We start from the raw sequence: 57,301 nt of genomic DNA, 5'->3' as shown, positions 1-57,301 counted from the left end.
TTCCTGCGAAAAGGGATCCGACCCCGGGACCTTCCTGCCCGCCTCAGCCGCCGAAGGCGGTGCGCATGTTCCCGGCGGTCGGGTTCAGGATGACCCCGCGCTCGGTCACGATGGCGTCGATCAGCTCGCCCGGGGTGACGTCGAACACCGGGTTCCAGGCAGCAATGCCCTCGGCGACGGTACGGGTACCCCCCACGCCGTACAGCTCGCCCGGGTCGCGCTGCTCGATCTCGATCTGGCTGCCGTCCACGGTCTCCATGTCCACGGTCGAGGACGGTGCGACCACCATGAACTTGACGCCGTGGTGGCGGGCGGCGATGGCCAGCTGGTAGGTGCCGATCTTGTTGGCGGTATCGCCATTGGCGCAGATGCGGTCCGCGCCCACGATCACCCATTGCACGGCGCCGGTCTTCATCAGGTGCGAGGCAGCCGAATCGGCGATCAGGGTGGCATCGATGCCGTCCTGCTGCAGTTCCCACACGGTCAGGCGTGCCCCCTGCAGCCACGGCCGGGTCTCGCCGGCGAACACGCGGGCGATGCGGTGCTGGGCCATGCCGGCGCGGATCACGCCCAGCGCGGTACCGAACCCCGCAGTGGCCAGCGAGCCGGTATTGCAGTGGGTCAGCACGCCGCTGCCAGCCTCGATCAGGCCCGCGCCCAGTGCACCCATGTGGCGGTTCGCGGCCAGGTCTTCCTCGGCGATGGCCTGCGCTTCCGATTCCAGCAACGCCTTCCAGTCGGCGCCGGCGGCGTTCAGGCAACGGCGCATGCGCGCCAGCGCCCAGGCCAGGTTGACCGCAGTCGGGCGCGATGCATTGAGGCGCTGCAGGGCCGGTTCCAGCTGCTGCAGGGCGTGCGCACCATCGGCGGCCTGCACCTCGCGTGCAGCCAGCACGACACCCCAGGCAGCGGCAATGCCGATCGCCGGCGCGCCACGCACGGTCAATGCGTGGATCGCGCTGGCAACCTCGTCGCTGTCATGGCAGACCACGTGCTCGACCACGAACGGCAGCTTGCGCTGGTCCAGCAGTTGCAGGGCATCGCCGGTCCACAGGATCGGGCGGATGTGGTCGTAACGGGCGTAGTCGATGTCAGAGGCAGTGTTCATGGGCCCATTGTAGGGCCACGCCCCGCAGGGTTGGAGCCTGCCCGGGCTCAATTCACCGAGAATTCGGCGCGGCAGCCGCCGTCCACCCAGATCCCGTTGCGGCTCCAGCCCCAGGTACTGCCTTCCTCGCAGGGCGTGCTGGACAGCTGCTCGGAGACCACGGCGCCAACCGAGATGCTGGCACCGCAGAAGCGCCGCTTCTTCGACTTCGATTCGCAGGTCAGGCGGCGCGGCATGTCGACGAAGCGGCCATCGTCATCGGCCACTTCGAAGTCACCCTGGCAGCCACGGCTGGTCCAGACTTCATTGCGCTTGTAGCCCCAGCCCTGCCCTTCGCGGCACGGCAACACCGACAACTGGCGCAGCAGGCGCACCGGCGCGCCATCGAGTCGTACCGGGCAACTCTGCGGACGGCCATTGGACTCGCAGCGCACCACACGGCGCACCAGGCGTTTGCCCGAGCTGTCAGCCGGCGGCGCCGCGCCCGCTGCGCGCCGGGCGCGGAACTCGGCACGGCAGCCCAGGGTGACCCACACACCACTGCGGTCAGTACCCCACTCGCTGCCGCGGATGCAGCTGTTGCTGGACAGCTGGCGCACCAGGTCGACGCCGTTGGCAACCTCGATATCGCAGTGCACCCAACCCATGTCGCGTGATTCGCAGGTCACCACTTCATCGTCGTAGCCCACCTGCTGGGCCGACGCCGGCGACGGCAGCCAGGCACCCCAGAGCGCAATGGAGTACACCGGTGCAGCGACAACCGCGAACCACTTGACCAAAGCCTTCCCCAGCAGGAATGGATGAACTGGATGCCAGTGTCCGGCATTGGCCGTGATAAGAGCATCATCGTGCTTACCGACGCAAGCGCACCGAACCTGCGTTTCGTTCAGCCTGCGATGTTCAGCAACACGCGGGGATCACGCGTGGGCGAAGTCGTAGGCCAGCACATCGGCGATGCGTGGCGTGCGGTTCATCGCCATCAACAGGCGATCGACGCCCACCGCCACGCCAGCACAGGCAGGCATCGACGGCAACGCCGACAGCAGTGCCTCGTCCACGGCCGGCTGCACCTGTCCACGTTCGTGGCGGCGCTGCTGGTCCCGCTGGAACCGGGCGCGCTGCTCGTGGGCGTCGTTCAGTTCGTGATAGCCGTTGGCCAGCTCCACTGCACCCAGGTACAGCTCGAAACGCTCGGCCAGCGGCGGCGTGCCCGGACGGATGCGGGCCAGCGCGGCCTGGCTGGCCGGCCAGTCATGCACCACGGTCATCACCGCGTCATCGAACTGCGGCTGGATGTGGTGGGTCATCAACAGGTCCAGCCAGTCATCACGGGTCAACCCGACCGGGTCGATGTGCACGTCGCCAAGTGCAACACGCAGCGCGGCTTCATCGGCCTCGAACGGATCCAGGCCCACGTGCTGCTGGAACAGCTCGCGGTAACTCAACACACGCAGCGTTGCACGGCGTCCGACCAGGGCCAGCGCCTGGCCGACCAACTCGGCGGTTTCCTCCATCAACCGGTGGTGGTCCCAGCCGACCCGATACCACTCCAGCATGGTGAATTCCGGGTTGTGGCGGCCACCGGCCTCGCCGTTGCGGAACACCCGGCCCAGTTCGTAGCAGTCGCCCACACCGGCCGCCAGCAGGCGCTTGAGCGGATATTCCGGCGAAGTGCGCAGCCAGCGACGACGGCCACCGGCATCGACATGGCCGGTGAAATCGGTATGGAAGCTGTCGATGTTCGGCTCGGTGTTGCCTGCCACCGACAGGATCGGCGTTTCCACCTCCAGCACATCGCGCTCGGCGAAGAAGCGGCGCACCAGCGCGTTGAGCGTGGCGCGCTGCTGCAGCGCGCGCAGCAGGGCCTCGCTCACAGGATGCCCTCCGGGCGCGGATGGTCGAGCGGCAGGGTCAGCAGATCGCGGGTGTCGTCGATGTAACCGCTGGCCAGGTACAGGCGGCGGGCCAGTTCGTTGTGGTGGTTCACCTCCAGGCGCAGGCGGCTGACACCACGCCCGCGAGCGCGCTGTTCACAGATGGCCAGCGCCTGCTTGCCGCGACCACGACCGCGCGCGCGATGACTCAGGTACAGCTCGTCCAGCAGCATGAAGTGGCCGCCCTGCTCCAGGCTGAAGCCCATCGCGATCACCGCGTAGCCGACCACCTCGCCGGCCTCGTCCAGCCACAGCAGCACTTCGCCATTGCGCGGATCGGCCAGCAGCGCGTCCACGCCGCGACGCGCGCGCGCGTCATCGAAGTCGATCCTGTCTTCGGCGTAGAACTCGCGCATCAACGCGATCAACAGTTCTTCGTCGGCACGGGTGGCCAGGCGGAAATCCAGCGGGGCGGTCTGCATCGGCGTTCCTTTGTCTTTCATGCCGGGCGCCAGGCACCCGGCGGGGTCATCATTCGTGTTCGGCGAGGTAGGCCAGCAGGCGGTCTTCGTCCCACACCGGCACGCCCAGCGATTGCGCCTTGTCCAGCTTGGAGCCGGCCTCGGTACCGGCGACCACGAAGCTGGTCTTCTTCGACACGCTGCCGGAGACCTTGGCACCCAGCGCTTCCAGGCGTTCCTTGGCGGCATCGCGCGTGAGCTGGGCCAGGGTGCCGGTCAGCACCACGGTCTGCCCATCCAGCGGGCCGGCCACGATCTCGGCCAGCGCCGGCGCCTTGGCCAGGATCTGCTGCATCGCCTTCTCGGCTGCCAGCAGCATCGCGCCATGGCCATCGGCATCGAGCCAGTCGGCCAGACCGCGCGCAGTGTCGTCCGGCAGGCCGGCGTTGACGAACTGGCCATGCTCGGCATCCAGCACCGCCTGGGCACCCGGCAAGGCAGCCACCAGCTTCTCCGCACGCAGGCGGGTGATGCCGGGGATTTCCGATTCGACCAGCAGTTGCGCCAGATCCAGGCCTTCGCGCAGCTTGGCACTGGGCGCGTGCACATCACTGATGCGCACCTGCCCGACCTGCAGCAGGTCGTCGATGGCCTGCTGGTTGCCCTGCTGCTCGAAGAAATGGCCGAGAGAACGCGCCACTTCGCCACCGATGTCCGGCACGCGCTTGAACAACGGCCATGGCAGGTGGCGGATCAGTTCCAGGTCACCGAACCACTGCGCCAGCGCCTTGGCCGTGCTCTCGCCGACGTGCTCGATGCCAAGCGCGAACAGCAGGCGCTCCAGCGTGGCTGCGCGACTGGCGTCGATTGCCGCGATCAGGTTGTCGGCCCATTTGGTGGCGATCTTCTTCGTGTTCCATTCGAAGCTGGCCGGCTGTGCCAGCGCCTGCGCGCGCCACGCCGGATCGTTGCCATCCAGCTTGAGCACCGCATTGAGCACCGCGCCGCTGCCTTCTGCCGGCAGGTGCAGCTTCAGCGCGGCGGCCAGTGCGGAAGGGTCCTCGGCATCCAGCACCAGCTTCAGGTGCAACAGCTGGTCACGGTTGAGCCGGTACAGATCGGCCACGCTCCTGACGATGCCGGCGTCGACCAGGGTTTCGATGTATTTGTCGCCGAGGCCGTCGATATCCATCGCACGGCGCGAAGCGAAATGGGCAATGGCCTCCTTGCGCTGCGCAGGGCAGGACAGTTCGCCCGAACAGCGCCACGCAGCTGCACCTTCCTCGCGCACGATTTCCGAGCCGCACACCGGGCAGCGCGTCGGCATCTGCCAGGGCGAGGTGCCCTGTGGACGGCGGTCGAGGATGACGCTGACCACTTCCGGAATCACGTCGCCAGCACGTCGCACGATCACGCTGTCACCGACACGCACATCGAGACGCGCGATCTGATCGGCATTGTGCAACGTGGCATTGGACACGATCACGCCGGCCACAGCCACCGGTGCCAGCCGGGCGACCGGCGTGGCGGCACCGGTGCGGCCGATCTGGATCTCGATCGCCTCCACCGTGGTGCTCTGTTCCTGTGCCGGGAACTTGTGCGCGATGGCCCAGCGTGGCGCACGCGAGACAAAACCCATGGCCTGCTGGCCGGCGCGGTCATCCAGCTTGTAGACCACACCATCGATGTCGAACGGCAGGCCATCGCGACGCTCGCCGATGTCACGGTAGTAGCCGAGCAGGCCGTCGGCGCCTTGCACCACCTTGCACAACCCGCTGACCGGGAAGCCCCAGGCGCCGAGCTGGGCCAGCGTGCCCGAATGGGTGTCCGGCAGCTCGCCGCCCTGCACTTCACCGGTGCCGTAGGCGAAGAAACTCAGCCGGCGCTGCGCACTGATCTTCGGATCGAGCTGGCGCAGTGAACCCGCTGCCGCGTTGCGCGGGTTGGCCAGCACCTTGCCGCCCTGCTGGCGCGCACGTTCGTTGTAGGCCTCGAAATCGGCGCGGGCCATGTACACCTCGCCACGCACCTCCAGCACATCCGGCCAGTCCTTGCCGTGCAGGCGCTTGGGAACATCGCCGATTTCACGCAGGTTGGCGGTCACGTCCTCGCCGGTACTGCCATCACCGCGGGTTGCGCCGAGTACGAAATGACCGTCCTCGTAGCGCAGGCTGATCGCCAGGCCATCCATCTTCGGTTCGGCCGAGAACTGCAGGCTGCGGCGGCCCAGGCGCTCATCGATGCGGCGCACGAAGTCGGCCACTTCCTCATCGCTGAAGGCATTGGACAGCGACAGCATCGGCACCGCATGGCGCACTTCGGGGAAGCGGCCGGACGGGCGTGCACCGACCTGTTGGGTCGGGCTGTCGGCACGGGCCAGTTCCGGGTGCTCGCGCTCCAACGCTTCCAGCTCGCGCACCATCCGGTCGTAGTCGACGTCGGGGATCTCCGGCGCGTCCAGCTCGTGGTAGGCGCGGTTGGCCTGGGCGATCTGCCGGCGGAGATCTTCGGCGCGTTCGGCGGGGCTGGGGCTCATCGGGATCCGGTGGTTCTGGGATGGCCGGGGATTCTACCGCGCCCGGCCGTCAGGCCCTGTAACGCCCCGCCTTTGCAGCGTCGAGCGTGCTCGACGGGCACTCCCCGCTCCGGTAGGTGCCAACCTTGGTTGGCACGTCTGTAGTCGAGCATGGCTCGACGCCACAAAAAGCAGCTTGCCGCCCGCTCACGCCGGCGCTAGCGTGCGACGGCCCCATCGGAATCCTGCCCATGACCCTGCCTGACTCCCGTAGACGCTTCCTGCAGCTGGCCGGTGCCAGCCTTGCCGTCGCCGGCAGCGGCCTGCCGCTGCGTGGCCAGGCCCAATCCGCGGCCACCGTCGGTGCGGCCCCTGCCGAAGGCGCGGTACTACTGAACTTCAACGAATGCCCCTACGGCCCCTCCCCCGCTGCCCAGCAGGCGGCGCGCGACAGCATCGCCAGCTGCGGCCGCTACCGCTTCGCCCTGGCGGCACAGGTGCGCGATGCCTTCATCGAGCAGGCCCGTATCCCGGCCGACCATGTGCGCCTCTATCCGGGCTCCAGCGAACCGTTGAACCGCGCCGCCACGTTGTGGACCGGCCCGCAGGCGGGACTGGTGGTGGCCGACCCCACCTTCGAGACCCTGGGCGAGGTCGCTGCCGCACATGGTGCACACGTGCAGAAGGTGCCGCTGCGCAATGACGGCGCACACGACCTGCGTGCGATGGTCGCAGCCGCGCATGCGCGCCCGACCGGGCTGCTGTACGTGTGCAATCCGAACAACCCGACCGGTTCGATCAGCCCACCGGATGAGCTCGCCTGGCTGCTGGCCCACAAGCCTGCTTCCACCCGCGTGCTGGTCGACGAGGCCTACCTGCAATACAGCGAGCAGCCCAGCCTGATCGCGCAGGTGGCGCAGCGCGACGATCTGATCGTACTGCGTACATTCTCCAAGCTGTACGGCATGGCCGGCCTGCGCCTGGGCCTGGCGGCCGCACATCCCGAGCGTCTGCGCGAGCTGGCCAGCCCCGGCGACAACCCGCTACCGGTGCCCGCGCTGGCGGCGGCGCTGGCCAGCCTGCAGGATCCGCAGCTGATTCCGCAGCGTCGCCTGCAGAACGCCAAGGTGCGCCAGGCCACCATCGCATGGCTGGGCAAGCGTGGTTTCAGCTGCCTGCCGTCGGAAGCGAACTGCTTCGTGGTCGACGTGCAACGCGACGGCAGCACGTTCGCCAAGGCGATGGCCGACAACGGTGTGGTGATCGGGCGCAGCTGGCCGATCTGGCCGCAGCACGTGCGCGTGACCGTCGGCAGCGAGGACGAGATGGCCGCGTTCCGCCGCGCGTTTGCCAAGGTGGCCGGCGTACCGGCGTAGACCCCATCCACACAGGGCGTGGATCTACTGTTGTGGGTGCCGACCGTTGGTCGGCACGCCATGGGGCTCACCAGCGCGGGGTCTTGGTCAGCGGCGGCGCCTGGTGCTGGCGGTCGTAGGCGCGCAGCTCGTCACGGATGTGCGCGATGCGCTGGCGACCCAGGGCGTTGCGGCTGTCATCCAGCACCACGCCATCCAGCAGTTCGGCCATGCGCTGCACCGTCGGCAGCATCTTCTCCCAGGCATCCAGCGCGGTCAGCGGCGCCGGCAGGGTCAGGAAGAAGGCGATGGCCGGGGTTTCCATGGCACGGATGTTGGCCATGTCGAAGCTGCCTGGCTTCATGATGCTGGCCATCGAGAAGATCGGCCCGCGCTCGGGATGGCCTTCCACCAGACGGTGGAACACGTTCATGTGGCCGAACACCAGGCCGGTCTTCTCCGCCGCTACCACGATGTCTTCGCCGCGCAGCTGCTCGCCGGCCCGGGCGGCCACGAACAGCGAAACGATCTTGTCGAAATCCTGGGTGGCGCGCTTGCCGAGATCGCTGGCGCCCGGGTCGGTATCGCCCAGGCCGAGTTCGGCCTGTTCGCCTTCCGTGCCCATGCCCGGTTCGACGCGGCCATCGGCCACGACAACGCCGTCCTCGCCCAATACCGGTTCGCGGCGCTCGCCGCTGGCCGGTTCCGCGCTTTCCACGCGGCGTCCCTGGGGCTTCTTCTTCGGACGGCCAAACAGGAAGATCGCGGCGATCAACAGCAGGCCGGCGGCCAGGATGCCGATGCGCAACAGTGCCGTGTCGGACATTCGATAGGTTCTCCGGCTAGTTCATTCAGGTAACTAGGATGGCACGTCAGGCCGCGCCCGCCAATCGCGCGGCTTCTTCCAGGTCCACGCTGACCAGGCGGCTGACGCCCGGTTCGCGCATGGTCACGCCCGAGAGCTGGTGCGCGGCCTCCATCGTCGCCTTGTTGTGGCTGACGAACAGGAACTGCACCTTCTCGCTCATTTCCTTGACCATGTTGGCCAGCCGGCCGACGTTGGCTTCGTCCAGCGGCGCGTCCACCTCGTCCAGCAGGCAGAATGGCGCGGGGTTCAGCTGGAAGATGGCGAACACCAGCGCCACTGCCGTCATCGCCTTCTCGCCGCCGGACAGCAGCGAGATGCTGGACACGCGCTTGCCCGGCGGGCGCGCCATGATGGTCACACCGGTGTCGAGCAGGTCTTCACCGGTCAGCTCCAGGTAGGCGTGGCCGCCACCGAACAGGCGCGGGTACAGCGCCTGCACGCCAGCATTGACGCGGTCGAAGGTGTCCTTGAAACGGCCGCGGGTCTCGCGGTCGATCTTGCGGATGGCATCCTCGAGGGTTTCCAGCGCCGTAGTCAGGTCGGTGTGCTGCGAATCCAGGTAATCCGAGCGCTGCGAAGCCTCGCCGTACTCGTGGATGGCCGCAAGGTTGACCGGCTCCAGCCGGCGCATGCGTGCGTCGATCTGATGCACGGCCTGCTCCCAGTCGCCCAGGCGCGCATCCTCGGGTAGTGCGTTGAGCACGTCCTGCAGCACGAAACCGGCCTTCTCCACCGCGCCCTGCAGGGTGTCCGCGCTCAGCACCAGCGCCTGCTGGTCCAGCTTGCGCTGCGAAATACGCTCGCGCTGGGCCAGCGCCTGTTCGTCACGCTGGTGACGGGTCTGCTCGTAATTGCGCAGCTCGGCGTCGATGCCGTCCAGCAACGTACGCGCTTCGGTCAGCACGCGATCGGCGCGCACGCGCTCTTCCAGCGCGTTCTGGTGTTCGGCCTGCAGCGCTTCGACCGGCGAATCACCTTCGTCCAGCTGTGAATGCAGCTCGCCCAGCCGCGAATCCAGCTGCCCGCGCTGGGTGCCCATGCGCTCCAGCGCCTGGCTCAACGAGGCCAGCTGCGCACGTTGCGATTCCAGGGTCAGGGCCAGCGAATGCGAGCGCTCGCGCACTGCACGGGCAGCATCGCGGGCCAGGTCGCGCGCCTCGGTCAGCTGGCGGCGCTCGCCCTCCAGCCGCTGCCGGGTCGACTCCAGATCACCCATGCTGCTGACCGCGTTCTCCAACCGCGAGCGCGCTTCGCGCGCCTGCGCGTTGTTGGCTTCAATCGTTTCCTGCAGTTGCTTCAGCTCGCCTTCGATGCGGTCGATGCGCGTGCGTGCAGCCTCTACCTTGCCCTGCTGACCCTGCAGCTGGCCAGCCAGCTCGGACACCGCGCGATGGGCCTGGTACAGCGCACGCTGCGCGTCTTCGCGCTGCTGTTCAGCCGCCTGCAACTGCTCGCGGAAACCGGCCAGCTGTTCTTCCAGCTCGGCCTCGCGGTCCTGCAGCTGCTCGATCTGCTCGCGCAGCTCGTTGATCTCGCGTTCGCGCAGCAGAGCACCCTGCTGGGCTGCACCGGAGCGCGACACGCGCAGCCAGCCCTGGCCCAGGCGCTCGCCGCTCTGGGTGATGATCGAATCGCCTTCCGGAAGGCTGGCCTGCAGGGCCTTCGCCTCGGACAGGTCGCGGGCACCATGCAGGTGCGCCAGCAGGCGACGGATCGCCGCCGGGCCACGCACGCGTGCGGCCAGCGACGTCGGTGCAGCCTTGACCTCGGCATCCGCGCTGGCGACCAGCGCAATGTGGCCGTCGCCGAGTTCGCCGAGGGCGTTGACCAGGCTGCCCGGGTCATCGACCAGCACGCCTTCGATCAGCTGGCCGAGCGCACTTTCCACCGCGTTTTCCCAACCGGCATCGACGTCCAGGCGTTCGCCGACACGTGCCGCCGAATCCAGCCCGCGCGCCTTCAGCCACGCGACGGCCGCGCCCTGCTCCTGGCCCAGCGCGGCCTGCTGCAGGGTTTCCAGCGAGGCCAGGCGACCGCGCAGGCCGTTGGCCTGCTTGCGCAGTTCGGCCAGTTCGTTCTGGCCATTGCGCTGCTGTTCCTGCACGGCCGCCACGCCCTGCTTGCGCAGCTCGACGTCTTCGCTCAGTTCATCCAGCGCGGCCTTCTGCGTGTCGTGCTGCAGGTGCAGCTGCTCGAAGGCTTCTTCCAGCGCGTCCACGTCCAGCCCGGCGCGCTCGGCGGCCAGGGCCACGCGACGCCGGTCGGCGTCGAGGATCTGCTTGTCCAGGTAGTCCACGCGCGTGCGCTCGACATCACCGGCGCGCGACGCCTCCGAACTCTGCGAGGTGTGCTGCTCCCAGCGCTGCTGCCAACTGGCCAGCCGGTCTTCGGCCTCGCGCAGGCTTTCCTGCTTGATCTCGTTCTCTTCCTGCAGCGCTTCCAGCTGCGGGGTGGCGGCCTCCACTGCCTCGCGCAGCACCCTCAGTTTGGCCTCGTCGCCGCTGATGTGCTGGCCCAGTTCGGCCAGGGCCTGCTGGGTTTCATCGCGCGCCTTGTGCAGGCGCTGCGACAGCTCGCGCTGGTGCTGGATCTGCTGTTCCAGGCGCGCCAGCGTGCTGCCGACCTGGTAGACCGCGGCCTGCGCGGTGTTGAGCGCGTCGGCGGCCTCTTCGCGCCGCGCGCGCGAGGTCTCGATGCGGGCCTCGGCATCACGCTGGTCGGCGATCAGCTGCTGCAGCTTGGTCTCTTCCTGCGACAGGCCTTCGCGCAGCTTCGACAGGCGACCGTCGAGACCACGGAATTCCAGCGCCTTCCACTCGGCATCCTTGACCCGGCGCTCTTCCTGCAGGGCCTGGTACTGCTCGGCCTGCCTGGCCTGGCGCTTGAGGTGTTCGAGCTGCTTGCTGATCTCGTCGCGCAGGTCGCCCAGCCGGTCCAGGTTCTCGCGGGTGTGGCGGATGCGGGTCTCGGTCTCCTTGCGGCGCTCCTTGTACTTGGAGATGCCGGCTGCCTCTTCCAGGTACACGCGCAGGTCTTCCGGGCGCGCCTCGATGATCTGGCTGATCATGCCCTGCTCGATGATCGAGTAGCTGCGCGGGCCCAGGCCGGTGCCGAGGAACAGGTCGGTGATGTCGCGACGGCGGCACTTGGTGCCGTTGAGGTAATAGTTGCTGGTGCCGTCGCGGCTGACCGTGCGCTTGACCGAGATTTCGTTGAACGAGGCGTATTCGCCGGAGATCGTGTGGTCGGAGTTGTCGAAGATCAGCTCGACGGTAGCCTGCGAGACCGGCTTGCGGGCATTGGACCCGGAGAAGATCACGTCGGTCAGCGAGTCGCCACGCAGGCGGCTGGCCGAACTCTCGCCCATGACCCAGCGCACGGCATCGATGATGTTCGACTTGCCGCAGCCATTGGGGCCCACCACGCCGGTCATGTTGGTCGGCAGGTGCAGGGTGGTCGGATCGACGAACGACTTGAAGCCGGACAGCTTGATCGTGGAAAGACGCATAGGGGTTCCGGACTGGGGCCGGCAAGCGGCCTGCGTTTACCCTCCAAGTCATTGATCCTACTGGGATCGATGCCCGTGGAACGGGTGTGACGCCCTGAGTATACCGATGTGGCCGTGTTCTACGAATGGGCGTGGAACATTGTCCAGCCCCACCCCGTCGGCCGGACGTGGCCGCACGCCACGAAACGGAGCCATAAAACAAAACGGGCACCCTTGCGGGCGCCCGTTCTGCGGTGATGCCAGGCCTTGCGGCGTGGGATCAGGCTTCGGCGACGACGACGACCTTGACGGTGGTCTCGACGTCGGCGTGCAGGTGGATCAGCACGTCGTACTCGCCGATGTTGCGGAAGGCGCCTTCGCCCAGGATGACTTCGCTCTTGCTGACCGGCAGGCCGGCAGCGGTGAAGGCATCGGCGATTTCGCGGGCGCCGACCGAGCCGTACAGCTTGCCTTCGGTCGAAGCGTTGGCCGGGATGGTCACGCTCGCGCCGTCCAGCTTGGCCTTGCGGGCGTCAGCGTCGGCGTGGATGGCCTGGGCCTTGGCTTCGTATTCGGCGCGCTTGGCTTCGAACTCGGCCTTGTTGCTCTCGGTGGCCGGAACGGCCTTGCCCTGCGGCACGAGGAAGTTACGGCCGTAGCCCGGCTTCACGTCGACCAGGTCGCCCAGGTTGCCCAGGTTGGTGACTTTCTGCAGGAGGATCAGCTGCATGGTATTGCTCCAGATGAGTTATTCGTTAGCGAGGCGATGCCCCGCAACAAAGGCTGTCCGAATAGCTGGCACAGCGGGGGCGGCACCGGGCCGCCCCGCCGGGCATCAGACGTCGTGGTTGTCGGTGTACGGGATCAGGGCCAGGAAGCGAGCGCGCTTGACGGCGGTCGCCAGCTGGCGCTGGTACTTCGACTTGGTACCGGTGACGCGGCTCGGCACGATCTTGCCGTTCTCGGTCAGGTACTGGCGCAGGGTGTTGAGATCCTTGTAGTCGATCTCCTTCACACCTTCAGCCGTGAACTTGCAGAACTTGCGGCGACGGAAGAACTTGGACATGGGAAGGCTCCTTAGGCGGCGGAAGCGGCGTCGTCGCCGGCTTCGTTGTCAGCGGTGGTGGTGGACTCGCCTTCTTCGTCGTCACGACGACGGCGCTCACCGCGCTCCGGCTTGTCACCCTTCTCGTCCTTGCTCTTCATGATCAGCGACTGCTCGGTGTCAGCCTCGTCACGCTTGATGACCAGGTTGCGCAGAACGGCGTCGTTGAAGCGGAAGCTTTCGGTCAGTTCGTTCAGAACGGCCTGGTCGGCTTCGATGTTCATCAGCACGTAGTGGGCCTTCACCAGGTTCTGGATCGGGTACGCCAGCTGGCGGCGGCCCCAGTCTTCCAGACGGTGGATGGTGCCGTTGCCGTTCTCGACCAGCGACTTGTAGCGCTCGATCATGGCCGGGACCTGCTCGCTCTGGTCCGGGTGGACCATGAACACGATTTCGTAATGACGACTCATGTTTTTTCTACCTTTCGGATGTGGCCTTGCGGCCGGACAGCCCCCCGCCGTTGAGACCGCGGTGGGGCAAGGATTCCCGCCGGGGAGGCAGGAAGCCGCGCATTATGCGGCAAGCGGCGCCACCGGGCAACCGGGCGCAAACCGGGCAACCTGAACGGGAGCGCCGGCCCATGTCCGGCACGTGCTCATTCCAGATCGACGTGAAGACGATGCTGGCCGCATTCCAGGCATTGGAACAGGCAGCCGACCATCATCCCGTCCCGGCTCAGATGCTCCAGCACCCAGTCGGCGTCGCGCGGATTGACCGCCGCCACGTCCGGCCGGACCTGGTCGAGGATCGGCAGCAGATCGTCGCTGCCGGCGTAGCCGAGGAAGGCGCAGGGCCGTTCGCAATGGCTCAACCAGACCGATTGCTGCCAGGAGGAGTAGCCCGGGGTGCGCTCGCAGACCTCCAGCAGCAGCTCACGGGCGATGGTCGGCGGCGGATCAGCCGGATCCGGGGATACCCCCTCGATATCGCTCCAGCCGGTGAACTCCCCCTCGTAACTGGCCGCAGCCCTGCCATCGGCGATACACCAGGGGCACAGGTAATCCGGGCGCAGGCGGGTATAGAACGGTCCGCGATAGCGCAGCGCGCGCGCCTGGCCGCAGCAGTCGCAGATCCCCTCGACCTCTTCGAAGGAGAGGTCGTAGGCGTTGGGGTGATAGGTGAAAAGCGGTCGTTCCATCCGTGGGGTCCCTGCCGAGCCCAGCGTGCCGACCAAGGTCGGCGCCCACCAGAGCACGCCTGGTCAGCGCCGGGCCATGCCCGGTGGCCGGCCCTCAGGCCTTGTCGGCGTCGGTGGTGAAGCTCTCGCCGCAGCCACACTCGGCGGTGGCGTTCGGGTTGCTGAACGTGAAGGTCTCGCTCAGGCCATGCTTGCCGAAGTCGATCACGGTGCCGTCCACCAGCGCCAGGCTCTTGGCGTCGACGTAGATCTTCACGCCCTCCTGCTCGAACACCGTGTCGCCCTCGCGCTCTTCGCGGGCCAGGTCGGTCACGTGACCCCAGCCGGAGCAGCCGGTCTTGGTCACGCCGAAACGCAGGCCCAGCGCGCCGGGGGTCTGGGCGACGAAGCGCTGCACGCGCTCGAAGGCAATGGGGGTCAGGCTGACGGCCATGGGGCTACTCCAGAGGTACGGGGACATTATAAGGAGCCGTTGCCACGAAAAATGCCTCGCAAGCAGAACGCTGCAACCGGTAAACTCCCGTGTTCACAGATCGAGTCGATCAGCAGAGGATTCAAGTCATGACGGTGGTCAGCGTTGAACATGCGCTTGCCGGGAAGATCCCGGAAGGCGGCGAAGTCACGGTACGCGGATGGGTGCGCACGGTGCGCGGTTCAGCGAATCTGGCCTTCGTGAATGTGAGCGACGGCTCCTGCTTCGCCCCGATCCAGGTCGTGGCCGGCGACAGCCTGGCCAACTTCGATGAGATCAAGCGCCTGACCAGCGGCTGCTCGGTCATCGCCACCGGCACGCTGGTGAAGTCGCAGGGCAAGGGCCAGTCGTTCGAGATCCAGGCCAGCACGCTGGACGTGGTCGGCTGGGTCGAAGACCCGCTCACCTACCCGATCCAGCCCAAGCCGATGTCGCCGGAGTTCCTGCGCGAAGTGGCGCACCTGCGTCCGCGCACCAACCTGTTCGGCGCGGTCACCCGCATCCGCAACTGCCTGGCCCAGGCCGTGCACCGCTTCTTCCACGAGAACGGCTTCAACTGGATCAGCACCCCGATCATCACCACCTCCGACGCCGAAGGCGCCGGGCAGATGTTCCGTGTGTCCACCCTGGACATGGTGAACCTGCCGCGTGACGAGAAGGGCGCGATCGATTTCAGCCGCGACTTCTTCGGCAAGGAAACCTTCCTGACCGTGTCCGGCCAGCTGAACGTCGAGGCTTACTGCCTGGCGCTGAGCAAGGTCTACACCTTCGGCCCGACCTTCCGCGCCGAGAACAGCCACACCACCCGCCACCTGGCGGAGTTCTGGATGATCGAGCCGGAAATCGCCTTCGCCGACCTGGCCGAAGACGCGCGCCTGGCCGAAGAGTTCCTGAAGTACCTGTTCCGCGCAGTGCTGAACGAACGCAGCGACGACCTGGCCTTCATTGCCGAGCGCGTGGACAAGAACGCGATCACCAAGCTGGAAGACTTCATCAACGCACCGTTCGAGCGCATCGACTACACCGACGCGGTCAGCCTGCTGCAGAAGTCCGGCAGGAAGTTCGACTTCCCGGTCGAATGGGGCCTGGACCTGCAGACCGAGCACGAGCGCTGGCTGACCGAGGAACACGTCGGCCGCCCGGTGGTGGTGACCAACTATCCGGAGCACATCAAGGCCTTCTACATGCGCCTGAACGACGACGGCAAGACCGTTGCCGCGATGGACGTGCTGGCCCCGGGCATCGGCGAGATCATCGGCGGCAGCCAGCGCGAAGAGCGCCTGGACGTGCTGGACGCGCGCATGGCCCAGTTCGGCCTGGATCGCGAGCACTACAGCTGGTACCGCGATTTCCGCCGCTATGGTTCGGTGCCGCACGCCGGCTTCGGCCTGGGCTTCGAACGCCTGGTGGTGTACGTCTGCGGGCTGTCCAACATCCGCGATGCGATCCCGTACCCGCGCGCGCCGGGCAGCGCGGACTTCTAAGCCCCACACGACCACGGAGGTACCGCCCCCATGACCCTGTTCTTCGCCCTCTGTTTCGTCGGCGTTGCAGTGGCCGGGTTCAGTGCCTTCGTGATCTTCTGGCCGCTGACCCTGGTGCACGTGCGCGACCGCCATCCGGCGCTCGCCGCGCGCTTCGGCAGCGGCGCCTTCCTCAAGCCCGATGCCCTGGCCTGGCTGCTGCGACGCGACTATCGGCAGCAACCGGACCGCTCGCTGTCCGGGCTGGCGACACCGGCCTGGGTATCGCTGCTGACCCTGCTGGCCGGACTGGGCATGGCCGCCCTGCTCTGGCTGGCCTCGCTCTGGTAATACGCTCATGAATGACATCACCGCCTCGCGCGACAGCTGGTGGCTGGCCAGCCTCGGCAACACCCTCATCTGGGCGCGCCTGCGCGTTCGCCCGGCCGGCACTGCCGAAGTGCTCGACAGCGATGGCAACACGCTGAGCTACGACAGCGAAGACACCGCCCGTTCGCAGTTGTTCGACGCCGAGTTCGTCGAGTACGACGGCCTGGACGAGGAGGACGCACTGGTGCGCGGCTTCAGCCTGCACGAAGTGCAGCCGCCGCAGGCCGACAGCGACGAGGGCCTGCGTGGCCGCATGATCCAGTCACTCGGCGGGCGCGCCTGACCCCTGCATGTTCACCCCGCGCGCCTTCGCCGAGACCGACCTGCACTGGCTGGACCGCCTGCTGGCGCGCGACCCGTTCGTTACCGTGCTCACCCCCGGCAGCGATGGCCTGCCGGAGCTGACCCGGATGCCGGTGCTGTACCGGCGTGACGGCGACCAGATCGAACTGCGCGGCCACTGGGCCCGCGCCAACCCGCAGTCGCGCCACAGCGGCGCGGCCAAGGTGCTGGTCGATGGACCGCACGGTTACGTCTCCGCCAGCTGGTATCCGGACAAGGAGCCCGCCGCGCGGGTACCCACCTGGAACTACGCTGCTGCCGAGCTGCGTGGCCAGCTGCAGACCTTCGACGATGCCGGTGCGCTGGCGGAGCTGGTCGGCGCGATCAGCGACCGCTTCGAAGCCAGTGTCGGCCAGGCCTGGCAGTTCGATGCCACGCGTGCCGAACATGGCCCGGAGCTGCGCGCCATCATCGGCTTCCGTTTCCAGGTCGAACATGTGCAGATGAAGCTCAAGCTGAGCCAGAACCATCCCGACGCCAACCAGCGTGCGGTGATCGCCGAACTGGAACAGCTGGGCACCCCCTCTTCCACCGAGTTGGCGCAGTGGATGCGCTGGCACCGCGAACAGGCCGCCCGCAGCGACTGAACGCCGCAGATTCCCGCGACGACGCAGCCGGACGGCTGCGGCGCTCCCCCACCCCACGCCAGGGACCCGAACATGAAAGACATCCACAAGCTGCTGCAGAACAACCGCGACTGGGCCGACCGGATCGAGAAGGAAGACCCCGAGTTCTTCCACCAGCTGGCCAAGCAGCAGCACCCGGAATACCTGTGGATCGGCTGCTCCGATTCGCGCGTGCCGGCCAACCAGATCATCGGCATGGCCCCGGGCGAAGTGTTCGTGCACCGCAACGTCGCCAACGTGGTCGCGCACACCGACCTGAACTGCCTGAGCGTGGTGCAGTACGCGGTGGACCAGCTGAAGGTGAAGCACATCCTGATCGTTGGCCACTACGGCTGCGGCGGTGTGCATGCCTGCCTGCACAACACCCGCGTCGGCCTGGCCGACAACTGGCTGCGCCACGTCGGTGACGTGATGCAGAAGCACACTGGCATCCTCGATGCGATCGAGACCGATGAGCTCAAGCACGCGCGCCTGTGCGAACTGAACGTGATCGAGCAGGTGGCCAACCTGTGCCGCTCGACCATCGTGCAGGATGCGTGGGCCCGCGGCCAGAAGCTGATGGTGCATGGCTGGGTCTACAGCCTGAAGGACGGACGCGTGCGCGAGATGGGCATCGACGTCGGTTCGCAGGAAGAGCTGCAGCCTGCATATGAAAAGGCCCTGTCCTACATCCCGCGCAAGGGCAAGCGCGACTGATCCCTTACGGATGACCATCATGCTCGCTTCGCCGATCAACCTGCACGCCTGGATCGAAGAGAACCGCCACCTGCTGAAGCCGCCGGTGGGCAACAAGATGATCGACAACGGCGATTTCATCGTGATGGTGGTCGGCGGGCCGAATTCGCGCACCGACTATCACTACGACGAAGGCCCCGAGTGGTTCTACCAGCTCGAAGGCGAGATGGTGCTGAAGGTGCAGGAAGACGGCGCGGTGCGCGACATCCCGATCCGCGCCGGCGAGATCTTCCTGCTGCCGGCAAAGGTTCCGCACTCGCCGCGCCGCCCGCCCGGTGGCATCGGCCTGGTGGTCGAGCGCAAGCGCCTGCCGCACGAGATGGACGGCGTGATCTGGCACTGCGAGCGCTGCAACCACAAGCTGCACGAAGAGTTCTTCCCGCTGCAGAACATCGAGACCGACCTGCCCAAGGTGTTTGCGCGCTACCACGCCAGCCTGGAGCTGCGTACCTGCAGCCAGTGCGGGCACGTGGATCCGCTGCCGGCGCCGGCGGTGGGCTGAACGGTCGCCGGGCATGGCCCTTGTAGAGCCGAGCCCATGCTCGGCTGCCGGGCCGCGAAGCCGAGCATGGGCTCGGCTCTACAGTTCAACCGGCGCGCAGGCGTTCAGGGCGTCGGTCCCACCATCCCAAGCGCTACACTGGCGGTCCCGTTGCAGCCTGTTGCCCGACCATGTCCGACCTGCTCAGCCGCACCCACGCCATCGCCCTGGACGCCGCCGATCCGCTGCGCCCGCTGCGCAGTGAATTCCTGATTCCGCGCCATGAGGGCGGCGAGCAGACCTACTTCGTGGGCAACTCGCTGGGCCTGCAGCCGCGCGGCGCGCAGGCAGCGGTGCAGGAAGTGATGAAGCAGTGGGGCGAACTGGCGGTGGAAGGCCACTTCACCGGCCCGACGCAATGGCTGTCCTACCACCGCCTGGTGAGCGCGCAGCTGGCCCGCGTGGTTGGCGCGCTGCCCAGCGAAGTGGTGGCGATGAACACGCTGAGCGTAAACCTGCATCTGATGATGGTCAGCTTCTACCGGCCGACCACGCAGCGCCCGGTGATCCTGATGGAAGCCGGCGCGTTCCCGACCGATCGCCACGCAGTGGAAGCCCAGATCCGCTTCCATGGCTTCGACCCGGCCGAGTGCCTGGTGGAAGTGCAGCCGGACGAAGCCAACGGCACGATTTCACTGAACGCCATCGAGCGCGCCATGACCGAACACGGCCCGCGCCTGGCGCTGGTGCTGTGGCCTGGCGTGCAGTACCGCACCGGCCAGGCCTTCGACCTCGATGCGATCACCCGCGCCGCCCGCCTGCAGGGCGCACGCATCGGCTTCGACCTGGCGCACTCGGTCGGCAACCTGCCGCTGCGCCTGCATGACGTGGCCCCCGATTTCGCCGTGTGGTGCCATTACAAGTACCTCAACAGCGGCCCGGGCGCAGTGGCTGGCGCCTTCGTGCACGAGCGCCACCACCGCGATACCACCCTGCCGCGCTTTGCTGGCTGGTGGGGCCATGAGGAAGCCACCCGTTTCCAGATGGCGCCGCAGTTCACCCCGGCCATCGGCGCCGAGGGTTGGCAGCTGAGCAATCCACCGATCCTCGGCCTGGCACCGCTGCGTGCCTCGCTGGACCTGTTCGAGCGCGCCGGCATGGAGGCGCTGCGCAGCAAATCGCTGGCGCTCACCGGCATGCTCGAAGCGCTGGTGCGCGCACGCCTGCCGCAGGTGCTGGACATCATCACCCCGGCCGATCCGCAGCGCCGCGGCTGCCAGTTGTCGCTGCGCGTGATCGGTGGCCGCGAGCGTGGCCGCGCACTGTTCGAGCACCTGCGCGGCATCGGTGTGCTCGGCGACTGGCGCGAACCCGACGTGATCCGCATCTCGCCCACCCCGCTCTACAACCGCTACCTGGACGTGCACCACTTCGTCGAGGAAGTGGAAGCCTGGGCCGGCCTTTGAGCCGGTCCCTCCCCTGCTGCTGGACAGTTCGTTGATCGCACATGCTTCCCGCTCGTTGAGCATTATCGGTGCCGGCCTGGCCGGGTCCCTGCTGGCCATCCTGCTGTCGCGGCAAGGCTGGCGCATCACCCTGTACGAACGCCGCGGTGATCCGCGCGTGGCTGATTACGAGAGTGGCCGCTCGATCAACCTGGCATTGGCCGAGCGTGGGCGCAATGCGCTGCGCCAGGCGGGTGTGGAGGACGAAGTGATGGCACGCGCGGTGATGATGCGCGGCCGCATGGTGCACCCCCGCGACGGCGAACCGCAGCTGCAGCGCTATGGCCGTGATGACAGCGAAGTGATCTGGTCGATCCACCGCAGCGATCTGAACACCACGTTGCTGGAACTGGCCGAGCAGGCCGGCGCCACCGTGCACTTCCATCGGCGCCTGCACACCGTTGATTTCGACGCCGGTTACGCGCGTTTCATCGATGACCGCGACGACAGCCCGCACGACATCCGCTTCGACACCCTGATCGGTGCCGACGGCGCCGGTTCGGCCCTGCGCGCAGCGATGAACCGCCGTGCCCCGCTGGGCGAGGACATCGCCTTCCTCGACCACTCCTACAAGGAGCTGGAGATCCCTCCGGCCGCCGACGGCAGCTTCCGCATCGAGCGCAATGCGCTGCACATCTGGCCACGCGGCCATTACATGTGCATCGCCCTGCCCAACCACGAAGGCACCTTCACCGTCACCCTGTTCCTTCCCAACCAGGGCGATCCCAGCTTCGCCACGGTCAACACCGGCGCGCAGGCCGAGGCGCTGTTCGCGCGGGAGTTCGCCGACACCCTGCCGTTGATCCCGAACCTGCGCGCGGACTGGGAACAGCACCCGCCGGGGCTGCTCGGCACGCTCACCCTGGAGCGCTGGCACCAGCACGGTCGCGCCGTACTGATCGGCGATGCCGCGCATGCGATGGTGCCGTTCCACGGCCAAGGCATGAACTGCGCGTTCGAGGACTGCGTTGCGCTGGCCCGCCACCTGATGGAAGCGGATGACCTGGAAGGCGCGTTCGCCGCGTTCGAAGCCGAGCGCAAGCCGAATGCACGTGCCATCCAGCAGATGGCGCTGGAGAACTACCTGGAGATGCGCGACCGTGTCGCCGATCCTGCGTTCCTGCTGCAGCGCGAACTGGAGCAGGAACTGCAGCGGCGCTGGCCGACCCGCTTCGTGCCGCACTACACGATGGTCACCTTCCTGCACACACCGTACGCCGAGGCGCTGCGCCGCACCGAACTGCAACGCGACATGCTGGTGGCCGCCACCACCGGTCACGATTCACTGGACAACATCGACTGGGCCGCGCTGGAAGCGCAGATCCACGCGCAGCTGCCGGTCCTGGAGGGCGCGCACTGATGGCCGACAGCTTCCTGTTCTACGACCTGGAAACCTTCGGCCAGGACCCGCGGCGCACGCGCATCTCGCAGTACGCCGCGATCCGTACCGATGCCGACCTCAACGAGATCGATACGCCGGTCAGCTTCTTCGTGCGCCCGGCCGATGACCTGCTGCCCTCGCCGATGGCCACCCTGGTTACCGGCATCACCCCGCAGCAGGCCCTGGCCGAGGGCATCAGCGAGGCCGAGGCCTTCGACCGCATCAACGAACAGCTGTCGCGCCCCGGCACCTGCGCGCTGGGCTATAACACGCTGCGCTTTGACGATGAATTCGTCCGCTACGGGCTGTTCCGCAATTTCCACGACCCGTACGAGCGCGAGTGGCGCAACGGCAATTCGCGCTGGGACCTGCTGGACATGCTGCGCCTGATGCGCGCGATGCGTCCGGACGGCATCAAGTGGCCGCTGCGCGAGGACGGCGCCACCTCGTTCAAGCTCGAGCACCTGGCCGAGGCCAACAACGTGCGCGAGGGCGATGCGCACGAAGCGCTGTCCGACGTACGTGCCACCATCGGCATGGCACGCCTGTTCAAGCAGTCGCAGCCGCGCCTGTGGGAGTACGCGCTGAAGCTGCGTGACAAGCGCTTCGTCGGCGGCCTGCTGGACGTGGCCGCGATGAAGCCGGTACTGCACATTTCCATGCGCTACCCGGCCAGTCGCCTGTGCGCGGCGCCAGTACTGCCGCTGGCCGTGCACCCCACCATCAACAACCGGGTGATCGTGTTCGACCTGGAAGGCGAGATCGACGACCTGCTGGAACTGCCGGCCGAGGTGATCGCACAGCGCCTTTACCTGCGCGCCAGCGAGCTGCCCGAAGGCGTGGCGCGGGTGCCGCTGAAGGAAGTGCATCTGAACAAGGTGCCAGCGCTGATCGCCTGGAACCACCTGCGCGCCGATGACCACGCGCGCCTCGGCCTGGACGTGGCCGCGATCGAGGCCAAGGTGGAACGGCTGCGCGCGTTCGCCCCGCAGCTGGCCGAGAAGGCGCGCCAGGTCTACAACCAGCCCCGCGTCGCCACCGTGGCCGACGTCGATGCCTCGCTGTACGACGGTTTCCTCGGCAACGGCGACAAACCGCTGCTTGCGCTGGCACGCACCACCGCGCCCGAGCAGCTGGCCGCGCTGGAAGGCCGTTTCCGCGACCCGCGCCTGCCGGAGCTGCTGTTCCGCTACCGCGCGCGCAACCACCCCGACAGCCTCGCGCCGGCGGAACGCCAGCGCTGGCAGGATTACCGCCGCCAGCGCCTGCTCGGCGACGGCGGGCTGGGCGAACTCAACCTGCCCCAGTACCGGCAGCAGCTCGATGCACTGGCCGCCGAAGCGCCCGACGATGCGCGGCGCCAGGCCCTGCTGCAATCGCTGCGCGACTGGGGCCAGCACCTGCAGGAGACACTGTGAGCACCTACTTCTCGGACGCCAGTTTCAGGTTCCTGCGCAGCCTGGCGCGGCACAACGACAAGGCCTGGTTCAACGACCACCGCCAGCAGTATGAAGACCACGTACGGCAGCCGTTCCTGCGCCTGCTGGGCGACCTGCAACCGGCCCTGGCCGAGGTCAGCGAACACTTCCGTGCCGATACGCGCGGCGTCGGCGGCTCGCTGTTCCGCATCCACCGCGACGCGCGCTTCTCCAACGACAAGTCACCGTACAAGACCTGGCAGGGCGCACGCCTGTTCCATGAGCGCCGCCGTGAAGTAGCCGCGCCTTCGTTCTACGTGCACCTGCAGCCGGGCGAGAGCTTCGTCGGTGCCGGCCTGTGGCATCCGGAACCGGAAACCCAGCGCCGCGTGCGCCACTTCATCCTCGACAACCCGGGCAGCTGGAAGGCCGCCGCGCACGCACCGGGCCTGCGCAAGCGCTTCGATTTCGAGGAGAGCGAAAAGCTGGTGCGTCCGCCGCGTGGCTTCCCCGCCGACTTCGAGTTCATCGACGACCTCAAGCACCGCAACTGGGTGATGTGGCGCTCGCTGGACGACGCCACCATGACCGGTCCGCGCCTGCTGTCCACGCTGGGCAAGGATCTGGCCGCGCTCGGCCCGTTCGTCGACTACCTGTGCGCGGCGCTGGACCTGGAATTCTGATGCCATTGGCACAGCAACGCCGCACGCTGGGCCGCACCGGCCTGGCGGTTTCGCCGGTGGGCCTGGGCTGTTCCGGCTTCTGGGGGCATCGCCGATTCCCGGAACAATCGGCCGCGAACGTGGTCGAGCATGCACTGGCACAGGGCGTGAACCTGTTGGACACCGGCCACAACTACTCCGGTTTCCACGCCGAGCCGCGGCTGGGCCGCATCCTGCGCCCGTTGCTGAAACAATACCCGCGCGACGCGCTGGTGATTTCCAGCAAAGGCGGCACGCTGACCGGCCAGGCCGGCGTCAGCGGCGCCGAGCAACGCAATTTCTCCCCGGCAGCCATCATCGCCAGCTGCGAGGCTTCGCTGCGCAATCTCGGCCTGGATCACCTGGACATCTACCAGTTGCATGGCGCCAGCGAGCACGACATCAACGACGACCTGCTGGCCGCGCTGCAGCGCCTGCGCGAACGCGGGTTGATCCGGCACACCGGCATCAACACCCACTCGGCCTCGACCCTGCGCTGGATGATCGCCCATCCCGACGCCTTCGATGTGGTGCTGCTGGACTACAACGCCCTGCAGCAGGACCGCGAACCGCTGATCGACCAGTTGCAGGCGGTGGGCATCGGCGTGCTGGCCGGGACCGTGCTGGCGCAGGGCCACCTGCTGCCCGCCCGCCCGCGCCTGCCACGGCTGGCCGATGGCTGGTACCTGGCGCGCGCCTGGCTGAAGCCCAGCAGCCGCCAGCTGATGCGCAGTGCCCGCCAGATGCGCCGGGCAGTGGCCGCGATCCGCAGCCAACGCCCGGCCCAGACCGCCTTCGCCTATGCGCTGGGCCATCCCGGCGTGGCCAGCGGCATCCTTGGCACCACCCGCACCCGCAGCCTCGACGAGGTGCTGGCGACGCGGCTGGAAGCGCTGACCCCGGCCGAACGGCAACAGCTGGTCGATGCCTTCGGTGACGGCCGTGGCTCGCCCAGTCATTGAGTCTTCACCCGGCACTGCCGCCATTGCGGCAGTCTGGTCGGCATGAAGAAACTCACCGCACTCAGTGTGCTGCTGGTCCTGGCCGTCGCCGCCTGGTGGTTCGGCGGCCCCTACATGACCGTCAATGGCCTGTCCAGGGCCATCGAGCAGCGCGACACCGCCCGACTGGAGCGTTACGTCGACTTCCCGCGCGTGCGCAGCAGCCTGCGTGCGCAGCTCAACGACTACCTGGTGCGCCAGGCCGGCCCCGACGTGGCATCCAGCCCGTTCGGCGCCCTGCTCTATGGGCTGGGCGACCAGCTTGGCGGTGCCGCAGTGGAGACCATGGTGACCCCGACCGGGATCGGCGCGATGCTGCAGGGCCTCGTGCTGTGGAAGCGTGGCCGCAATGAACTGCAGGGCGGCGATGCCTTCGGTGCGACCGAACCGGCGCGGCCGCTGAAGCATGCCGAGCATCATTTCGAGGCACTGGACCGATTCGTGATCGACGTCGATCGCGGCCCCGGCCAGCCACCGTTGAAGGTGGTGCTGGAGCCGCAGGGCCTGCGCTGGAAGGTGGTGGACCTGCAGCTGGGAATGTCGGGCAGCCCTTGATCGGACCCGTGGCCTGACGGCAGCGCCAACCAAGGTTGGCAACTACCGGGGCATGTGGCTCTGGTAGATGCCCACCTTGGTGGGCATCTCGCTGTGGTAGATGCCCACCTTGGTGGGCATGGGTCCTAGGCAGTGCCAACCAACGGTTGGCACCTACCGGTCGAGTCCGCCCTACCCCTCGTTGGCGACGCCGTGCGGCACGTGGCCGGCGGCCACATGCTCGCGGGCGCTGTCGATGTTGTGCTGCGAATCGTCGAAGAAGATGTCGGCACCGAAGGCCTGCAGGAACGGGCCCTTGTGACGGCCGCCCAGGAACAGTGCCTCGTCCAGGCGCACGCCCCACTCGCGCAGGGTGCGGATCACCCGCTCATGCGCCGGTGCCGAACGCGCGGTGACGAGCGCGGTACGGATCGGCGCGCTCTCGCCGGCCGGGAACACTTCCTGCAGCGTATGCAGGGCCGACAGGAAGCCACGGAAGGGACCGCCGCTGAGCGGCTCGCGCGCGCGCTCGCGCTCGTGGCGGCCAAACGCTTCCACGCCCTGCTCGCGCGAGATGCGCTCGCTCTCGTCACCGAAGATCACCGCGTCACCATCGAAGGCGATGCGCAGCTGGCCGGCCGGGCGACCAGTATCGATCTGGTCGGCGGCTGCCGCAGCGGTCTCGCCCGGCGGCTTGGGCAGGATGGTTGCCGCCGCGATGCCATGACGCAGCGCGCTGCGCACCGATTCGGGGTTGGCCGACAGGAACAGGTCGGTACCGAACGGCTTCACGTACGGCCAGGTCGGCTCGCCGGCGGTGAAGGTCGCGCGGATGATGCCCAGCCCATAGTGCTGGATCGAATTGAAGATGCGCAGGCCGGTATCGGCCGAGTTGCGCGACAGCAGGATCACCTCGACCCGCGGGTTCTCCGGGCTGGCGCCCTGGTTCAGCGCCAGCAGCTTGCGCACCACCGGGAAGGCCACGCCGGGGCCGAGGATATCGTCCTCGTGCTGGCGCTGGAATTCGGCGTAGGCCGCCACGCCATCACTTTCGAACAGCGCATGGCTTTCCTCGAGGTCGAACAGCGCGCGCGAGGTCACCGCGACGGTCAGCAAGCGGGGGGAGTTGTCGCCCATCGGTGGGGGTCCTTCAAGCGGTCGGCGGGGCCGGCCGCCCATTGTCCTCAAAAAACGAACTGTTCGCTCAGGATCCTGTCTTCCAGGTTGTGCTCCGGGTCGAACAGCAGGGTCACGCGGCGGTCCTTCGACTCGCGGATGGTCACCTCGACCACGTCGCGGGTCTCGTGCGAATCCGCCGTGACGCTGACCGGGCGCTTGTACGGATCGAGCACGCGGAAGCGCACCTCGGTATCGGCCTTGAGGATCGCCCCGCGCCAGCGACGCGGCCGGTACGGGGCCAACGGCGTCAGCGCGATGGTGTGCGAGCCCAGCGGCAATACCGGGCCATGCGCGGAATAGTTGTAGGCGGTGCTGCCCGCCGGGGTGGCCACCAGCACGCCGTCACCGATCAGCTCGGCCACGCGTTCCTGGCCGTTGAGGTCGATGCCGATATGCGCGGCCTGCCGGGTCTGGCGCAGCAGCGAGACATCGTTGTAGGCCAGCGAACCGGTACTGGTGCCCGACTCGGTCAGCGCCACCATTTCCAGCGGGCGCAGGTTGGCCGGTTCGGCACGCGCAATGCGGGCCTGCACGTCGTCGTCGCCGCGGTACTGGTTCATCAGGAAGCCGACGGTGCCCAGCTTCATGCCGAACACCGGCTTGCCCAGGTGCCCATGCCGATGCAGGGTCTGCAGCATGAAGCCGTCGCCCCCCAGCGGACACAGCACGTCGGCCTGCTCCGGCGCGTGATCGCCATAACGCGAGACCATCGCGGCGCGGGCCATCTGTGCAGGTTCGGTGGCGCTGGCCAGGAAAGCGATGCGGGGGGTGTCGCTCATCGGTGGATCCGGGTGGGTGTGCCAGCAAGAGCATACCCGGTAGTGCCGGCCGCTGGCCGGCAGCTGCACCCGATTGTGGTCCATGCGGTTGCCGGCCAGCGGCCGGCACTACCCGGCAATGCAGAACGGGCCCGCTTTCGCGGGGCCGTTCCTCCAACTGCTGCAGATCAGGAGCCCCCCTGAGTCAGGGGGGCGCGCCAACGGCGCGGGGGTCTGGGAGCATGGTTGGCATGGGGCCCACGGTTTGCAGGGCAAACCGTGGGGCGTCAGCGCGAATGCGCTTACGCACCATGCGCGGCCAGCTGACCCAGGCGCTGCACCGCGACCGAAACGGTCGGGTAGTCCAGGGTCTTCTGCTCGGCCAGTTCGGCCAGCATCGCCAGGGTGAAGCGCAGGCTGCTGTCGTCGCGACCCATCCAGGCCGCCACCTTTGCTTCGGCACTGCTGCCCTTGGTACCCAGCACCTGGCCCGCCAGATTGCGGTGGTTGGCGGCCAGCTCGTCACGCAGCACGCCACGTGCCACCGCGTGCCAACGGCCATTGACCTCCAGCGCATCGACCTGCTCGAACAGCCACGGCAGCTGCAGGGCATCGCCCAGGCGGAAGTGGACCTTGGACACGTCCACCGGCTTCAGCTTGCGGGTACGGGCCAGTTCGATGATGTCGAACGCCGGCTCCAGGAAGTGCAGTTCGGCCAGCTGCTGCGCCAGCGCGGACGGCAGGCCCTTTTCCTTCCACTCGGCCACCAGGGCTTCGTAGGTCGGACGCTGCGAATCCGGCAGCACACCCGAGGCAACGCGGATGTCGTTGAACGGGCCCTGGTAGCGGTTGACCGCTTCGGTGATGCCGGGCATCGCGCCGGGGCGCGACAGCAGCCAGCGCACGAACGAGCGCTGCAGCTTCCAGATCACTTCCAGGGCGTCGATCTGCACCGACTCCGGCACCTTGCCGTCGAGGGCATCGATCTGCGCCCACAGCGCGCGTGCATCCAGCGTTTCACGGCTGATGGTGTAGGCCTTGGCGACCTCGGCGATGGAACGGCCGGTGTCTTCCTGCATGCGCATCAGGAAGGTGGCGCCCATGCGGTTGATGGTCTGGTTGGTCACGGCCGTGGCGATGATTTCGCGCTTCAGGCGGTGACGCTCCATTGCGTCGGCATACTTCTTCTGCAGCGGGGTCGGGAAGTAGCGCTGCAGTTCCTTGGACAGGTACGGATCTTCCGGGATGTCCGAATCCAGCAGCTGGGCGAACGCCACCAGCTTGGAGTAGGACAGCAGCACCGACAGCTCCGGACGGGTCAGGCCCTGGCCGCGCGCCTTGCGCTGCGAGAGCTCGGCATCGGACGGCAGGAACTCGATCTGGCGATCAAGCAGGCCCTGCTGTTCCAGGGTACGGATGAAGTGCTGCTTGGAACCCAGGCGCTTGACCGCCATCCGCTCCATCAGGCTCAGCGCCTGGTTCTGGCGGTAGTTGTCGTTGAGCACCAGCTCGGCGACTTCATCGGTCATCGAGGCCAGCAGCTTGTTGCGCTGCTCGACGGTCAGCTTCTTGGCCCGCACCACATCGTTGAGCAGGATCTTGATGTTGACTTCATGGTCGGAGGTGTCGACACCGGCCGAGTTGTCGATGAAGTCGGTGTTGAGCAGCACGCCGGCCTGCGCGGCTTCGATGCGGCCCAGCTGGGTCATGCCCAGGTTGCCGCCCTCGCCCACCACCTTGCAGCGCAGCTCGCCACCGTTCACGCGCAGCGCGTTGTTGGCACGGTCGCCGACATCGCTGTGCTGCTCGCTGGCGGCCTTGACGTAGGTACCGATGCCGCCGTTCCACAGCAGGTCGACCGGTGCCTTCAGGATCGCGCTCATCAGCTCGTTCGGCGACAGCGCCTTGACGTTCTCGTCCAGGCCCAGCGCTTCACGCACCTGCGGGGTGATCTCGATCGACTTCAGGCTGCGCGGGTACACGCCGCCGCCCTTGCTGATCAGCTTGGCATCGTAGTCCGCCCAGCTCGAACGCGGCACGGTGAACAGGCGCTCACGTTCGACGAACGTGGTGGCCGCGTCCGGGTTCGGGTCCAGGAAGATGTGGCGGTGATCGAACGCAGCCACCAGGCGGATGTGGCGCGACAGCAGCATGCCGTTGCCGAACACGTCGCCGGACATGTCGCCGACGCCGACCGCAGTGAAGTCCTGGCTCTGGCTGTCACGGCCCAGCGCACGGAAGTGGCGTTTGACCGACTCCCACGCACCGCGTGCGGTGATGCCCATGCCCTTGTGGTCATAACCGACCGAACCACCGGAGGCGAACGCATCGCCCATCCAGAAGCCGTGCGCGATGGCCAAGCCGTTGGCGATGTCGGAGAAGGTCGCAGTGCCCTTGTCGGCGGCCACCACCAGGTACGGATCGTCCATGTCGTGGCGCACGACATCCACCGGCGGCACGATCTTGTTGTTGACGATGTTGTCGGTGATGTCCAGCAGGCCCTGGATGAACAGCTTGTAGCAGGCCACGCCGTTGGCGAAGATCGCATCACGGTCGCCGTTCACCGGCGGGGTCTTGGCGAAGAAGCCGCCCTTCGCGCCGACCGGCACGATGACGGTGTTCTTGACCATCTGTGCCTTGACCAGGCCCAGCACTTCGGTACGGAAGTCTTCGCGACGGTCCGACCAGCGCAGGCCACCACGGGCGACCGCGCCGAAGCGCAGGTGGGTACCTTCCACGCGCGGGCCGTAGACGAAGATCTCGCGGTACGGGCGCGGCTTCGGCAGGTCCGGCACCAGCGCCGAATCGAACTTGAAGCTGATGACATGGCCGTGCTGGCCGTTGGCATCGGTCTGGTAGTAGCTGGTACGCAGGGTCGCGTCGATCACGCCCATGAACGAGCGCAGGATGCGGTCCTCGTCCAGGCTGGACACACGGTCCATCAGCTTCAGCAGCGCATCGCGCGCGGCCTGCATCTGCGCGTCGCGGTCACCCTTGCGGGCGTCGACCACGGTCTTGAGCACCTTCAAGGTGGCATCGTCACCGGCAGCCAGCACGTCGAAGTGGGCCTTCAGCTGGGCCTGGCCGGCGGCGATGTCGTCCTTGCTCTCGTGGCCGGTGGCCGGATCGAAGCGGGCTTCGAACAGCTCGACCAGCAGGCGGGCCAGCAGCGGGTAGCGCGCGAAGGTGCCTTCCACGTAGGCCTGGGAGAACGGCACGCCGGTCTGCAGCAGGTACTTGCAGTAGCCGCGCAGCATGGCCACCTGGCGCCAGTGCAGGCCGGCAGCCAGCACCAGGCGGTTGAAGCCGTCGTTCTCGGCATCGCCGTGCCAGACGCGGGCGAAGGTCTCGCCGAAGGCTTCATCGACACTGGCGGCATCGATCGCGCCGGCGGTCGACTCGACCTCGAAGTCCTGCACGTACACCGGGGCGTTGTCGACCGACAGGCGGTACGGACGCTCGGCGATCACGCGCAGGCCCATGTTTTCCATCATCGGCAGCGCGTCCGACAGCGGAATGTCGTCCAGCTGGCGATACAGCTTCAGGCGCAGGCCATCACCGCTTTCGCGCGGCACGGCCTGCAGGCTCAGGCGCAGGTCGTCCGGGCCGGTCAGGGCGTCGAGCTGGCTGACATCGTTGGCGGCAACCGCGGTGCTGTTGTCTTCGATGTAGCCGGCCGGCAGCGCCTTGCCGATACGGGCGGCGATGCGCAGGCCTTCGGTCTCGCCGTGGCGGGCCACCAGCGCTTCGCGCAGGTCGTCCTGCCAGTTGCGCAGCACCTGGGCCAGCTTCTGCTCCAGTTCGGCGGTATCGACGTCGAGCATCTCACCCGGCTTCGGGCGCACGATCAGGTGCACCTGGGCCAGCGGCGATTCGCCCAGCACCACCGAGCTGTCGACGTACTCGCCGTGCAGCGCGTCCTTCAGCATCGCTTCGATGCGCAGGCGCACGTCGGTGTTGAAGCGCTCACGCGGCAGGTAGACCAGCGCGGAGATGAAACGGCTGTACTTGTCGCGGCGCAGGAACAGGCGGCTGCGCACGCGCTCCTGCAGGCCCAGCACGCCCATCGCGGTGCGGAACAGTTCGTCCTCGCTGGACTGGAACAGTTCTTCGCGCGGCAGGGTTTCCAGGATGTGGCGCAGGGCCTTGCCACTGTGGCTGGCCGGGGCCAGGCCCGACTGCTTCATCACGTGCTCGTGGCGCTGGCGCACCAGCGGGATTTCCCACGGGCGGCGGTTGTAGGCGCTGGAGGTGAACAGGCCGAGGAAGCGCTGCTCGCCGATGATCTTGCCCTTGGCGTCGAATTCCAGCACGCCGATGTAATCCATGTAGCCAGCGCGATGCACGCGCGAACGGGCATTGGTCTTGGTCAGGATCAGCGCATCCTTCAGACCGGACGTGGTGTTCAGGCCCTGCGCGGCCAGGGTCTTGACCGGACGGGCGGCGGACTTGTCCTTGCCGCGCATCAGGCCCAGGCCGGTGTCGTTCAGCGGCGCCAGCACCTCTTCCTTGCCCTGCTTCTCGACGCGGTATTCGCGGTAGCCGAAGAAGGTGAAGTGGTTGTCGGCGGCCCAGCGCAGGAACTCCTGTGCTTCCTTGCGCGATGCGTCGTCGACCGGCAGCTGGCGGCTGCCGAGGTCGTCGGCCAGCGCCAGTGCCTTGTCCTTCATCGGCTGCCAGTCGCGCACGATCGCACGCACTTCGTCCAGCGCCTTGTTGATGGCCTGTTCGATGGCAGCCATGGCGTCGGCCGGCTGGCGGTCGATCTCCAGCAGCATCACCGACTCGGCATCGCCCTCGCCGACCTTGACCAGCTTGCCGGCCTTGTCGCGGGTGAAGCGCAGCACCGGGTGGCCCAGCACGTGGACACCCACGCCCTGCTCGGCCAGCGACATGGTGACGGTATCCACCAGGAACGGCATGTCGTCGTTGACGATCTGCAGCACGGTGTGCGGCGATTCCCAACCGTTGGCCTTCGCAGTCGGATTGAACACGCGGACGTTGGCCTTGCCGGCCTTGCGGGCACGGGCGAATTCCAGCGTCTCAGCCGCGAGCGCGGCCCACTCTTCAGCGCTGTGGTGCGGGAACTCGTCCGATTCCATGCGCTTGTAGAAGTCAGTGGCGAAGGCCACCGCTTCGGCCTGTGCGGCCGCGGGGTAGCGCTTGCGCAAGGCCGTGTACACCGGCTCCAGGGAGAAACCAGCGGTCACTGCGACCTCCGACTCTGCTGGTTTCGTCTTGTTTTTCACGGTCTTGGCTGCGGTTTTTTGCGGTTTCATGGCAGAGCGATGCGCTTGCTCAGTTGGGAAAATGAAATTGTAGCCCTACCGCACGAAAAGGCCTTGCTGCAGGACGGAATAAGCAGATTCGGGTTTGCTGCGGTTTAGACGCCTATTCAGTTCGCTCCGGTATGGAGCTGGCGCCTGCTTCAGCACTGCCGACAGGATCGGCAAAGCGTGTTACCGGAAGACGCACGCGGCGACGCCGATTCGATTCCACAATCCTGAACTGGACGGTATAGTCCACCGCGTGAACCCGGCCTACCTCCCCGTTGCCCTCGACGCGCGCGATGAGCGCGTGTTCGATGCCGTGCGCAGACTGCTGGCCGAGCAGGGCATGCAGATGAGCATGGACGCGGTGGCCCAGCATGCCGGCTGCTCCAAGCAGACCCTGTACTCGCGCTACGGCAGCAAGCAGGAACTGCTGCGCCGGGTGATGCAGCGCCACGTCGGCCACGCCACCGGGGCCATGCTGCGTGCACTCCGCGGTGACGACCTGCGTGCCAGCCTTCTCCAGTTCGCCACCGACTTCCTGGAGCATTTCAACCAACCGCACGTAGGACAGGCCTGCCGGCTGATTGCAGCCGAGGCAGCCCAGTTTCCCGAAGAGGCGCGTACGCTGTACCGGCACGGTGCCGGCGCGCTAACGCTTCATCTTGCTGAATGGATTGAAACCGTTTGCATGCAAGGCCAGCTCCGGCATGACGACCCGCACTTCATGGCCGAACTGCTGCTGAGCATGATCGCCGGTCAGGATTTCGACAAACAGCGCTTCCATACCCCCCATCGTGATGACGCGCTCCTGCGTCGGCGCTGGGCAGAGTTCTCCGTCGACAGCTTCCTGCGCGCGTTCGCGCCACAGCCGTCGCCGGCCCCGTCTACAAACCAACCCCGGAGTTCCTCCTGATGACCGCCCCACTCCGCACCCTTGCCTTGACGTGCGCCGTTGCTGTCGCGCTGGCTGCCTGCAAGAAGCCGGAACAGCAGACGCCCCCGCCGCCGGAGGTGGGCGTGATCGACGCCAAGCCGCAGACCCTGCCGCTGCAGCGCGAGCTGGTCGGCCGCCTGTCGCCGTTCCGCAGCGCCGACGTCCGCGCACGCGTACCCGGCGTGCTGCTCAAGCGCGTTTACCAGGAAGGTTCGCAGGTCAAGCAGGGCCAGACCCTGTTCCTGATCGACCCGGCGCCGTTGCGTGCCTCGCTCAACGCCTCCGAGGCCCAGCTGGCTTCGGCCCGCGCCACCTACGCCAATGCCAAGGTCGCCGCCGATCGCGCGCGCTCGCTGGCGCCGCAGCAGTTCGTCTCCAAGTCCGACCTGGACAACGCCGAATCGGCCGAGCGCACCGCCCTGGCCGCCGTCAAGCAGGCCGAAGCGGCAGTGACCTCTTCGCGGATCAACCTGGGCTACGCCGAAGTGACCGCGCCGATCAGTGGCGTGGCCAACAAGCAGCAGGTCACCGAGGGCGCGCTGGTCGGCCAGGGCGATGTGACCCTGCTGACCACCGTTGACCAGCTCGACCCGCTGTATGTGAACTTCTCGCTGAGCGTGGATGAGCTGACCCAGCTGCGCGCGCAGCAGGCCAAGGGCTCGCTGGCGCTGTCCGGCGACGGCAAGGCCACGGTCAACGTCAAGCTGGCCGACGGCAGCACCTATGGTGAGCCGGGCACGCTGGACTTCTCCTCGACCACGGTCGACCCGGCCACCGGTGCGGTGTCGCTGCGTGCGCTGCTGCCGAACCCCCAGCAGATCCTGCTGCCGGGCGCCTTCGTCAGCTTCCAGGCCAACCTGGGCGAGCGCAACAATGCCTACCTGGTGCCGCAGCAGGCGCTGCTGCGTGACACCACCGGCGGCTACGTGATGGTGGTCGGTGCCGACGGCAAGGTGGTGCGCAAGAACGTGAAGACCGATGGCGCGCAGAACGGCAACTGGCTGGTCAGCGACGGCCTGGCCGCCGGTGACAAGGTGATCGTGGCCGGCGTGCAGAAGGTCAAGGAAGGTGCACCGGCGGTGGCCAAGCCGTGGACCCCGGGGCAGGACGCCAACGGCAAGCCTGCCGCAGGCGGCGCCGCTCCGGCGGGCGCAGCACCGGCGGCAGGCAAGGCACCGGCCGACGCGGCCAAGCCGGAACAGGCCGATGCGGCCAAGCCGGCCGCCACCGATTCGAACAAGCAGTAACGGGAACCTTCCGTCATGCCTAAATTTTTCATCGAACATCCAGTCTTCGCCTGGGTGGTTGCGATCCTGATCTCGCTCAGCGGCGTGATCGCGATCCTCAACCTGGGCGTGGAGTCCTATCCCAACATCGCCCCGCCGCAGGTCACCGTCTCGGCGACCTACCCGGGCGCCAGCGCGGACACCACCGAGAAATCGGTCACCCAGGTGATCGAGCAGCAGCTGACCGGTATCGATCACCTGCTGTACTTCAGCTCCTCGTCGGCCTCCAACGGCCGCGCGCAGATCACCCTGACCTTCGAGACCGGTACCGATCCGGACATCGCCCAGGTGCAGGTGCAGAACAAGGTGTCGCTGGCCACGCCACGACTGCCTTCGGAAGTGACCCAGCAGGGCGTGGTGGTGGCCAAGGCCAATGCCGGCTTCCTGATGGTGGTGGCGCTGCAGTCCGATACCCCGACCATCAACCGTGACGCCCTGAACGACATCGTCGGCTCGCGCGTGCTCGACCAGGTCTCGCGTATCCCCGGCGTCGGCAGCACCCAGCAGTTCGGTTCCGAGTACGCCATGAACATCTGGCTGAACCCGGAGAAGATGCAGGGCTATGGCCTGTCGGCCAGCCAGGTACTGGCCGCGGTACGTGCGCAGAACGTGCAGTTCGCCGCCGGTGCGCTGGGTTCGGACCCGTCGCCGGAAGGCCAGCACTTCACCGCCACGGTCTCGGCCGAAGGCCGCTTCAGCTCGCCGCAGGAATTCGAGAACATCATCCTGCGCGCCAACGCCGATGGCTCGCGCGTGCTGCTCAAGGACATCGCCCGCGTCGCCTTCGGTGCCAACAACTACGGCTTCGACACCCAGTACAACGGCAAGCCGACCGGCGCCTTCGCCATCCAGCTGCTGCCGGGCGCCAACGCCCTGAACGTGGCCGAAGCGGTGCGCGCCAAGATGGACGAGCTGCAGCCCAGTTTCCCGTCCGGGGTGACCTGGTTCTCGCCGTACGACAGCACCACCTTCGTCAAGATCTCGATCCAGGAAGTGGTCAAGACCCTGTTTGAAGCGGTCCTGCTGGTGTTCCTGGTGATGCTGATCTTCCTGCAGAACTTCCGCGCCACACTGATCCCGACCCTCGTCATCCCCGTCGCCCTGCTCGGTACCTTCCTGGGCATGTGGATGATCGGCTTCACGATCAACCAGCTGACCCTGTTCGCGATGGTGCTGGCGATCGGCATCGTGGTCGACGATGCGATCGTGGTGATCGAGAACGTCGAACGCATCATGAGCGAGGAAGGCCTGGCGCCGAAGCCGGCCACGCAGAAGGCGATGACCCAGATCACCGGCGCGGTGGTGGCGATCACCGTCGTGCTGGCGGCGGTGTTCATCCCGTCCGCCCTGCAGGGCGGCGCCGCCGGTGAGATCTACAAGCAGTTCGCCCTGACCATCGCCATATCGATGGCGTTCTCGGCGTTCCTGGCACTGGGCTTCACCCCGGCGCTGTGCGCGACCTTCCTCAAGCCGACGCACAATGACAACCCGAACATCGTCTACCGCACCTTCAACAAGTACTACGACAAGATCAGCCACACCTACGTGGGCCACATCACCTCGGCGGTGCGCCATGCGCCGCGCTGGATGATCCTGTTCGTGGTGCTGACCGCGCTGTGCGGCTTCCTGTTCACCCGCATGCCGGGCAGCTTCCTGCCGGAAGAAGACCAGGGCTATGCGCTGGCGATCGTGCAGCTGCCGCCGGGCTCGACCAAGGGCCAGACCAACGAAGTGTTCGCGCAGATGCGTGGCATCCTGGAAAAGCAGGATGGCTATGAAGGCATGCTGCAGGTGGCCGGCTTCAGCTTCGTCGGTTCCGGCGAGAACGTGGGCATGGGCTTCATCCGCCTGAAGCCGTGGGAGGAACGCAAGTTCACCGCGCCCGAGTTCATCCAGAACATGAACGGCGCGTTCTACGGCATCAAGGAAGCGCAGATCTTCGTGGTCAACCTGCCCACCGTGCAGGGCCTCGGCCAGTTCGGCGGCTTCGACATGTGGCTGCAGGACCGCAGTGGTGCCGGCTACGAACAGCTGACCCAGGCGCGCAACATCCTGCTGGGCAAGGCCGCGCAGAAGCCCGAAGCCCTGGTCGGCGTGCGTCCGAACGGGCTGGAGAACGCCCCGCAGCTGCAGCTGCACGTGGACCGCGTGCAGGCGCAGTCGATGGGCATGTCGGTGTCGGACGTGTACAGCACCATCCAGCTGATGCTGGCCCCGGTCTATGTCAACGACTTCTTCTACGAAGGCCGCATCAAGCGCGTGACCATGCAGGCCGATGGCCCGTACCGCACCGGCCAGGAGTCGCTGAAGAGCTTCTACAGCCCCTCCACCCTGACCCAGAACGCCGATGGCACCAACGCGATGATCCCGCTCAACACGGTGGTCAAGTCCGAATGGGTGTCGGCACCGCCGTCGCTGAGCCGCTACAACGGCTACTCGGCGATCAACATCGTCGGCTCGCAGGCCCCGGGCACCAGCTCGGGCGAAGCGATGCAGACCATGGAGAGCATCGTCAACGACGACCTGCCGGCCGGCTTCGGCTACGACTGGTCCGGCATGTCCTACCAGGAAATCCTGGCCGGCAATGCCGCCACGCTGCTGCTGGTGCTGTCCATCGTGGTGGTGTTCCTGTGCCTGGCCGCCCTGTATGAAAGCTGGTCGATCCCGGTGGCGGTGCTGCTGGTGGTGCCGCTGGGCGTGCTGGGCGCACTGGGTCTGTCGATGCTGCGCGGCCTGCCCAACGATCTGTTCTTCAAGATCGGCCTGATCACCGTGATCGGCCTGGCCGCGAAGAACGCGATCCTGATCGTGGAGTTCGCGGTGGAGCAGCGCGCAGCCGGCAAGAACCTGCGCGATGCCACCATCGAAGCGGCCCGCCTGCGCTTCCGCCCGATCCTGATGACCTCGTTCGCGTTCATCATGGGCGTGATCCCGATGGCGATCTCCACCGGCGCCGGCGCCAATTCCCGCCACGCCATCGGTACCGGCGTGATCGGCGGCATGCTGTTCGCCACCCTGCTCGGCCTGCTGATGATCCCGGTGTTCTTCGTGGTCGTGCGCCGCATGCTGGGCGACAAGCTGGATGAACCGTCCAAGGAGTTCATGGAACGCCAGCGCGACGCGGATGCTGCACACCGCCCGGATCGTTGATCCGGCAGTGCGCTGAAACGAAAAGGCCCCGGAGCGATCCGGGGCCTTTTTCTTGCCGCCTTTGAATTCATGCCCACCAAGGTTGGCATCTACCAGGGCAACGGCATGCCCGGTAGTGGTGGGCGCCGTTCGAGTCACGTCTCAGCGCAACAGCGCGATCACCACGCACACTGCCACGATTACCAGTGCAGCCCACTGCATCGGCACGAAAAAGAAATGATGGGGCGCCACTTCGCCCTTCTGCCGGGGTGCCCGGTTGAGCCACAGGCCCAGCAGCACGTTCACCGCCGCGCCAATGCTGGCACCCAGCAACACCTGCGAGAGTGGGATGTTGCCCCTGGGGCCTGCGTGCGGGAAGAAATACGCCAGCAGCAGGATCGCTGCGATCGGCGTGATCAGTGTCAGGATTCCCCAACCACGATAGATCATCTGTGCAGACCGTATGGAAACGGCCTGCATTGGAACAGATCCGGCATCGTTCGGCCAAGAGCACAGCGCATCCACGCGTGGCGCGGATCGACCGGCCGCGCCGCCCTTGCAGCGGCGCGGCCGTTGCGTCTCAGCGCAGCCCGGTTTCGTTGCGGGCGATCACCAGGCGCTGGATTTCCGAGGTGCCTTCATAGATCTCGGTGATCTTGGCATCACGGAAGTAACGCTCCAGCGGCATCTCCTTCGAATACCCCATGCCGCCGTGGATCTGCACCGCCTGGTGGGTGATCCACATCGCCGCTTCCGAGGCGGTGAGCTTGGCGATGGCGGCTTCGTTGCTGAAGCGCTTGCCCTGGCCCTTCACCCAAGCCGCGCGCAACGTCAGCAGCAGCGCTGCATCCAGCTTGCACTTCATGTCGGCAATCTTGGCCTGGGTCATCTGGAAGGTGCCGATGGCGGCACCGAAGGCCTTGCGCTCCTTCACGTACTCCAGGGTCGCTTCATAGGCGGCACGGGCGATGCCGATGGCCTGCGAGGCGATACCGATGCGGCCGGCATCGAGCACGCTCATGGCGATCTTGAAGCCCTCGCCTTCCTGGCCCAGCACGTCCTCGGCCTGCGCCACGTAATCGTTGAACTCGATCTCGCAGGTGGCCGAGGCGCGGATGCCCAGCTTGGGCTCGGTCTTGCCACGACCGAAACCGGCCTTGTCGGTATCGATGATGAAGGCGGTGATGCCGCGCGCGCCCTTGTCCGGCTCGCTCATCGCGAACAGCACGATGTACTTGGCCACCGGGCCGGAGGTGATCCAGCTCTTCTTGCCATTGATGACGAAGGTGCCGTCGGCCTGTTTCACCGCGCGACAGCGCATGGCAGTGGCATCGGAACCGGACTGCGGCTCGGTCAGCGCGAACGCGCCGATGGCGGCGCCTTCGGCGATGGCACGCACGTAGGTCTGCTTCTGCTGCTCGGTACCGTGGGTGAGGATGCCGTTGCAGAACAGCGAGTTGTTGACCGACATGATGGTCGAGTGAGCGGCGTCGGCGGCGGCGACCTCCACCATCGCCAGCACGTACGCAACCGGGTCCATGCCCGCACCGCCGTACTCGGTCGGCACTTCGATGCCCATCAGGCCGTTCTCGCCCAGCAGGCGGATGTTGTCCAGCGGGAACTCGCCGGTGCGGTCATGGTGCTCCGCGCTGGGGGCGATCTTTTCCTGCGCGATGCGCCGCGCCACGTCCTGCAGCATCAACTGCTCTTCGGTAAAGCTGAAATCCACAACACCCTCCCGGGTACATGAAGTTATGGGCCGCATACGGCGCGCCCAGGTGCTCCGATTGTACCGGGGGCCGGCTGTTTCCGTACGCTGGCGACTTGACCGCGGCAGCCTCCTCGGCGAATATATCTCTATATCGCGATAGGTAGATATTTATGGATCTGGAAGACTGGTCGACCCGCCTGAAGGTGTTCGCCGATGCCACCCGCGTGCGCCTGCTGGCGCTGCTGGAGCAGGAGGAGCTGACCGTGGCCGAACTGTCGGCAATCACCCGGCTGGCGCAGCCGCGCGTGTCCACCCACCTGGCGCGCCTGAAGGAAGCCGGCCTGGTCCGCGACCGCCGTGCCGGCGTGTCGGCCTACTACCGTTTCGACGAAGCCCAGCTGGACCCGGCGCAGCGTGCATTGTGGCATGCCTTGAGCAACGGAAGCGACGACCCGTTGCTGCGCCAGGATGCCGAGCGCGTGGCTGCAGTGCTGGCCCATCGCGCCTCTGACCAGAACTGGGCCGACAGCGTGGCCGGCGACATGGAGCGCCACTACTCTCCGGGCCGTACCTGGGAGGCGCTGGCGCGCACCGCCTTGCCGTTGCTGGAGACCGGCGACGTGCTGGACATCGCCTCCGGTGACGGCGTGCTGGCCGAACTGGTCGCCCCCCACGCCAAGCGCTACATCTGCATCGATACCAGCGCGCGCGTGGTCGCCGCTGCCAGCGAGCGCCTGCGCCGGCTGCCCAATGTGGAAGTCCGCGAGGGTGACATGCATGCCCTGCCGTTCAAGGACGGCAGCTTCGACCTGGTGGTGCTGATGCACGCGCTGACCTACGCCAGCAAGCCGGCGCAGGCCGTAACCGAAGCCGCACGCGTGCTGCGCCCGGGCGGCCGCCTGCTGCTGTGCAGCCTGGCCCGTCACGAGCACAAGGCGGCGGTGGAGGCCTATGGCCACGTCAACCTCGGCTTCAGCGACAAGGAGCTGCGCAAGTTCGTCGACAAGGCCGGCCTGCAGGTGTCCAGCCTGGAAACGGTCACCCGCGAGAAGCGTCCGCCGCACTTCGAAGTGATTTCGCTGATCGCCAACAAGCCCTGAGCCCGAGACCACCATGCCCGCCCTGCCCTGGTTGCATCCTGATCGTGCAAACGCCCTGCTCGACGCCCTGCGCGAGCGGATCCTGATCATCGACGGCGCGATGGGCACGATGATCCAGCGCCATGGCCTGCAGGAAGACGACTACCGCGGCGAGCGATTCGCCGGTGGCTATGACCATGCGCACGGTCCCGGCTGCGACCACGGCACGCCTGAAGGCCATGACCTGAAGGGCAACAACGACCTGCTGCTGCTGACCCGGCCGCAGGTCATCGCCGACATCCATACCGCATACCTGGATGCCGGGGCGGATCTGGTCGAGACCAACACCTTCAACGCCACTTCGGTCAGCCAGGCCGACTACCACCTCGAACACCTGGTGTACGAGCTGAACAAGGCCGGCGCCGCCGTTGCACGCGCCTGCTGCGATGCGGTGGCTGCGGCCACGCCGGGCAAGCCGCGCTTCGTGATCGGGGTGATCGGTCCCACCAGCCGCACCGCTTCGATCAGTCCCGACGTCAACGATCCGGGCTTCCGCAACACCAGCTTCGACGAGTTGCGCGACACCTATCGCGAAGCCATCGAGGGCCTGATCGATGGCGGCGCCGACACCCTGATGGTCGAGACCATCTTCGACACGCTCAATGCCAAGGCCGCGCTGTATGCGCTGGAGGAGGCCTTCGACGCGCGTGGTGCACGCCTGCCGGTGATGATTTCCGGCACCATCACCGACGCCTCCGGGCGCACCCTGTCCGGGCAGACCGCCGAGGCCTTCCATGCGTCACTGGCGCATGCGCGCCCGCTGTCGATCGGCTTGAACTGCGCGTTGGGCGCCGAGGCGATGCGCCCGCACGTGGAAACCCTCTCGCAGGTCGCCGACTGTTACGTCAGCGCACATCCCAACGCGGGCCTGCCCAACGCCTTCGGCGAGTACGACGAAACGCCTGAAGAGATGGCCGCCACCCTGCGCGGCTTCGCCGAGGCTGGCCTGTTGAACCTGGTCGGCGGCTGCTGCGGCTCCACCCCCGACCACATCCGTGCGATCGCCCGGGCCGTGGCCGGGCTGCCGCCGCGCGCCCTGCCCGGTGTCCAGGAGCAGGCCGCATGAATGTCGCCGCCACCGTTCCACACTTCCCGCCCTCCTGCTGTTGAGCCGAAGCCTGCCATGACGCCTGTCCGCCCTACCCGCCTGTCCGGCCTGGAACCCCTGGTCATCACTCCGGACCTGCTGTTCATCAACGTCGGCGAACGCACCAACGTCACCGGCAGTGTGCAGTTCCGCAAGCTCATCAAGGAAGGCCGCTACGAAGAAGCGGTGGACGTGGCCCGCCAGCAGGTCGCCAGCGGCGCGCAGATCCTCGACGTCAACATGGACGAGGGCCTGATCGATTCGGAAGCGGCGATGACCCGCTACCTCAACCTGATCATGTCCGAGCCGGACATCGCCCGCATCCCGGTCATGGTCGACTCCTCCAAGTGGAGCGTGATCGAGGCCGGGCTGAAGTGCCTGCAGGGCAAGAGCGTGGTCAATTCGATCTCGCTGAAGGAAGGCGAGGCGCTGTTCCGCGAACACGCGCGCAAGGTCCTGCGCTATGGCGCCGCTGCGGTGGTCATGGCCTTCGATGAAAGCGGGCAGGCCGATACCTGCGCGCGCAAGGTCGAGATCTGCACCCGCGCCTACCGCATCCTGGTCGACGAGATCGGCTTCCCGCCGCAGGACATCATCTTCGACCCGAACATCTTCGCTGTCGCCACCGGCATCGAAGAGCACGACAACTATGCGGTGGACTTCATCGAAGCCACCCGCATCATCAAGCAGACCCTGCCGTACTGCCACGTCTCCGGCGGCGTCTCCAACGTCTCGTTCTCGTTCCGCGGCAACGAAACGGTGCGCCAGGCCATCCACTCGGTGTTCCTCTACCACGCCATCGCCGCCGGCATGGACATGGGCATCGTCAACGCCGGCGCCATGCCGATCTACGACGAGCTGGAGCCTGAGCTGCGCGAGCGCGTCGAGGACGTGATCCTCAACCGCCGCAGCGATGCCACCGAGCGCCTGCTGGAGATCGCCGAGCGCTACAAGGGCAGCAAGGGCGCGGCGAAGACCGAGGACCTGGCCTGGCGCGGGAAGCCGGTGGCGCAGCGCCTGGCACATGCGCTGGTGCACGGCCTGGATGCCTTTGTCGAGGAAGACACCGAGCTGGCCCGGCAGGCCTCCAGCCGCCCGCTGGACGTGATCGAGGGCCCGCTGATGGACGGCATGAACATCGTGGGCGACCTGTTCGGTGCCGGCAAGATGTTCCTGCCGCAGGTGGTGAAATCCGCACGCGTGATGAAGAAGGCGGTGGCCTACCTGCTGCCGTACATCGAGGCGGAGAAGGCACGCAGCGGTGATACCGCCAAGAGTAATGGCAAGATCATCATGGCCACGGTGAAGGGCGATGTGCATGACATCGGCAAGAACATCGTCGGCGTGGTCCTGGCCTGCAACAACTTCGAGGTGGTCGACCTGGGCGTGATGGTGCCGGCGCAGAAGATCCTCGATGCCGCCCGCGAGCACAACGCCGACCTGGTCGGACTGTCCGGACTGATCACCCCGTCGCTGGAGGAGATGAGCCACGTCGCCCGCGAGATGGAGCGCCAGGGCTTCGACCTGCCGCTGCTGATCGGCGGCGCCACCACCTCGCGCGCGCACACCGCGCTGAAGATCGACCCGCACTACAAAGCGCCTACGGTGTGGGTGAAGGACGCCTCGCGCGCGGTGGGCGTGGCCCAGTCGCTGATCTCACGCGACCTGCGCGAAGCCTTCGTCGCGGCCAACGAGGCCGACTATGCCGAGATCCGCGCCCGCCACCGCAACCGTGGCGACGCCAAGCGCCTGGTGACGCTGGAACATGCGCGCGCGCAGAAATTCCAGGGTGGCTGGGACAGCTACACGCCACCGGCACCGGAACAACCCGGCCTGCACGTGTTCGATGACTACCCGCTGGACGAACTGGTCGACTACATCGACTGGACACCGTTCTTCCAGGCCTGGGAGCTGGCCGGCAAGTTCCCGGCCATCCTCACCGACGAGATCGTCGGCACCCAGGCCAGCGAGCTGTACCGCGATGCGCGCGCGATGCTCGAGCGCATCGTCGGCGAGAAGTGGCTGACGGCCAAGGCCGTGTTCGGCCTGTGGCCGGCCAACAGCATCGGCGACGACGTCCGCGTGCAGCACCCGCAGGGCGAAACGACCCTGCACTTCCTGCGCCAGCAGGTAGACAAGCCTGCCGAGCGCCCGGACTTCTGCCTGGCCGATTTCATCGCGCCCCTCGACAGTGGCAAGCAGGACTGGATCGGCGCGTTCGCAGTCACTGCCGGTATCGGCATCGACGCGCACGTCGCGCGCTTCGAGGCCGAGCATGACGACTACAACGCGATCCTGCTGAAAGCACTGGCCGACCGCCTCGCCGAGGCGCTGGCCGAGCGCCTGCACCAGCGCGTGCGTACCGAATTCTGGGGCCATGAGCGCGCCGAGGCGCTGGACAACGACGCCCTGATCGACGAGCAGTATCGCGGCATCCGGCCGGCGCCTGGCTATCCGGCCTGCCCGGAACACAGCGAGAAACGGCGCCTGTTCGACCTGCTGCAGGCCGAAGCAAACGCCGGCATGGAATTGACCGAGAGCTTCGCGATGCTGCCCACGGCCGCTGTCTCGGGCTACTACTTCAGCCATCCGCAGAGCCAGTACTTCGTGGTCGGCCGGCTCAGCCGCGAACAGGTCAGCGATTACGCCCGCCGCAAGGGCGTGGACCGCGCCCAGTCCGAACGCTGGCTGGCCTCCAACCTCGACTACGACCCCGAATGACACAAAAAGGGGACGGAGGGGATTAAGTCGTTTATGCATTCGCGACTTAATTCCCTCCGTCCCCTTTTTTGCCTCATCATTCCGCGATGACCGTTCCCGTTGCACGCCTCTCCAGCTTCTACCTGTTCTACTACGCGGCGCTGGGCGCGTTCACGCCGTACTGGAGCCTGTTCCTGACCGCGCGCGGCATGAGCGTGACGGCCATCAGCGTGATGATGGGCCTGTGGTACGCCACCCGCGTGATCGCGCCCAGCACCTGGACCTCGCTGGCGGCCGCATCGCCACGACCGATCCGCCTGCTGCGCGCGGGCTGCGTGCTGACCCTGCTCAGCTTCGCGGTATTCCTGCTGCCGCTGCCACAGCCGTGGATGTACCCGGCGATGGTGGTGTTCTGCTTCTTCTACAACGCGGTGATGCCGCAGTTCGAGTCGATCACCCTCACCCATCTGGGCAACGACAGCCATCGCTACGGGTTGATCCGGGTCTGGGGCTCGCTCGGCTTCATCGCCGTCGTGACCCTGTTCGGCTGGCTGATCGAAGATGACGGCACGGCCAGCCACGCCGGGCTGCTGCCGTGGATGATGCTGCCACTGTTCGCGCTGCTGGTCGCCTCGGCCTTCAGCAACCACTACGCGCGCGGCGTCGGCAAGACCGGCGGCGACGCCAGCGGCTTCTGGCAGATCGTGCGCCGACCGCCGGTGCTGGCGTTCTTCCTGGCCGCCTTCATGGAGCAACTGTCTTTCGGCCCGTACTACACGTTCTTTTCGGTCTACATGGACCATCACGGCTACCGCACCTCCACCCTGGGCCTGTTGTGGACCATCGGTGTGGTCTTCGAAGTGGGCGTGTTCTTCACCATCGGCCGCTTCTTCCGCCGCTATGACGCCAGCTGGATGCTGTTGATCGCGCTGGTCAGTTCCTGCCTGCGCTGGGCCGTGACCGCACTGTTCCCGGAAAACCTGCCGGTGATGCTGCTGGCGCAGAGCGCGCACGCGCTGGGCTTTGCGGCGTTCTTCGCAGCAGCGATGCAGATGCTGGCGACCTACTTCCCCGGTCGCCTCAATGGGCATGGCCAGGGGCTGCTGTACGGATTCTCGTCCGGTGTCGGCGGTGTGCTCGGCGCACTCATTGCCGGCCAACTGTGGAAGATCGATGATGGTCGCACCGCGTTCCTGGCCGGCAGCGGCTTCGCCCTGATTGGCGCCCTGCTCTGTTTCTTCGCACTGAGCCTGCCGCTCATACGTGCGCGACGGAACAACCACGCGCGCTGACCCCTGCCCGGCTCAGCGCTGCAACAGCACCTGTTGCAGCGAGGGCAGCAGCACCCGGTTGCCATGCGCACTGAGATGATCGCCATCGAAGAACAGCGGCCGCCCATCGCGCTGGGCTGGACATAACGCGTCGTCGCACAGCACCGGCATCGGGTCCCACAGCACGCCACCTGGCAGTCCATCGACCACCTGCTGCAGGCTGCCCAGCATGGGTGCCCGCAACGTTTCCATCGCGACGCGCGTGCTGTCCAGGCCGTTGCGGCAGACCTCGTTGCGGGCATTGAAGCGGTCCGAGCAGCGATAGGGCGGCGCTGGCAGCACTGGCTTGGGCGCCTCCAGCACGATGCGTACGCCACGCTCGGCCAGGGGTCTCCACTGCGCGACCGCCTCGGCCACTTCGGCGTCGCGTCCTGCCGCGGCCTCTGCCGTCAGTTCGCCCGCCAGCTGCGCCTGCGCATCGAACAGCACGAACTGATCGGAAAGGCGTGGCACGCGCAACGACACCAGCACCACGGCATCCCCCGGCTGCGCACGCCGCGCGATATCGGCGAACACCGCGGCGTCGAAATCAGCGCAACCGGCACCGGCACCGCGCCACTTCTGCAGGCTCACCTGCGGGCATCCGCCGCGGCCATAGAGGGAGACCGCCGAGCCGGTTTCCAGGGCCAGTCGCTGCAGCAGCTCGATGTAGGCCATCGCATGCGAATCACCAGCAACGAACACCCGCTTCGGCGCGCCAACCGGTAGCGGGCGGTCGCAGTCTCCACGGGCAAAGGTGCGCGCACTACCGCCTTCGAAACGATGCTTGGCGACCACCAGTGCGCACTCGGGATAGTCACCGGCCACGCTCTTGCCATTGGGGTACCAATCGGTCGGATGCCGGCTGACCGTACTCAACGACAGCCGCGGCGCCTGCAGGTAGAGCACTGTCTGGATGCCGGCGGCGCACAGCAGTACGACCGCGCCGGCCAGCACCCAACGCCCGGGACGCAGACGCTGCGCCAACGTGCCGCGGAACGGCTGTTCCACCCAGCGCCACGACAGCCATGACAGCAGCAGCACCAACGCCATCGCGGCGGTCATCTGCAAGGGTGTCTGCAGGCCCACGGTCCAGCGCATCAGCACGAACACCGGCCAGTGCCACAGGTACAGCGAGTACGACAGCAGGCCGATACGGCGCATCGGGGCGCTGGCCAACAGGCGCGCCACCCATGCCTGCGGATGATGATGCAGCGCCCACAGCAGGCCCGCGGTGGCGAAGGCCGGCAGCACGCCGTCAGGCCACGGTGACCGCCCGGCACGCGCGGACCACAACGCCCACCCCAGCAGGCCCAGCGCCACCATGGCCAGCAGGGAGAACACCGGCGCGGCGCGCTTCAGTGCCTGGCCGGTTGCCGGGTCCAGCGATTCGCGCACATGCAGCAGCTGGAACAGCAGCACGCCCACCCCCAGTTGCCAGAGGCGGGTGCTGGTGGCATAGAACGCCCACGATGGCGGCGCCTCGCGCAGACCCAGCACCGCCGCATGCAGCAGCGACGCCATGCTGACCAGGGCGAACAGGCCCAGGCTGATCCAGCGCCCGCGTGCACCGCGCGCCCAAGCCAGGAACAGCAGCGGGAACAGCAGGTAGAACTGCTCTTCCACGCCCAGCGACCAGGTGTGGGTGTAGGGATTGAATTCGGCCCTGGGTGCGAAATAGTCGTTGCCGATCGCTGCCAGCACCCAGTTGCTGAAGCCGAAGAACGCCATCAGTCCGGTCCTGTCACTGGCTTCGCTGAGCCAGGACTCGGGAATGAACAGCACGCTTGCCACGGCAGTCAGCAACAGGCAGGCCAACAGCGCCGGCGCGATGCGACGGATGCGGCGCGCATAGAAGCGCAGCATCGACTGCCCCAGCGACAGCGGCGGCAGCCGGTGTACCGACGCGCTGACCACGAAACCGGAGATGACGAAGAACACATCCACGCCGGTGAACCCGCCTGGCAACCAGGCCGGGTCCAGGTGGAACACGATGACGGCCAGCACGGCGATCGCGCGCAGGCCGTCAATGTGCGGCACGTAGCCACGGCTTGGATCAGCGGTCATCCCTACCCCCACGGCCGCGACGGCAGCGCGCCCGCGGCGGTCACGCGTTTACCAGACCAGGTCGTCCGGCACCTGGTACTGCGGGTCCGCGTACGGATCTTCCTCGGCCGGCGCATTCGGATCGACCTTCAGCGCCACCGATGCGGCGAACACCGCCTCGCACTGCGCCAGCACCTCGGCGGTCACCAGCAGGTAGCGGCCATTGAGCTGGACCACACCCAGCTCACCGGCGTTGAGCGCGGTCAGCTGTTCGGCGGTCACATAGATGCGCTTGATCTTGCCGCCGTAGGGGAAGTGGCGGGCAATGTCCGCCGCTTCGGCATTCAGGCCCTTGTCCTTCAGCAGTTCTTCCAGCTTGGCCTTGGCCTCGCGGCGCACACGCGCCTCTTCCTGCTTCAGGCGCTCGGTTTCGATGCGCTCTTCCTTTTCCTTCTGCGCGCGGATGGCGTAGGCCTTGGCCAGGTCCATCTCTTCTGCGCTGCGCGGCTTGCGCGGGCCCTGCTGGCCCGGGCCACGCGACTGGCCGGGCTTGCCCGGGCCGCCATGGCCAGGACCGCGACGCTGGCCGGGCTTGTGCTCGCCCTTGCCAGCGCCCTGCGGCTTTCCATTGCCGTTGCCACCCTTGCCCTGCGGGCGGCCATCACGGCGGGGGCCATCATTCTTGCGCTCTGGCTTGGGCGCAGGCTTGAAGCCCAGGCCCATCAGCTGGTCGCGGAGGGTATCGCTCATAGGATTCGGATCAGTAGTGCGGCGGCGGCGGTTCGCTCGCCGGATCGGAAGAATTCAGCGCGTTGCGGACCTTGCCCAGATCTTCCAGCAGCACGCGCAGCACGTCGGCGTTGCGCATGCCCTGCATGCGGGCATCGGCCAGCGCATCGCTCAGTTCGGCCAGCGCCTGTTCCTGGAAGGACACGCGCATTTCCAGTTCGACCAGGCGCGCTTCCAGCGCCTGCTCGCGTTCGGTTGGCAGCAGATCAGACATGCAGCGAGCGCCCCCGGCCAATGCCGTAATACGCCAGGCCCGCTGCTTCCACGTCCGCCGGCTCGTACAGGTTGCGGCCGTCGAACACCACCGCGTCCTTCAACTGCTCGCGCAACGTCTGGAAATCGGGGCTGCGGAACTGCTTCCACTCGGTCACCACGACCAGTGCATCGGCGCCCTGCAGCGCCTCGCTGGCATTGCTGCAGAACACCAGGTCATCGCGTTCACCGAAGATGCGCTGCGCCTCATGCATCGCTTCCGGATCGTAGGCACGCACCGTCGCACCGCCTTCCCATAGTTGCGCCAGCAGGCGTCGGCTGGAGGCTTCGCGCATATCGTCGGTGTTTGGCTTGAATGCCAGGCCCCACACGGCAAAGGTCTTGCCACGCACGCCTTCGTCCTCGCCCTTGTCGTAATGGCGCTGGACCAGGGCGAACAGATGGCCCTTCTGCGCATCGTTGACCGCTTCCACGGCGTTCAGCAGTTTAGGCTCCAGGCCGGCCTGCTGCGCGGTGCGGGCCAGCGCCTGCACATCCTTGGGGAAGCACGAGCCACCGTAGCCGGCGCCCGGGTAGATGAAATGCCAGCCGATGCGCGGATCCGAGCCGATGCCCTGGCGGACCTGCTCCACATCGGCGCCGACACGTTCGGCGATGTTGGCGATTTCGTTCATGAACGAGATCTTGGTCGCCAGCATCGCGTTGGCGGCGTACTTGGTCAGCTCGGCCGAACGCACGTCCATTTCCACCACGCGGTCGTGGTTGCGGTTGAACGGTGCATACAGGCGCCGCATCACCGCCACCGACTCGGCGCTGGTCGCACCGATGATGATGCGATCCGGACGCATGCAGTCGGCAACGGCGTCGCCTTCCTTCAGGAATTCCGGGTTGGACACCACGTCGAAGGCGATGTCGGCGCCACGTGCCGCCAGCTCTGCGGCAATGGCGGCACGGACCTTGTCGGCGGTGCCCACCGGCACCGTCGACTTGTTGACCACCACGGTCGGCACGCTCATGTGCTGGCCGATGGTGCGGGCCACGGCCAGCACGTACTGCAGATCAGCGCTGCCATCCTCGTCCGGCGGCGTGCCGACGGCGATGAACACGACCTGGCCGTGGCCGATCGCGGCTGCGGCATCGGTGGTGAACGTCAGCCGCGACGCGGCGTGATTGGCCTTCACCATCGGTTCCAGGCCCGGCTCATAGATCGGGATGATGCCCTGGTTGAGGCCATCGACCTTGGCCTGGTCGATATCGACGCAGACCACCTGGTGGCCGACATCGGCCAGGCAGGTACCGGTCACCAGCCCTACGTAACCGGTACCGAAAATCGCAACGCGCATGTCCGTGCTGGCTCCGTGGTCGCTTACGGCAGGACGCCCAGCAGCTCGACGTCGAACGTCAGAGTCGCGTTCGGGCCGATCGGGCCACCCGGGGTGCCGTTCTCACCGTAGGCGAGCTCGCCCGGGATCCAGAAGCGGTACTTCGAACCGACCGGCATCAGCGCGACGCCTTCGGTCCAGCCCTTGATCACCTGGTCCAAGCCGAACTCGGCCGGCTGACGACCATAGGAGCTGTCGAACACGGTGCCGTTGAGCAGCTTGCCTTCGTAGTTCACGCGCACCTTGCTGCTCGGCAGCGGACGCTCGCCGCTGCCCGGGCGGATGACCTGGTACTGCAGGCCCGACGGGGTGGTTACCACGCCGGGCTGGGTCTTGTTCTTGGCCAGGAACGCATTGCCTTCCTCGCGGTTGGTCTGCGCGGCAGCGGCGGCCTTGGCCTGCATTTCGGCCTGCTTGCTGCCCATGAACGCCTGGATGGTGGCGGTCGCGTCAGCTTCCGTCATCTTCGGCTGACCCTTGCTCAGGCCGGTGCTGATCGCGTCAAACAGCGAGGCGACATCGATGTCGTCCTTCAGCTGTGCCAGCGACGGGCCGACCGAGTAGGAACCGATCATCTGCGACACCTTGACGCGGTCGACCTTCGGCGGCTGCGAACCCGGCGCCATGCCCGGCACCTGCTGCCCGCTGCGGGCCATCACGACCTGGCGCAGTGCGGCATCGGTGGCCTTGGCCTGTTCCTGGGTGATCTGCGGCTGCAGGCCTTCGAACGAACGTTCCACGGCGGTGCGCAGCGCGGCCACATCGATCTCATCGGCGATCGGGGTGAACGACTTGGCGACGTCCAGGCCGATGGCGTAGCCGAGCTTCTGCTTGGGGGAATTCAAGGTTGCGGTCTCCTTGGCGGCTGCGGGGGCAGCCGGTTGTTGCGACAGAGCGACACCCGAAGTGCCCATCGCCAGAATCAGAACCGACGCCGCGGCGCCGCGCATTCCCATCTTCATTCGCTGCATTCCTGGAAGTGTCTGGGCGCCGACGTCGGCGCGAAAAGAAGCATTGTCGCACGCATGCCGTCGATGTCGAGGCATCCGTGCCGGATATCAATGCGTAGGAGCGACGGCCAGCGCCTTGTCGATGGCGGCGGTCAGCTGTGGATCGTCCGGCGTCACCTTGCTGGCGAACTGGGCGATGACCTTGCCATCGCGGCCGACCAGATATTTGTGGAAGTTCCAGCCCGGCGCCACGCCGGTGGCTGCGGTCAACCGCTGGTACAGCGGCGTGGCCTCCGCACCGACGACGTGCACCTTCTCGAACATCGGGAACTTGACGCCATAGGTAAGCGTGCAGAAATCCTGGATCTGCTTCTCGTCACCCGGTTCCTGGCCCTTGAAATCGTTGGACGGGAAACCCAGCACGGCAAAGCCGCGGCCGGCATAACGCTTCTGCAGCGCCTCCAGGCCTTCGTACTGGGGGGTATAGCCGCACTTGCTTGCGGTATTGACCACCAGCAGCACCTGCCCGTGGTAGCGCTGCTGCAGGTTGACCTGCTGCTTGCTGGCCAGCGGGCGATAGTCCAGGTCCAGCAGATCGGCCGCCAGCACGTGGGCGGAACCGGCCAGGCCGGCCACCAGCAGGGTCAACAGGGACAGGCCGCGCAGTCGGCGCGGGACAACGGTCGGCAGGGGCATCGAGAGCAGTCCGCGGTAGCCATTCACAGGGCCGGCCGATAGCGGCCGGGAATCGGCCGAACTATAGCACCGGGCTCCGTTGCCCCTTGTTGCGGCGGGCGCCGGCGGCTTTGCGCGGCGTGGCCTTTCCCGGGAGGACCCACCCTCAACGGCGCAGGGATGACATAGCATGGACAACGCTGAATGGAAGGCAGGGCGTGATCGGCCCGCACGACAATTCCGTTTCCCTTTTCAATCAAGGGGATAAGGGGATATTTCAGCGGTTTGACCACCCCTGCCATCAGTTGGGCACGGCAAGGGGTTGCACGTGGGCGTGCCGGTGTTATAGTTGCATACAACACCAGTCACCTGAGACAGGGGGAGCCATGAACGCCCGGATCCGTCGCAACCTCGCCGCACCCGCGGCCGCTGCCGTTTCGACCCTGATCGTGCTGGCCTGGCTGGCCATGCCAACCGCTCCCGCCTCCGCCGACAGTGCGCAGGATGCATCCGTTTCGCCGGCCGGGAACGCCGATCCCTCCCCCTCTCCCCCGCGTCGGCTGCACAGCTCCCTGTCCATGCCGTATTTCTCGTTCGCACAGCCGCTGACCCCACGGAGCTGAATATGAGCGACATCCAGTGGAGCGACGGCGCTCCCATCTACCGTCAGTTGAAGGAGCGCGTGATCGCCATGATGCTCGACGGAATCCTCAAGCCGGGCGATGCCCTGCCTTCGGTGCGCCAGGTGGCCGCCGACTACCAGCTCAACCCCATCACCGTTTCGCGCGCTTACCAGGAACTGGCCGATGAAGGCCTGGTCGAGAAGCGCCGCGGCCTGGGCATGTTCATGACCGAGCAGGCGGCCACGCAGCTGCGCAGCAGCGAGCGCGAGCGCTTTCTCAACGAAGAATGGCCGGCGGTGCTGGAGCGCATCCAGCGCCTGGGCCTGAGCCTCGACGAATTGCTGCCCCAGGGGAAAGTCTGATGAATAGCACCGCAAGTGAACCGGTCATCACCGCCCGAGGCCTGCGCAAGGCCTACAAGACCACCGTGGCCCTCGACAATGCCAGCTTCAGCATTCCGAGCGGGCGCATCGTCGGCCTGATCGGGCCCAACGGCGCCGGCAAGACCACCGCGCTGAAGGCCATCCTCGGCCTGACCTCGGTGGAAGGTGAGTTGAGCGTGCTCGGCCGCGACCCGCGGCAGCACCGCGACGCGCTGATGAACGACATCTGCTTCATTGCCGACGTCGCCGTGCTGCCGCGCTGGCTGAAGGTCCGTGAAGCGATCGATTTCGTCGCCGGTGTCCATCCGCGCTTCGACCGTGCCCGCTGCGAGCGTTTCCTGGCCAACACCAAGCTGCAGCCGAAGCAGCGCGTGCGCGAACTGTCCAAGGGCATGATCGTGCAGCTGCACCTGGCGCTGGTGATGGCCATCGATGCGCGCATCCTGGTGCTGGACGAGCCCACCCTGGGCCTGGACATCCTGTACCGCAAGGAGTTCTACCAGCGCCTGCTGGAAGATTATTTCGACGAACAGAAGACCATCATCGTCACCACCCACCAGGTGGAGGAGATCGAGCACATCCTCAGCGACGTCATGTTCATCCGTGATGGTCGCATCGTGCTCGATGCAGAAATGGACGATGTCGGCCAGCGCTACACCGAGCTTCTGGTCAACGCCGACCAGCTGGAGACCGCGCGTGCGCTGAAGCCGATCGACGAGCGCAGCCTGACGTTCGGCAAGACCGTAATGCTGTTCGACGGTGTGCCGCGCACCCAGCTCTCCACCCTTGGCGAGACCCGCAGCCCGGGCCTGGCCGATCTGTTCGTCGCCATCATGAAGGGGACCTACGCATGACTGCCGTCAACCACCCCGTCAGCCCGATGGGCACCCTGCGCTGGCTGCTCAAGCGCGAGTACTGGGAGAACCGTGGCGGTTTCCTGTATGCGCCGCTGATCGCCGGCCTGATCTCGCTGGTGATGAGCACCGTCGGCATCGCCTTCGGCCTGTTTGCACTGAACCGTGCAGCACGCAACGGCGCACTGCATGTCGACGGCGAGAGCGTGAACATCAACGGCCTGGACCTGGCCCTGCTGACCCGGGACATCAGCGCCAAGGACCTGGCCGACCTCGGCAACGGCCTCGACCTGACCCTGGTGCTCAGCTCGGCCTGGCCGTTCCTGGTGCTGGCCTTCGTGGTGTTCTTCTACTGTCTGGGCGCCCTGTACGACGACCGTCGCGACCGCAGCATCCTGTTCTGGAAGTCGCTGCCGCTGTCGGACACCCAGACCGTGCTGTCCAAGGTGATCAGCGCACTGGTCGTGGCCCCGCTGATCGCGGTGATCGCCGGCATCATCACCATGTTCGGCTTCATGCTGGTGATCAGCATCGTCGCGCTGATGCACGGTGGCAGCCCGATGACCCTGATCTGGGGTCCGGCCAGCCCGTTGACCCTGGCCGCCGGTCACCTGGCCTGGATTCCGGTCTACGCCCTGTGGGCCCTGCCCACCGCCGGCTGGCTGCTGCTGTGCTCGGCCTGGGCCCGTACCAAACCGTTCCTGTGGGCGGTGATGCTGCCGCTGTTCGCCGGCGTCATTGTCAGCACCACCAAGGTGATGCCGTTGATCGGCCTGACCACCGGCTGGTTCTGGCAGAACATCGTTGGCCGACTGCTGCTGGGCGGCGTGCCGGGCACCGACCTGGTGTATCGCCTCAGCGCCGAGGAAGGCACGCGTCGCGATCTCGAATCGGTGGTCAGCCTGATGTCCCCGGCCTCGCAGCTGAAGTCGCTGGCGATGCCGGAACTATGGATCGGTGCCGCCGTCGGTGTCGTGTTCATCGTCCTCGCCATCCGCCTGCGCAAGCGCGCCGGCGAGATCTGATTCCATCCACCCGGAGGCACCACCCATGCGTTCCCTGCTCGCCTGTTCTGCGTTGTTGCTGTTGCCTCTGTCGGCGCTGGCCGCCGATGCTCCGAACTGCAAGTTCACCGCCGCCCGCACGCTGAAGCTGGATGTGGCCGGCGCCAAGGCGGTGGTGCTGGAGGTGAACCAGCATGACCTGAAGGTCGTCGCCAGCAAGGGCGGTGGCCAGCTCGATGGCCGCGCCTGCGCCTCCAGCCAGGAATGGCTGGACCAGCTGGTACTGGAGCAGCGCAGGGAAGGCGACAAGCTGGTCGTCAGCCTGCGCCGCGACGGCCGCCACAGCGGCATCAGCCTGGGCAACAGCTATGCGTGGCTCGACATCCGCGGCAGCGTGCCCGACAACCTGCCCCTGCAGCTCAAGGTCGGCTCCGGCGATGCCAGCGTGGACAACGCCCAATCGCTGAGCGTGGACGTCGGCTCGGGCGACGCGATCGTTCGCGGCACCCGCGGCAGCATCCACGCAGCGGTGGGTTCGGGTGACCTGGACATCGACGGTGGCGGCTCGCTGAACCTGCTGTCGCTCGGCTCCGGCGACGTCAAGGCGCGCAACATCGGCGGCGATGCGGTCACCGGCACCGTCGGCTCCGGTGACCTGAAGATCAGCGATGTCCGCGGCAACGCCCGGCTGGACACGGTCGGTTCCGGCGACATCGGGTTCAAGCGCGTGCAAGGCAACGTCGAGGTCGGCGTGGTCGGCTCGGGCGATGTCGATCTGTCCGACATCGGCGGCAACGTGCACGTGCGCAGCCATGGTTCGGGCGACATCCAGGTCGACGGCGTGCGCGGCAGCCTGACCGTCGACCACAGCGGCAGCGGCGATGTCGGCCACCGCAACGTCGGCGGCACGGTCACCCTGCCCCGCAACAAGTAACCGCCACCGGACCAATTCGAGGGAGTTGCCATGAACCTGCTGCGCCCGCTGCCTGCCATCCTGCTGTGCCTGCCGCTGATCGCCTGCGGCGGCACTTCTTCCACGCCCGACAAGACCGTCGGCAAAAGCGTCGCCGAAGCCACCCGCGGCGTCGGCCAGACCGTCAAGGAGGCCATGGTTGATGCCCGCAAGGACATCACCCAGGGCAACATCAACATCTCCGCCGACAAGCAGCCGCGTGCGGAGATCACGCCGGATGGCCACCTGCTGATCGACGGCAAGGACGTGCCGGCCAACGAGGCCCAGCGACAGCGGTTGCTGGAGTACCGCGGCCACGTCGTCGCCATTGCGATGGACGGCATGGATGTCGGCCTGGCCGGCGCCAAGCTCGGCGCCAGCGCTGCCGGGGAGGCACTGAAGGGCATCTTCAGCGGCGACAGCGAAGGCATCGAGAAGCGGATCAACGCCGAGGCCGAGAAGATCGAAGCCCAGGCCAAGCGCATCTGCCACCGCTTGCCGGCGATGCTGGCCAGCCAGCAGGCACTGGCACGCGAGCTGCCGGCGTTCAAGCCCTACGCAACGATGGACCAGAGTGACGTCGACGACTGCGGCAAGGACACCGTGGTCAAGCGCTAGGCCTGTGACAGATCAGCGCACCGGGCCGGCAGCGGCGCCCCGCTGCCGGCCGTCGTGCGCCGGCCGGCTTACAATGGCGGCCCCGGAGGCCCCCGAACCGAATGCCATGAAGAAGTTGTTCCTGCTGCTGGCCGCCCTGCTCTGCCTGGGCCTGGTCGGCTGTGACAAGGATTACCGCAACCACCGCGCCGAGCGCGGCAAGCCAAAGATCTCCGTCAGCGAAGGCATGGTCACTGTGCGTCGCCCGCCGGCGCCGAACATCATCATCCTCGGCGATGGTTCGATGAAGGTGGACGAGATCCAGATTCCGCTGGACGAGGCACAGAAGCAGATGCTGCAGACCATGTTCGGCAAGCTGCAGGTGCTGCGCCAGAACACCCTGGTCGCCGCCCCGGCCGATCCCAACATGCAGCCGGTGAAGATCCAGCCGCCGGAAGGCATGGAAGTGATCCCGGCCGACCTGGTCCAGCGCATCCCCGAGTTCAAGGACTACACCGACACCTTCGGCAACATCGTCGCCGACCGTCGCTGAAAAAACGCCGCCCCCTGGGCGGCGTTTCCTCTTGTAGAACCGAGCCCATGCTCGGCCCAGGTCCAGGAAGCAGCCGAGCATGGGCTCGGCCCTACGACCGGCAGATCAACCGCCGCCGCCACCGCCCCCCGCGTGGATGCCACCGGCAGTCAGTGCGGCCGGGTCCAGCAGGCGGCGCAGCTCGGCTTCATCCAGGCCGCTGTCCTCCAGCGCGACATCCAGCACCGGACGCTGCTCCTTGTAGGCACGCTTGGCAATCGCCGCCGCCTTCTCGTAGCCGATGATCGGGTTCAGCGCGGTGACCAGGATCGGGTTGCGCGCCAATGCTTCGGCAACGCGATCCTCACGCACCTTCAGCCCGGCAATCGCGCTGTCGGCCAGCAGGCGAGACACATTGGCCAGCAGGCCAATGCCATCCAGCAGGTTCACCGCGATCAGCGGCAGGGTGACATTGAGCTGGAAGTTGCCGGTCTGCCCGGCCACGGTGATCGCGGTGTGGTGGCCGATCACCTGCGCGCAGGCCATCACCGTCGCTTCCGGAATCACCGGGTTGACCTTGCCCGGCATGATCGAGCTGCCCGGCTGCAGCGCCGGCAGTTCGATCTCGCCCAGCCCGGCCAGCGGACCGGCGTTCATCCAGCGAAGATCGTTGGCGATCTTGATCAGCGCCACCGCCAGTGCATTGAGCTGGCCCGACAGTTCCACCGCGTCATCCTGCGCGGCCAGGCCCTCGAACTTGTTCTCGGCGCTGTCGAACTTGAACCCGGTCTGCTGCTTCAACGCCTTGGCCACCTGCGCGCCGAAGCGCGGGTCG

51 protein-coding genes (1 of these 51 cut by a window edge) are annotated in these 57,301 nt (G+C 66.9%); 27 read left to right on the top strand and 24 right to left on the bottom strand.

The genetic code is table 11. The features are described 5' to 3' along the window. Positions 1–43: 43 nt before the first annotated feature. From mtnA to ligA, 5 genes are all read right to left on the bottom strand, one after another. A complete protein-coding gene (gene mtnA, locus AC5P7A_RS02555; RefSeq protein ID WP_014647652.1) occupies positions 44–1,108 on the bottom strand; it encodes an S-methyl-5-thioribose-1-phosphate isomerase in 1,065 nt (354 codons plus the stop codon). Between the two features lie 47 nt (positions 1,109–1,155). Next, on the bottom strand, positions 1,156–1,887 hold the full coding sequence (locus AC5P7A_RS02550; RefSeq protein ID WP_014647653.1) for a DUF3011 domain-containing protein: 732 nt from the start codon (positions 1,885–1,887) through the stop codon (positions 1,156–1,158). Positions 1,888–2,025: 138 nt separating this feature from the next. Then, the gene (gene epmA / locus AC5P7A_RS02545; protein ID WP_014647654.1) at positions 2,026–2,982 is read right to left on the bottom strand and encodes an EF-P lysine aminoacylase EpmA; all 957 of its coding nucleotides are present in this window, start codon (positions 2,980–2,982) and stop codon (positions 2,026–2,028) included. Further along, positions 2,979–3,464 carry a GNAT family N-acetyltransferase gene (locus tag AC5P7A_RS02540; protein ID WP_495219877.1) on the bottom strand — a complete coding sequence of 162 codons (486 nt, stop codon included), beginning with the start codon at positions 3,462–3,464 and terminating at the stop codon, positions 2,979–2,981. The genes epmA and AC5P7A_RS02540 overlap by 4 nt, the downstream gene beginning before the upstream one ends. Positions 3,465–3,513: 49 nt before the next feature. Continuing rightward, entirely contained in the window at positions 3,514–5,985 is a 2,472-nt protein-coding gene (gene ligA, locus AC5P7A_RS02535) for an NAD-dependent DNA ligase LigA (RefSeq protein ID WP_172412079.1), read from the bottom strand. A gap of 224 nt (positions 5,986–6,209) precedes the next feature. Between ligA and AC5P7A_RS02530 the strand changes: the two genes are divergently transcribed. Beyond that, entirely contained in the window at positions 6,210–7,334 is a 1,125-nt protein-coding gene (locus AC5P7A_RS02530) for a pyridoxal phosphate-dependent aminotransferase (protein ID WP_049420860.1), read from the top strand. 67 nt (positions 7,335–7,401) lie between these two features. Here the strand turns inward: AC5P7A_RS02530 and zipA are convergent, their stop codons facing one another. From zipA to AC5P7A_RS02495, 7 genes are all read right to left on the bottom strand, one after another. Continuing rightward, positions 7,402–8,139, bottom strand: a complete 738-nt coding sequence (gene zipA / locus AC5P7A_RS02525) for a cell division protein ZipA (protein WP_014647658.1) — start codon at positions 8,137–8,139, stop codon at positions 7,402–7,404. A 46-nt stretch (positions 8,140–8,185) separates the two neighbouring features. Next, positions 8,186–11,689, bottom strand: coding sequence for a chromosome segregation protein SMC (gene smc / locus AC5P7A_RS02520; RefSeq protein WP_481452804.1), 3,504 nt, complete (start codon positions 11,687–11,689; stop codon positions 8,186–8,188). A 259-nt stretch (positions 11,690–11,948) separates the two neighbouring features. Further along, entirely contained in the window at positions 11,949–12,398 is a 450-nt protein-coding gene (gene rplI, locus AC5P7A_RS02515) for a 50S ribosomal protein L9 (RefSeq protein WP_014647660.1), read from the bottom strand. Positions 12,399–12,503: 105 nt separating this feature from the next. Beyond that, positions 12,504–12,734, bottom strand: coding sequence for a 30S ribosomal protein S18 (rpsR, locus tag AC5P7A_RS02510; RefSeq protein WP_002804494.1), 231 nt, complete (start codon positions 12,732–12,734; stop codon positions 12,504–12,506). Positions 12,735–12,745: 11 nt separating this feature from the next. Beyond that, positions 12,746–13,183, bottom strand: coding sequence for a 30S ribosomal protein S6 (gene rpsF, locus AC5P7A_RS02505; RefSeq protein WP_006452997.1), 438 nt, complete (start codon positions 13,181–13,183; stop codon positions 12,746–12,748). A 185-nt stretch (positions 13,184–13,368) separates the two neighbouring features. Next, positions 13,369–13,911: a CbrC family protein gene (locus tag AC5P7A_RS02500; RefSeq protein ID WP_049442463.1), complete on the bottom strand. Its 543-nt coding sequence runs from the start codon at positions 13,909–13,911 to the stop codon at positions 13,369–13,371. A 94-nt stretch (positions 13,912–14,005) separates the two neighbouring features. Continuing rightward, complete coding sequence (locus AC5P7A_RS02495) at positions 14,006–14,344, bottom strand: HesB/IscA family protein (protein WP_046431542.1); 339 nt, start codon at positions 14,342–14,344, stop codon at positions 14,006–14,008. A 128-nt stretch (positions 14,345–14,472) separates the two neighbouring features. On the opposite strand from AC5P7A_RS02495, the gene asnS reads away from it, so the two are divergent. From asnS to AC5P7A_RS02435, 12 genes are all read left to right on the top strand, one after another. Beyond that, positions 14,473–15,867 carry an asparagine--tRNA ligase gene (gene asnS, locus AC5P7A_RS02490; RefSeq protein WP_111207034.1) on the top strand — a complete coding sequence of 465 codons (1,395 nt, stop codon included), beginning with the start codon at positions 14,473–14,475 and terminating at the stop codon, positions 15,865–15,867. A 30-nt stretch (positions 15,868–15,897) separates the two neighbouring features. Then, positions 15,898–16,197 (top strand): hypothetical protein, encoded by a 300-nt coding sequence (locus AC5P7A_RS02485; protein WP_005410232.1) that lies wholly within the window; start codon positions 15,898–15,900, stop codon positions 16,195–16,197. A 7-nt stretch (positions 16,198–16,204) separates the two neighbouring features. Next, positions 16,205–16,519 (top strand): hypothetical protein, encoded by a 315-nt coding sequence (locus AC5P7A_RS02480; RefSeq protein WP_006453002.1) that lies wholly within the window; start codon positions 16,205–16,207, stop codon positions 16,517–16,519. 7 nt (positions 16,520–16,526) lie between these two features. Then, positions 16,527–17,165: an FMN-binding negative transcriptional regulator gene (locus tag AC5P7A_RS02475; protein WP_197606236.1), complete on the top strand. Its 639-nt coding sequence runs from the start codon at positions 16,527–16,529 to the stop codon at positions 17,163–17,165. 72 nt (positions 17,166–17,237) lie between these two features. Next, positions 17,238–17,900, top strand: a complete 663-nt coding sequence (gene can / locus AC5P7A_RS02470) for a carbonate dehydratase (protein ID WP_010480460.1) — start codon at positions 17,238–17,240, stop codon at positions 17,898–17,900. A gap of 19 nt (positions 17,901–17,919) precedes the next feature. Further along, entirely contained in the window at positions 17,920–18,441 is a 522-nt protein-coding gene (locus AC5P7A_RS02465) for a 3-hydroxyanthranilate 3,4-dioxygenase (protein ID WP_049442510.1), read from the top strand. 170 nt (positions 18,442–18,611) lie between these two features. Beyond that, positions 18,612–19,886, top strand: coding sequence for a kynureninase (gene kynU, locus AC5P7A_RS02460; RefSeq protein WP_014647667.1), 1,275 nt, complete (start codon positions 18,612–18,614; stop codon positions 19,884–19,886). A gap of 31 nt (positions 19,887–19,917) precedes the next feature. Continuing rightward, positions 19,918–21,285 (top strand): FAD-dependent oxidoreductase, encoded by a 1,368-nt coding sequence (locus tag AC5P7A_RS02455; protein WP_014647668.1) that lies wholly within the window; start codon positions 19,918–19,920, stop codon positions 21,283–21,285. After that, positions 21,285–22,724: an exodeoxyribonuclease I gene (gene sbcB, locus AC5P7A_RS02450; protein WP_164077092.1), complete on the top strand. Its 1,440-nt coding sequence runs from the start codon at positions 21,285–21,287 to the stop codon at positions 22,722–22,724. Before AC5P7A_RS02455 ends, sbcB begins: the two co-directional genes overlap by 1 nt. Beyond that, the gene (locus AC5P7A_RS02445; protein ID WP_032962055.1) at positions 22,721–23,407 is read left to right on the top strand and encodes a DUF2461 domain-containing protein; all 687 of its coding nucleotides are present in this window, start codon (positions 22,721–22,723) and stop codon (positions 23,405–23,407) included. Before sbcB ends, AC5P7A_RS02445 begins: the two co-directional genes overlap by 4 nt. Continuing rightward, positions 23,407–24,387 (top strand): aldo/keto reductase, encoded by a 981-nt coding sequence (locus AC5P7A_RS02440; protein ID WP_014647671.1) that lies wholly within the window; start codon positions 23,407–23,409, stop codon positions 24,385–24,387. The genes AC5P7A_RS02445 and AC5P7A_RS02440 overlap by 1 nt, the downstream gene beginning before the upstream one ends. A gap of 42 nt (positions 24,388–24,429) precedes the next feature. After that, positions 24,430–24,981 (top strand): DUF2939 domain-containing protein, encoded by a 552-nt coding sequence (locus tag AC5P7A_RS02435; protein WP_495219854.1) that lies wholly within the window; start codon positions 24,430–24,432, stop codon positions 24,979–24,981. A gap of 171 nt (positions 24,982–25,152) precedes the next feature. On the opposite strand, the gene AC5P7A_RS02430 is transcribed toward AC5P7A_RS02435, so the two are convergent. The 3 genes from AC5P7A_RS02430 to AC5P7A_RS02420 form a co-directional block, all read right to left on the bottom strand. Continuing rightward, on the bottom strand, positions 25,153–26,097 hold the full coding sequence (locus AC5P7A_RS02430; protein ID WP_005410242.1) for a 5'-nucleotidase: 945 nt from the start codon (positions 26,095–26,097) through the stop codon (positions 25,153–25,155). Between the two features lie 47 nt (positions 26,098–26,144). Next, positions 26,145–26,918 (bottom strand): NAD kinase, encoded by a 774-nt coding sequence (locus tag AC5P7A_RS02425; protein ID WP_032962058.1) that lies wholly within the window; start codon positions 26,916–26,918, stop codon positions 26,145–26,147. A gap of 281 nt (positions 26,919–27,199) precedes the next feature. Next, positions 27,200–32,176 carry an NAD-glutamate dehydrogenase gene (locus AC5P7A_RS02420; RefSeq protein ID WP_046431556.1) on the bottom strand — a complete coding sequence of 1,659 codons (4,977 nt, stop codon included), beginning with the start codon at positions 32,174–32,176 and terminating at the stop codon, positions 27,200–27,202. A gap of 250 nt (positions 32,177–32,426) precedes the next feature. Between AC5P7A_RS02420 and AC5P7A_RS02415 the strand changes: the two genes are divergently transcribed. From AC5P7A_RS02415 to AC5P7A_RS02405, 3 genes are read left to right on the top strand one after another with little or no spacing between them, the layout of a single operon-like run. After that, complete coding sequence (locus AC5P7A_RS02415) at positions 32,427–33,083, top strand: TetR/AcrR family transcriptional regulator (protein WP_046431559.1); 657 nt, start codon at positions 32,427–32,429, stop codon at positions 33,081–33,083. Next, the gene (locus AC5P7A_RS02410) at positions 33,083–34,351 is read left to right on the top strand and encodes an efflux RND transporter periplasmic adaptor subunit (RefSeq protein WP_032962064.1); all 1,269 of its coding nucleotides are present in this window, start codon (positions 33,083–33,085) and stop codon (positions 34,349–34,351) included. The genes AC5P7A_RS02415 and AC5P7A_RS02410 overlap by 1 nt, the downstream gene beginning before the upstream one ends. Positions 34,352–34,366: 15 nt before the next feature. Beyond that, positions 34,367–37,540, top strand: a complete 3,174-nt coding sequence (locus tag AC5P7A_RS02405; RefSeq protein WP_046431562.1) for a multidrug efflux RND transporter permease subunit — start codon at positions 34,367–34,369, stop codon at positions 37,538–37,540. Between the two features lie 141 nt (positions 37,541–37,681). Here the strand turns inward: AC5P7A_RS02405 and AC5P7A_RS02400 are convergent, their stop codons facing one another. Both AC5P7A_RS02400 and AC5P7A_RS02395 read right to left on the bottom strand, forming a co-directional pair. Further along, a complete protein-coding gene (locus tag AC5P7A_RS02400) occupies positions 37,682–37,969 on the bottom strand; it encodes a hypothetical protein (RefSeq protein WP_321210537.1) in 288 nt (95 codons plus the stop codon). 130 nt (positions 37,970–38,099) lie between these two features. Beyond that, on the bottom strand, positions 38,100–39,248 hold the full coding sequence (locus AC5P7A_RS02395) for an acyl-CoA dehydrogenase family protein (RefSeq protein WP_495219853.1): 1,149 nt from the start codon (positions 39,246–39,248) through the stop codon (positions 38,100–38,102). A 152-nt stretch (positions 39,249–39,400) separates the two neighbouring features. Between AC5P7A_RS02395 and AC5P7A_RS02390 the strand changes: the two genes are divergently transcribed. The 4 genes from AC5P7A_RS02390 to AC5P7A_RS02375 all read left to right on the top strand — a co-directional run bounded on the left by AC5P7A_RS02390 (position 39,401) and on the right by AC5P7A_RS02375 (position 45,448). Continuing rightward, positions 39,401–40,330 carry an ArsR/SmtB family transcription factor gene (locus AC5P7A_RS02390; RefSeq protein WP_014037755.1) on the top strand — a complete coding sequence of 310 codons (930 nt, stop codon included), beginning with the start codon at positions 39,401–39,403 and terminating at the stop codon, positions 40,328–40,330. 13 nt (positions 40,331–40,343) lie between these two features. Further along, positions 40,344–41,435 (top strand): homocysteine S-methyltransferase family protein, encoded by a 1,092-nt coding sequence (locus AC5P7A_RS02385; RefSeq protein ID WP_495219852.1) that lies wholly within the window; start codon positions 40,344–40,346, stop codon positions 41,433–41,435. Beyond that, positions 41,436–44,177 carry a methionine synthase gene (gene metH, locus AC5P7A_RS02380; RefSeq protein ID WP_495219851.1) on the top strand — a complete coding sequence of 914 codons (2,742 nt, stop codon included), beginning with the start codon at positions 41,436–41,438 and terminating at the stop codon, positions 44,175–44,177. Between the two features lie 86 nt (positions 44,178–44,263). Next, on the top strand, positions 44,264–45,448 hold the full coding sequence (locus AC5P7A_RS02375; RefSeq protein WP_049442454.1) for an MFS transporter: 1,185 nt from the start codon (positions 44,264–44,266) through the stop codon (positions 45,446–45,448). A 12-nt stretch (positions 45,449–45,460) separates the two neighbouring features. On the opposite strand, the gene AC5P7A_RS02370 is transcribed toward AC5P7A_RS02375, so the two are convergent. The 6 genes from AC5P7A_RS02370 to AC5P7A_RS02345 all read right to left on the bottom strand — a co-directional run bounded on the left by AC5P7A_RS02370 (position 45,461) and on the right by AC5P7A_RS02345 (position 51,542). After that, positions 45,461–47,533 (bottom strand): acyltransferase family protein, encoded by a 2,073-nt coding sequence (locus tag AC5P7A_RS02370; RefSeq protein WP_126411149.1) that lies wholly within the window; start codon positions 47,531–47,533, stop codon positions 45,461–45,463. A gap of 48 nt (positions 47,534–47,581) precedes the next feature. Further along, positions 47,582–48,262, bottom strand: coding sequence for a DUF2058 domain-containing protein (locus tag AC5P7A_RS02365; RefSeq protein ID WP_049408561.1), 681 nt, complete (start codon positions 48,260–48,262; stop codon positions 47,582–47,584). A 10-nt stretch (positions 48,263–48,272) separates the two neighbouring features. Next, positions 48,273–48,515: a SlyX family protein gene (locus tag AC5P7A_RS02360; RefSeq protein WP_005410256.1), complete on the bottom strand. Its 243-nt coding sequence runs from the start codon at positions 48,513–48,515 to the stop codon at positions 48,273–48,275. Next, a complete protein-coding gene (locus AC5P7A_RS02355; protein ID WP_014647687.1) occupies positions 48,508–49,857 on the bottom strand; it encodes a UDP-glucose dehydrogenase family protein in 1,350 nt (449 codons plus the stop codon). Before AC5P7A_RS02355 ends, AC5P7A_RS02360 begins: the two co-directional genes overlap by 8 nt. A 23-nt stretch (positions 49,858–49,880) precedes the next feature. Beyond that, positions 49,881–50,858, bottom strand: a complete 978-nt coding sequence (locus AC5P7A_RS02350; protein ID WP_032962085.1) for an FKBP-type peptidyl-prolyl cis-trans isomerase — start codon at positions 50,856–50,858, stop codon at positions 49,881–49,883. Positions 50,859–50,954: 96 nt separating this feature from the next. Further along, positions 50,955–51,542: a glutathione peroxidase gene (locus AC5P7A_RS02345; protein WP_014647689.1), complete on the bottom strand. Its 588-nt coding sequence runs from the start codon at positions 51,540–51,542 to the stop codon at positions 50,955–50,957. Positions 51,543–51,907: 365 nt separating this feature from the next. Between AC5P7A_RS02345 and AC5P7A_RS02340 the strand changes: the two genes are divergently transcribed. The 7 genes from AC5P7A_RS02340 (at position 51,908) to AC5P7A_RS02310 (ending at position 56,487) form a co-directional block, all read left to right on the top strand. After that, positions 51,908–52,144, top strand: coding sequence for a hypothetical protein (locus AC5P7A_RS02340; protein WP_111207022.1), 237 nt, complete (start codon positions 51,908–51,910; stop codon positions 52,142–52,144). Positions 52,145–52,146: 2 nt separating this feature from the next. After that, positions 52,147–52,506, top strand: coding sequence for a GntR family transcriptional regulator (locus AC5P7A_RS02335; RefSeq protein ID WP_005410261.1), 360 nt, complete (start codon positions 52,147–52,149; stop codon positions 52,504–52,506). Continuing rightward, positions 52,506–53,381, top strand: coding sequence for an ABC transporter ATP-binding protein (locus AC5P7A_RS02330; RefSeq protein WP_014647691.1), 876 nt, complete (start codon positions 52,506–52,508; stop codon positions 53,379–53,381). The genes AC5P7A_RS02335 and AC5P7A_RS02330 overlap by 1 nt, the downstream gene beginning before the upstream one ends. Next, positions 53,378–54,406 carry an ABC-2 transporter permease gene (locus AC5P7A_RS02325; protein WP_046431579.1) on the top strand — a complete coding sequence of 343 codons (1,029 nt, stop codon included), beginning with the start codon at positions 53,378–53,380 and terminating at the stop codon, positions 54,404–54,406. Before AC5P7A_RS02330 ends, AC5P7A_RS02325 begins: the two co-directional genes overlap by 4 nt. 25 nt (positions 54,407–54,431) lie before the next feature. Beyond that, positions 54,432–55,319, top strand: coding sequence for a GIN domain-containing protein (locus AC5P7A_RS02320; RefSeq protein ID WP_014647693.1), 888 nt, complete (start codon positions 54,432–54,434; stop codon positions 55,317–55,319). Positions 55,320–55,349: 30 nt separating this feature from the next. Continuing rightward, complete coding sequence (locus AC5P7A_RS02315; protein ID WP_495219850.1) at positions 55,350–55,955, top strand: YggN family protein; 606 nt, start codon at positions 55,350–55,352, stop codon at positions 55,953–55,955. A 106-nt stretch (positions 55,956–56,061) separates the two neighbouring features. After that, a complete protein-coding gene (locus AC5P7A_RS02310) occupies positions 56,062–56,487 on the top strand; it encodes a hypothetical protein (RefSeq protein WP_014647695.1) in 426 nt (141 codons plus the stop codon). 105 nt (positions 56,488–56,592) lie between these two features. On the opposite strand, the gene AC5P7A_RS02305 is transcribed toward AC5P7A_RS02310, so the two are convergent. Beyond that, positions 56,593–57,301: the 3' end of a class II fumarate hydratase gene (locus tag AC5P7A_RS02305; protein ID WP_478409025.1), read on the bottom strand. Its footprint extends 719 nt past the window's final position; 709 of the gene's 1,428 nt are visible here — the last part of the coding sequence; its start codon lies beyond the right edge, outside the window; its stop codon occupies positions 56,593–56,595.

The organism is Stenotrophomonas sp. YJH_SMC_65 (genome assembly GCF_059369475.1).
The sequence above is the reverse complement of the archived record's forward strand: the minus strand, read 5'-3'. Positions and strand labels throughout refer to the sequence as shown.

Coding starts and splice junctions, on each gene's coding strand:
- mtnA (WP_014647652.1), bottom strand. CDS start 1,108: ATGAACACTGCCTCTGACATCGACTACGCCCGTTACGACCACATCCGC.
- AC5P7A_RS02540 (WP_495219877.1), bottom strand. CDS start 3,464: ATGCAGACCGCCCCGCTGGATTTCCGCCTGGCCACCCGTGCCGACGAA.
- AC5P7A_RS02530 (WP_049420860.1), top strand. CDS start 6,210: ATGACCCTGCCTGACTCCCGTAGACGCTTCCTGCAGCTGGCCGGTGCC.
- zipA (WP_014647658.1), bottom strand. CDS start 8,139: ATGTCCGACACGGCACTGTTGCGCATCGGCATCCTGGCCGCCGGCCTG.
- smc (WP_481452804.1), bottom strand. CDS start 11,689: ATGCGTCTTTCCACGATCAAGCTGTCCGGCTTCAAGTCGTTCGTCGAT.
- rplI (WP_014647660.1), bottom strand. CDS start 12,398: ATGCAGCTGATCCTCCTGCAGAAAGTCACCAACCTGGGCAACCTGGGC.
- rpsR (WP_002804494.1), bottom strand. CDS start 12,734: ATGTCCAAGTTCTTCCGTCGCCGCAAGTTCTGCAAGTTCACGGCTGAA.
- rpsF (WP_006452997.1), bottom strand. CDS start 13,183: ATGAGTCGTCATTACGAAATCGTGTTCATGGTCCACCCGGACCAGAGC.
- AC5P7A_RS02500 (WP_049442463.1), bottom strand. CDS start 13,911: ATGGAACGACCGCTTTTCACCTATCACCCCAACGCCTACGACCTCTCC.
- AC5P7A_RS02495 (WP_046431542.1), bottom strand. CDS start 14,344: ATGGCCGTCAGCCTGACCCCCATTGCCTTCGAGCGCGTGCAGCGCTTC.
- asnS (WP_111207034.1), top strand. CDS start 14,473: ATGACGGTGGTCAGCGTTGAACATGCGCTTGCCGGGAAGATCCCGGAA.
- AC5P7A_RS02485 (WP_005410232.1), top strand. CDS start 15,898: ATGACCCTGTTCTTCGCCCTCTGTTTCGTCGGCGTTGCAGTGGCCGGG.
- AC5P7A_RS02480 (WP_006453002.1), top strand. CDS start 16,205: ATGAATGACATCACCGCCTCGCGCGACAGCTGGTGGCTGGCCAGCCTC.
- AC5P7A_RS02475 (WP_197606236.1), top strand. CDS start 16,527: ATGTTCACCCCGCGCGCCTTCGCCGAGACCGACCTGCACTGGCTGGAC.
- can (WP_010480460.1), top strand. CDS start 17,238: ATGAAAGACATCCACAAGCTGCTGCAGAACAACCGCGACTGGGCCGAC.
- AC5P7A_RS02465 (WP_049442510.1), top strand. CDS start 17,920: ATGCTCGCTTCGCCGATCAACCTGCACGCCTGGATCGAAGAGAACCGC.
- kynU (WP_014647667.1), top strand. CDS start 18,612: ATGTCCGACCTGCTCAGCCGCACCCACGCCATCGCCCTGGACGCCGCC.
- sbcB (WP_164077092.1), top strand. CDS start 21,285: ATGGCCGACAGCTTCCTGTTCTACGACCTGGAAACCTTCGGCCAGGAC.
- AC5P7A_RS02440 (WP_014647671.1), top strand. CDS start 23,407: ATGCCATTGGCACAGCAACGCCGCACGCTGGGCCGCACCGGCCTGGCG.
- AC5P7A_RS02435 (WP_495219854.1), top strand. CDS start 24,430: ATGAAGAAACTCACCGCACTCAGTGTGCTGCTGGTCCTGGCCGTCGCC.
- AC5P7A_RS02430 (WP_005410242.1), bottom strand. CDS start 26,097: ATGGGCGACAACTCCCCCCGCTTGCTGACCGTCGCGGTGACCTCGCGC.
- AC5P7A_RS02425 (WP_032962058.1), bottom strand. CDS start 26,918: ATGAGCGACACCCCCCGCATCGCTTTCCTGGCCAGCGCCACCGAACCT.
- AC5P7A_RS02420 (WP_046431556.1), bottom strand. CDS start 32,176: ATGAAACCGCAAAAAACCGCAGCCAAGACCGTGAAAAACAAGACGAAA.
- AC5P7A_RS02410 (WP_032962064.1), top strand. CDS start 33,083: ATGACCGCCCCACTCCGCACCCTTGCCTTGACGTGCGCCGTTGCTGTC.
- AC5P7A_RS02405 (WP_046431562.1), top strand. CDS start 34,367: ATGCCTAAATTTTTCATCGAACATCCAGTCTTCGCCTGGGTGGTTGCG.
- AC5P7A_RS02400 (WP_321210537.1), bottom strand. CDS start 37,969: ATGATCTATCGTGGTTGGGGAATCCTGACACTGATCACGCCGATCGCA.
- AC5P7A_RS02390 (WP_014037755.1), top strand. CDS start 39,401: ATGGATCTGGAAGACTGGTCGACCCGCCTGAAGGTGTTCGCCGATGCC.
- AC5P7A_RS02385 (WP_495219852.1), top strand. CDS start 40,344: ATGCCCGCCCTGCCCTGGTTGCATCCTGATCGTGCAAACGCCCTGCTC.
- metH (WP_495219851.1), top strand. CDS start 41,436: ATGTCGCCGCCACCGTTCCACACTTCCCGCCCTCCTGCTGTTGAGCCG.
- AC5P7A_RS02375 (WP_049442454.1), top strand. CDS start 44,264: ATGACCGTTCCCGTTGCACGCCTCTCCAGCTTCTACCTGTTCTACTAC.
- AC5P7A_RS02370 (WP_126411149.1), bottom strand. CDS start 47,533: ATGACCGCTGATCCAAGCCGTGGCTACGTGCCGCACATTGACGGCCTG.
- AC5P7A_RS02365 (WP_049408561.1), bottom strand. CDS start 48,262: ATGAGCGATACCCTCCGCGACCAGCTGATGGGCCTGGGCTTCAAGCCT.
- AC5P7A_RS02360 (WP_005410256.1), bottom strand. CDS start 48,515: ATGTCTGATCTGCTGCCAACCGAACGCGAGCAGGCGCTGGAAGCGCGC.
- AC5P7A_RS02355 (WP_014647687.1), bottom strand. CDS start 49,857: ATGCGCGTTGCGATTTTCGGTACCGGTTACGTAGGGCTGGTGACCGGT.
- AC5P7A_RS02350 (WP_032962085.1), bottom strand. CDS start 50,858: ATGAAGATGGGAATGCGCGGCGCCGCGGCGTCGGTTCTGATTCTGGCG.
- AC5P7A_RS02345 (WP_014647689.1), bottom strand. CDS start 51,542: ATGCCCCTGCCGACCGTTGTCCCGCGCCGACTGCGCGGCCTGTCCCTG.
- AC5P7A_RS02340 (WP_111207022.1), top strand. CDS start 51,908: ATGAACGCCCGGATCCGTCGCAACCTCGCCGCACCCGCGGCCGCTGCC.
- AC5P7A_RS02335 (WP_005410261.1), top strand. CDS start 52,147: ATGAGCGACATCCAGTGGAGCGACGGCGCTCCCATCTACCGTCAGTTG.
- AC5P7A_RS02330 (WP_014647691.1), top strand. CDS start 52,506: ATGAATAGCACCGCAAGTGAACCGGTCATCACCGCCCGAGGCCTGCGC.
- AC5P7A_RS02325 (WP_046431579.1), top strand. CDS start 53,378: ATGACTGCCGTCAACCACCCCGTCAGCCCGATGGGCACCCTGCGCTGG.
- AC5P7A_RS02320 (WP_014647693.1), top strand. CDS start 54,432: ATGCGTTCCCTGCTCGCCTGTTCTGCGTTGTTGCTGTTGCCTCTGTCG.
- AC5P7A_RS02315 (WP_495219850.1), top strand. CDS start 55,350: ATGAACCTGCTGCGCCCGCTGCCTGCCATCCTGCTGTGCCTGCCGCTG.
- AC5P7A_RS02310 (WP_014647695.1), top strand. CDS start 56,062: ATGAAGAAGTTGTTCCTGCTGCTGGCCGCCCTGCTCTGCCTGGGCCTG.